This window comes from Microbacterium sp. CR_7, from assembly GCF_041954755.1.
GTDB lineage: Bacteria > Actinomycetota > Actinomycetes > Actinomycetales > Microbacteriaceae > Microbacterium.
This window is the reverse complement of sequence record NZ_JAVAYF010000003.1, coordinates 503675-559877: the sequence shown is the minus strand read 5'-3', so window position 1 is coordinate 559877 and position 56203 is coordinate 503675. Positions and strand designations below refer to the sequence as shown.

The 56203-nt window shown below is 69.8% G+C and carries 55 protein-coding genes (2 of these 55 cut by a window edge); 21 read left to right on the top strand and 34 right to left on the bottom strand.

Annotated elements, in window-relative coordinates; genetic code table 11:
- Together RAC81_RS08855 and RAC81_RS08850 are read right to left on the bottom strand one after the other, a co-directional pair.
- Positions 1-324 carry the 5' end (the start) of a carbohydrate ABC transporter permease gene (locus RAC81_RS08855; protein WP_375082014.1) on the bottom strand. 567 nt of this gene lie to the left of the window's left edge, so only the first 324 of its 891 coding nucleotides appear in the window; it begins with the start codon at positions 322-324; the stop codon falls past the left edge of the window.
- 28 nt (positions 325-352) lie between these two features.
- The gene (locus RAC81_RS08850) at positions 353-1525 is read right to left on the bottom strand and encodes an ABC transporter substrate-binding protein (RefSeq protein ID WP_375082056.1); all 1173 of its coding nucleotides are present in this window, start codon (positions 1523-1525) and stop codon (positions 353-355) included.
- A gap of 99 nt (positions 1526-1624) precedes the next feature.
- On the opposite strand from RAC81_RS08850, the gene RAC81_RS08845 reads away from it, so the two are divergent.
- The 4 genes from RAC81_RS08845 (at position 1625) to RAC81_RS08830 (ending at position 5637) form a co-directional block, all read left to right on the top strand.
- Positions 1625-1849 (top strand): RNA-binding S4 domain-containing protein, encoded by a 225-nt coding sequence (locus tag RAC81_RS08845; RefSeq protein WP_251585119.1) that lies wholly within the window; start codon positions 1625-1627, stop codon positions 1847-1849.
- A 104-nt stretch (positions 1850-1953) separates the two neighbouring features.
- The gene (locus RAC81_RS08840; RefSeq protein WP_375082013.1) at positions 1954-3759 is read left to right on the top strand and encodes a glycoside hydrolase family 15 protein; all 1806 of its coding nucleotides are present in this window, start codon (positions 1954-1956) and stop codon (positions 3757-3759) included.
- A 49-nt stretch (positions 3760-3808) separates the two neighbouring features.
- On the top strand, positions 3809-4705 hold the full coding sequence (locus RAC81_RS08835) for an SDR family oxidoreductase (protein WP_375082012.1): 897 nt from the start codon (positions 3809-3811) through the stop codon (positions 4703-4705).
- Positions 4706-4848: 143 nt separating this feature from the next.
- On the top strand, positions 4849-5637 hold the full coding sequence (locus tag RAC81_RS08830; protein WP_375082011.1) for a DNA/RNA non-specific endonuclease: 789 nt from the start codon (positions 4849-4851) through the stop codon (positions 5635-5637).
- A gap of 199 nt (positions 5638-5836) precedes the next feature.
- On the opposite strand, the gene RAC81_RS08825 is transcribed toward RAC81_RS08830, so the two are convergent.
- The 3 genes from RAC81_RS08825 to RAC81_RS08815 form a co-directional block, all read right to left on the bottom strand.
- Positions 5837-8188 carry a glycoside hydrolase family 65 protein gene (locus RAC81_RS08825; protein WP_375082010.1) on the bottom strand — a complete coding sequence of 784 codons (2352 nt, stop codon included), beginning with the start codon at positions 8186-8188 and terminating at the stop codon, positions 5837-5839.
- A complete protein-coding gene (locus RAC81_RS08820) occupies positions 8185-9144 on the bottom strand; it encodes a TIGR03885 family FMN-dependent LLM class oxidoreductase (RefSeq protein ID WP_375082009.1) in 960 nt (319 codons plus the stop codon). The genes RAC81_RS08825 and RAC81_RS08820 overlap by 4 nt, the downstream gene beginning before the upstream one ends.
- A gap of 120 nt (positions 9145-9264) precedes the next feature.
- Positions 9265-10017, bottom strand: a complete 753-nt coding sequence (locus tag RAC81_RS08815; RefSeq protein WP_375082008.1) for an SDR family NAD(P)-dependent oxidoreductase — start codon at positions 10015-10017, stop codon at positions 9265-9267.
- 125 nt (positions 10018-10142) lie between these two features.
- Here RAC81_RS08815 and RAC81_RS08810 point away from each other — a divergent pair, with 125 nt between their 5' ends.
- Positions 10143-11114 (top strand): AraC family transcriptional regulator, encoded by a 972-nt coding sequence (locus RAC81_RS08810; RefSeq protein WP_375082007.1) that lies wholly within the window; start codon positions 10143-10145, stop codon positions 11112-11114.
- Here the strand turns inward: RAC81_RS08810 and RAC81_RS08805 are convergent.
- Both RAC81_RS08805 and RAC81_RS08800 read right to left on the bottom strand, forming a co-directional pair.
- Positions 11105-11971 carry a zinc-binding dehydrogenase gene (locus RAC81_RS08805; protein WP_375082006.1) on the bottom strand — a complete coding sequence of 289 codons (867 nt, stop codon included), beginning with the start codon at positions 11969-11971 and terminating at the stop codon, positions 11105-11107. The two genes, RAC81_RS08810 and RAC81_RS08805, sit on opposite strands and share 10 nt — an antisense overlap.
- A 231-nt stretch (positions 11972-12202) precedes the next feature.
- A complete protein-coding gene (locus RAC81_RS08800) occupies positions 12203-12742 on the bottom strand; it encodes a TetR/AcrR family transcriptional regulator (protein ID WP_375082005.1) in 540 nt (179 codons plus the stop codon).
- A gap of 88 nt (positions 12743-12830) precedes the next feature.
- Between RAC81_RS08800 and RAC81_RS08795 the strand changes: the two genes are divergently transcribed.
- Positions 12831-13778 carry an SDR family NAD(P)-dependent oxidoreductase gene (locus tag RAC81_RS08795; RefSeq protein ID WP_375082004.1) on the top strand — a complete coding sequence of 316 codons (948 nt, stop codon included), beginning with the start codon at positions 12831-12833 and terminating at the stop codon, positions 13776-13778.
- A 33-nt stretch (positions 13779-13811) separates the two neighbouring features.
- Here RAC81_RS08795 and dnaB read toward each other — a convergent pair whose 3' ends face one another.
- Complete coding sequence (gene dnaB / locus RAC81_RS08790) at positions 13812-15185, bottom strand: replicative DNA helicase (RefSeq protein ID WP_096713560.1); 1374 nt, start codon at positions 15183-15185, stop codon at positions 13812-13814.
- Between the two features lie 538 nt (positions 15186-15723).
- Between dnaB and RAC81_RS08785 the strand changes: the two genes are divergently transcribed.
- Both RAC81_RS08785 and RAC81_RS08780 read left to right on the top strand, forming a co-directional pair.
- Positions 15724-16749: a hypothetical protein gene (locus tag RAC81_RS08785; RefSeq protein WP_375082003.1), complete on the top strand. Its 1026-nt coding sequence runs from the start codon at positions 15724-15726 to the stop codon at positions 16747-16749.
- 107 nt (positions 16750-16856) lie between these two features.
- A complete protein-coding gene (locus RAC81_RS08780) occupies positions 16857-18881 on the top strand; it encodes a beta strand repeat-containing protein (protein WP_375082002.1) in 2025 nt (674 codons plus the stop codon).
- 448 nt (positions 18882-19329) lie between these two features.
- Here the strand turns inward: RAC81_RS08780 and rplI are convergent, their stop codons facing one another.
- Genes rplI through rpsF form a run of 4 tightly spaced genes read right to left on the bottom strand, consistent with a single transcriptional unit; the run spans position 19330 to position 20975 of the window.
- Entirely contained in the window at positions 19330-19782 is a 453-nt protein-coding gene (rplI, locus tag RAC81_RS08775; RefSeq protein ID WP_096713563.1) for a 50S ribosomal protein L9, read from the bottom strand.
- Between the two features lie 11 nt (positions 19783-19793).
- Positions 19794-20048, bottom strand: coding sequence for a 30S ribosomal protein S18 (rpsR, locus tag RAC81_RS08770; RefSeq protein ID WP_096713564.1), 255 nt, complete (start codon positions 20046-20048; stop codon positions 19794-19796).
- Positions 20049-20097: 49 nt separating this feature from the next.
- Complete coding sequence (locus RAC81_RS08765) at positions 20098-20601, bottom strand: single-stranded DNA-binding protein (RefSeq protein WP_096713565.1); 504 nt, start codon at positions 20599-20601, stop codon at positions 20098-20100.
- A 5-nt stretch (positions 20602-20606) separates the two neighbouring features.
- A complete protein-coding gene (gene rpsF, locus RAC81_RS08760; protein ID WP_096713566.1) occupies positions 20607-20975 on the bottom strand; it encodes a 30S ribosomal protein S6 in 369 nt (122 codons plus the stop codon).
- Between the two features lie 228 nt (positions 20976-21203).
- On the opposite strand from rpsF, the gene RAC81_RS08755 reads away from it, so the two are divergent.
- Positions 21204-21908 carry a hypothetical protein gene (locus RAC81_RS08755; RefSeq protein WP_375082001.1) on the top strand — a complete coding sequence of 235 codons (705 nt, stop codon included), beginning with the start codon at positions 21204-21206 and terminating at the stop codon, positions 21906-21908.
- A gap of 178 nt (positions 21909-22086) precedes the next feature.
- Here the strand turns inward: RAC81_RS08755 and RAC81_RS08750 are convergent, their stop codons facing one another.
- From RAC81_RS08750 to RAC81_RS08715, 8 genes are all read right to left on the bottom strand, one after another.
- Positions 22087-23130 carry a FecCD family ABC transporter permease gene (locus tag RAC81_RS08750; RefSeq protein ID WP_375082000.1) on the bottom strand — a complete coding sequence of 348 codons (1044 nt, stop codon included), beginning with the start codon at positions 23128-23130 and terminating at the stop codon, positions 22087-22089.
- Entirely contained in the window at positions 23127-24158 is a 1032-nt protein-coding gene (locus RAC81_RS08745) for a FecCD family ABC transporter permease (protein WP_375081999.1), read from the bottom strand. The genes RAC81_RS08750 and RAC81_RS08745 overlap by 4 nt, the downstream gene beginning before the upstream one ends.
- Positions 24159-24190: 32 nt before the next feature.
- On the bottom strand, positions 24191-25234 hold the full coding sequence (locus tag RAC81_RS08740) for an iron-siderophore ABC transporter substrate-binding protein (RefSeq protein WP_375081998.1): 1044 nt from the start codon (positions 25232-25234) through the stop codon (positions 24191-24193).
- A 190-nt stretch (positions 25235-25424) separates the two neighbouring features.
- The gene (locus RAC81_RS08735) at positions 25425-26264 is read right to left on the bottom strand and encodes an ABC transporter ATP-binding protein (protein WP_375081997.1); all 840 of its coding nucleotides are present in this window, start codon (positions 26262-26264) and stop codon (positions 25425-25427) included.
- A complete protein-coding gene (locus RAC81_RS08730) occupies positions 26257-27117 on the bottom strand; it encodes an ABC transporter ATP-binding protein (protein ID WP_375081996.1) in 861 nt (286 codons plus the stop codon). Before RAC81_RS08730 ends, RAC81_RS08735 begins: the two co-directional genes overlap by 8 nt.
- The gene (locus tag RAC81_RS08725; protein ID WP_375081995.1) at positions 27114-28025 is read right to left on the bottom strand and encodes an ABC transporter permease; all 912 of its coding nucleotides are present in this window, start codon (positions 28023-28025) and stop codon (positions 27114-27116) included. The genes RAC81_RS08730 and RAC81_RS08725 overlap by 4 nt, the downstream gene beginning before the upstream one ends.
- Complete coding sequence (locus RAC81_RS08720) at positions 28022-29083, bottom strand: ABC transporter permease (protein WP_251585102.1); 1062 nt, start codon at positions 29081-29083, stop codon at positions 28022-28024. Before RAC81_RS08720 ends, RAC81_RS08725 begins: the two co-directional genes overlap by 4 nt.
- 14 nt (positions 29084-29097) lie before the next feature.
- Complete coding sequence (locus RAC81_RS08715; RefSeq protein ID WP_375081994.1) at positions 29098-30684, bottom strand: ABC transporter substrate-binding protein; 1587 nt, start codon at positions 30682-30684, stop codon at positions 29098-29100.
- A gap of 204 nt (positions 30685-30888) precedes the next feature.
- Here RAC81_RS08715 and RAC81_RS08710 point away from each other — a divergent pair, with 204 nt between their 5' ends.
- The 3 genes from RAC81_RS08710 to RAC81_RS08700 all read left to right on the top strand — a co-directional run bounded on the left by RAC81_RS08710 (position 30889) and on the right by RAC81_RS08700 (position 32119).
- On the top strand, positions 30889-31422 hold the full coding sequence (locus RAC81_RS08710; RefSeq protein WP_375081993.1) for an Lrp/AsnC family transcriptional regulator: 534 nt from the start codon (positions 30889-30891) through the stop codon (positions 31420-31422).
- Positions 31423-31556: 134 nt separating this feature from the next.
- Entirely contained in the window at positions 31557-31802 is a 246-nt protein-coding gene (locus tag RAC81_RS08705) for a type II toxin-antitoxin system ParD family antitoxin (protein WP_375081992.1), read from the top strand.
- Positions 31799-32119, top strand: a complete 321-nt coding sequence (locus tag RAC81_RS08700) for a type II toxin-antitoxin system RelE/ParE family toxin (RefSeq protein ID WP_375081991.1) — start codon at positions 31799-31801, stop codon at positions 32117-32119. The genes RAC81_RS08705 and RAC81_RS08700 overlap by 4 nt, the downstream gene beginning before the upstream one ends.
- A gap of 82 nt (positions 32120-32201) precedes the next feature.
- On the opposite strand, the gene RAC81_RS08695 is transcribed toward RAC81_RS08700, so the two are convergent.
- Both RAC81_RS08695 and RAC81_RS08690 read right to left on the bottom strand, forming a co-directional pair.
- Positions 32202-32570: a hypothetical protein gene (locus RAC81_RS08695; protein WP_256999405.1), complete on the bottom strand. Its 369-nt coding sequence runs from the start codon at positions 32568-32570 to the stop codon at positions 32202-32204.
- Positions 32571-32704: 134 nt separating this feature from the next.
- Positions 32705-33718, bottom strand: a complete 1014-nt coding sequence (locus RAC81_RS08690) for a hypothetical protein (protein WP_375081990.1) — start codon at positions 33716-33718, stop codon at positions 32705-32707.
- Positions 33719-33803: 85 nt separating this feature from the next.
- Here RAC81_RS08690 and RAC81_RS08685 point away from each other — a divergent pair, with 85 nt between their 5' ends.
- From RAC81_RS08685 to RAC81_RS08670, 4 genes are read left to right on the top strand one after another with little or no spacing between them, the layout of a single operon-like run.
- Positions 33804-34775, top strand: coding sequence for a hypothetical protein (locus RAC81_RS08685; RefSeq protein ID WP_375081989.1), 972 nt, complete (start codon positions 33804-33806; stop codon positions 34773-34775).
- Positions 34772-35311 (top strand): hypothetical protein, encoded by a 540-nt coding sequence (locus RAC81_RS08680; protein WP_375081988.1) that lies wholly within the window; start codon positions 34772-34774, stop codon positions 35309-35311. Before RAC81_RS08685 ends, RAC81_RS08680 begins: the two co-directional genes overlap by 4 nt.
- A complete protein-coding gene (locus tag RAC81_RS08675; protein WP_375081987.1) occupies positions 35260-35898 on the top strand; it encodes a hypothetical protein in 639 nt (212 codons plus the stop codon). Before RAC81_RS08680 ends, RAC81_RS08675 begins: the two co-directional genes overlap by 52 nt.
- 58 nt (positions 35899-35956) lie before the next feature.
- Positions 35957-36787 (top strand): zinc-ribbon domain-containing protein, encoded by an 831-nt coding sequence (locus RAC81_RS08670; protein ID WP_375081986.1) that lies wholly within the window; start codon positions 35957-35959, stop codon positions 36785-36787.
- Between the two features lie 237 nt (positions 36788-37024).
- Here the strand turns inward: RAC81_RS08670 and RAC81_RS08665 are convergent, their stop codons facing one another.
- The 5 genes from RAC81_RS08665 to RAC81_RS08645 all read right to left on the bottom strand — a co-directional run bounded on the left by RAC81_RS08665 (position 37025) and on the right by RAC81_RS08645 (position 42450).
- Positions 37025-37459 (bottom strand): DUF779 domain-containing protein, encoded by a 435-nt coding sequence (locus RAC81_RS08665; RefSeq protein WP_375081985.1) that lies wholly within the window; start codon positions 37457-37459, stop codon positions 37025-37027.
- Positions 37459-39018, bottom strand: coding sequence for an aldehyde dehydrogenase family protein (locus RAC81_RS08660; RefSeq protein WP_375081984.1), 1560 nt, complete (start codon positions 39016-39018; stop codon positions 37459-37461). The genes RAC81_RS08665 and RAC81_RS08660 overlap by 1 nt, the downstream gene beginning before the upstream one ends.
- Positions 39019-39134: 116 nt before the next feature.
- Positions 39135-40457: a GAF domain-containing protein gene (locus RAC81_RS08655; protein WP_375082055.1), complete on the bottom strand. Its 1323-nt coding sequence runs from the start codon at positions 40455-40457 to the stop codon at positions 39135-39137.
- Positions 40458-40592: 135 nt separating this feature from the next.
- Positions 40593-42020 carry a CCA tRNA nucleotidyltransferase gene (locus tag RAC81_RS08650; RefSeq protein ID WP_375081983.1) on the bottom strand — a complete coding sequence of 476 codons (1428 nt, stop codon included), beginning with the start codon at positions 42018-42020 and terminating at the stop codon, positions 40593-40595.
- A 136-nt stretch (positions 42021-42156) separates the two neighbouring features.
- Complete coding sequence (locus RAC81_RS08645) at positions 42157-42450, bottom strand: hypothetical protein (RefSeq protein WP_375081982.1); 294 nt, start codon at positions 42448-42450, stop codon at positions 42157-42159.
- 101 nt (positions 42451-42551) lie between these two features.
- On the opposite strand from RAC81_RS08645, the gene RAC81_RS08640 reads away from it, so the two are divergent.
- Positions 42552-44309, top strand: a complete 1758-nt coding sequence (locus RAC81_RS08640; RefSeq protein WP_375081981.1) for an alkaline phosphatase family protein — start codon at positions 42552-42554, stop codon at positions 44307-44309.
- A 6-nt stretch (positions 44310-44315) separates the two neighbouring features.
- On the opposite strand, the gene RAC81_RS08635 is transcribed toward RAC81_RS08640, so the two are convergent.
- The 5 genes from RAC81_RS08635 to RAC81_RS08615 all read right to left on the bottom strand — a co-directional run bounded on the left by RAC81_RS08635 (position 44316) and on the right by RAC81_RS08615 (position 48304).
- Positions 44316-44660 (bottom strand): type II toxin-antitoxin system PemK/MazF family toxin, encoded by a 345-nt coding sequence (locus tag RAC81_RS08635; RefSeq protein WP_375081980.1) that lies wholly within the window; start codon positions 44658-44660, stop codon positions 44316-44318.
- Complete coding sequence (locus tag RAC81_RS08630) at positions 44657-44890, bottom strand: hypothetical protein (RefSeq protein WP_375081979.1); 234 nt, start codon at positions 44888-44890, stop codon at positions 44657-44659. Before RAC81_RS08630 ends, RAC81_RS08635 begins: the two co-directional genes overlap by 4 nt.
- Positions 44891-44932: 42 nt before the next feature.
- Positions 44933-46921 carry a collagen binding domain-containing protein gene (locus tag RAC81_RS08625; protein WP_375081978.1) on the bottom strand — a complete coding sequence of 663 codons (1989 nt, stop codon included), beginning with the start codon at positions 46919-46921 and terminating at the stop codon, positions 44933-44935.
- A gap of 44 nt (positions 46922-46965) precedes the next feature.
- Complete coding sequence (locus RAC81_RS08620) at positions 46966-47520, bottom strand: small multidrug efflux protein (RefSeq protein ID WP_375081977.1); 555 nt, start codon at positions 47518-47520, stop codon at positions 46966-46968.
- An 88-nt stretch (positions 47521-47608) separates the two neighbouring features.
- A complete protein-coding gene (locus RAC81_RS08615; RefSeq protein ID WP_375081976.1) occupies positions 47609-48304 on the bottom strand; it encodes a GPP34 family phosphoprotein in 696 nt (231 codons plus the stop codon).
- Positions 48305-48385: 81 nt separating this feature from the next.
- Here RAC81_RS08615 and RAC81_RS08610 point away from each other — a divergent pair, with 81 nt between their 5' ends.
- Entirely contained in the window at positions 48386-48985 is a 600-nt protein-coding gene (locus tag RAC81_RS08610; protein ID WP_375081975.1) for a TetR/AcrR family transcriptional regulator, read from the top strand.
- Between the two features lie 52 nt (positions 48986-49037).
- Here the strand turns inward: RAC81_RS08610 and RAC81_RS08605 are convergent, their stop codons facing one another.
- The gene (locus RAC81_RS08605; protein ID WP_096713586.1) at positions 49038-50093 is read right to left on the bottom strand and encodes an LLM class flavin-dependent oxidoreductase; all 1056 of its coding nucleotides are present in this window, start codon (positions 50091-50093) and stop codon (positions 49038-49040) included.
- A gap of 118 nt (positions 50094-50211) precedes the next feature.
- Positions 50212-51744 (bottom strand): methyltransferase, encoded by a 1533-nt coding sequence (locus RAC81_RS08600; RefSeq protein ID WP_375081974.1) that lies wholly within the window; start codon positions 51742-51744, stop codon positions 50212-50214.
- Positions 51745-51842: 98 nt separating this feature from the next.
- Here RAC81_RS08600 and RAC81_RS08595 point away from each other — a divergent pair, with 98 nt between their 5' ends.
- From RAC81_RS08595 to trxB, 3 genes are all read left to right on the top strand, one after another.
- A complete protein-coding gene (locus RAC81_RS08595; protein WP_375081973.1) occupies positions 51843-53957 on the top strand; it encodes a DUF6049 family protein in 2115 nt (704 codons plus the stop codon).
- Entirely contained in the window at positions 53950-55569 is a 1620-nt protein-coding gene (gene murJ / locus RAC81_RS08590) for a murein biosynthesis integral membrane protein MurJ (protein ID WP_375081972.1), read from the top strand. Before RAC81_RS08595 ends, murJ begins: the two co-directional genes overlap by 8 nt.
- A gap of 93 nt (positions 55570-55662) precedes the next feature.
- Positions 55663-56203, top strand: partial view of a thioredoxin-disulfide reductase gene (gene trxB, locus RAC81_RS08585; RefSeq protein WP_375081971.1) — the 5' portion only. 434 nt of this gene lie beyond the right edge of the window; the window shows 541 of its 975 coding nt (coding positions 1-541); it begins with the start codon at positions 55663-55665; its stop codon lies beyond the right edge, outside the window.

Here is a 56203-nt window from a genome sequence, read left to right as displayed (position 1 = left end):
CGCCCGCACGGCATGCACTCCGCGGAACGCGCGGTTGAGCAGGAATGCCAGGGATACTCCCACGACCGTCTTCAGCACCGTCACCACCGCGGCGTACAGGAACTGCAGCCCGACGGACTCGAAGAACTGCGGCGCGTTGTTCACGAAGAGCAGCTCGAAGTTGTCGAGTCCGACGAAGTCCTGAGCCCGGGAGAGGGTGGAGGCGTCGGTGAAGGAGAGGATCAGACCGAGTACGGCGGGGAAGAGGAAGAAGATCGAGAATACCGCGATCGCCGGGATGAGGAAGTACCTCGGGTACACCCGTGCCTGCAGCGTGTTCTTCATAGCCCGCTCCCCGCCGCACTCATGTCGTTCAGAACCCTTCGATACCGGCGGTCTTGCCGGCGTTCGTCCACGCCGAGTCGTAACGGGAGGTGAACTCGGTCACATCGATCCGGCCTGCCAGCAGCTCCTGGTAGGCGGCGATGATGTCATCCTGCGGGGTCGGGAATCGGGACGCGTTGTCGAAGTGAGCGCCGGACTGACCTCCGTCGATGTACGCCTGAATGTCGCCGAGGACCGGGTCGGGCTCGGCGATCTCCACGTCGGTGAAAGCGGGCACTCCGGGGTTGTTCGCGAGGAAGTTCTCGACCTGCGCCGGCTCGGAGAGGAACTGGAGCAGCTTCTCGGCGTTCTCCTTCTGCTCGCTGTCTTTGGCGATGTGCATCAGGGCGGGCTGGCTCAGCGCGATCTGCGTCTCACCGTCCGAGCTCGGCAGCGCGAAGAATCCGAACTCACCTTCGGGGTTCGCTCCGCGCAGTTCTCCGATGACCCAGCTCCCGTTGATGATCGCGCCGGCGGTGCCCTCGGCCACGGCCTTCGTGCTCTGTTCGTAGCCCGCAGTGAGGATGTCGGCGTTGGTGAGGCCCGCCTTGGCCCAGTCGGCCAGCACCTGGTACTGGTCGGCGAATCCGGGTACATCGGCCCACGTGGTCTTGTTCGTGGCGAGTTCGGTCGCCAGACCCTCATCGCCCGCGAGGAAGTCGGCGTTGACCGAGTTCCGATGCTGCAGGAGCGTCCAGCCGTCCTTGCCCGCGAGGTAGAGCGGCGTGACACCGGTCTCCTTCACGGCGGTGAAGGCCTCGGTGAGCTCTTCCAGCGACTGGGGCGCGTCTGTGACTCCGGCCGCCTCGAACACCGCCTTGTTGTAGAACACGCCGAAGGTGTTCAGTCCGTCGGCTGCGGGGTAACTGTAGAGCTTGCCGTCGGCGGCATGCATGGACTCGAAGACGGCCTCGGGCATCCGATCCTCGAAGACGGGATCGGTGATCTCCACCATGAAGTCGCCGGGGCTCTTCTCCTCGTTAAGGCCTGCGAACACGTCCACGCCGCCGCCCGACGCGAGCTTGGCGCGCAGGTTCTGGTCGTACTGTTCGTCGGGAATGCCCTGTACCTCGACCTTGATGTCGGTCTCTTCGGTGAAGGCGTCGATGTTCTCCTGCAGCCCGGCGTAGTTCGCCCAACTGCTCGGAACCGCGTAGACGATGGTCCCGCCGGATTCGGACCCGGGGTCAGGAGGATCTCCCCCGCGCCCTCCTGATCTCGGCGCATCCTCCTGTTCTCGGCCACGACTACGATCGCAGTCATGGCGAAATCCGAACCGACCGACGTCTCCATCGGCGGCGAGATGATCAGACTCGGGCAGTTCCTCAAGTACTCCGGGCTGCTCGACTCGGGCGGCGACGCCAAGGAGGTCGTGATCGACGGCTTCGTGAAGGTCAACGGAGAGGTCGATCGACGCCGAGGGCGCCAACTGCGAGACGGCGATCTCGTCACCTTCGAGGGGCGCACGGTCCGGGTGCGACCCTGATCCGCGTGCGCCTCGCGACCACGCGGGGCTCTCGCGTGTAACCCACGCCCCCTGCTCTGCGCAAGGCGTTTGCCAGGTCGGACGCGGCCATCGAGCATGGGGTCATGCCCCCCGCGTCCCCCGCTCGTCCGATCGGCTCGTACGCGCCCATCGGCGACGGGCGCACGGTCGCCCTGATCGACGAGGACGCTCGCGTGGACTGGCTGCCGCTGCCCGACCTCACCGATCTGCCGGTGTTCGCGCGGCTGCTCGACGACGAGACCGGCGGATGCTTCGAGTTGCGTCCCGTCGCGGAGTTCCGCTCCGGGCGTCGCTACATCCCCGACACGAACGTGCTCGAGACGACCTTCACGACCGACGACGGCGTGGTGCGGGTGACCGATGCGATGGTCTCCGGGGTCGCCGGACGGATGCCGTGGGCCGAACTCGCGCGCCGCATCGACGGCGTCGAGGGCGAGGTCGCCATGCGCTGGCGTGTGCAACCGGGATCGTCGCTGCAAACAGCATCCCCGTGGTTGGAGCGCACACAGCACGGTGACGTCATCCGGAGCGGCAAGACCGCGTTCGCCGTGACGGGGTTCGAGCACGGTCCGGCCGCCCCCGACCCGAATGCCCCGGTGGGTGCGGAGCTGACCGGCTCGTTCACGACCTCGCCCGGCTCCCGCCATCTGCTGTCGCTCGCTGCCACCCACGACGAGCCCCTGCACCTCCCCGACCCCTACAACGTCGACGACGGCATCGACCGCACGATCGAGAACTGGCGGCACTGGTCGCGGGTGTTCTTTTACGACGGCCCCTGGCGGGAGCAGGTGCAGCGGAGCGCTCTCGCCCTCAAGCTGCTGATCCACAGCCCGTCCGGCGCGATCGCCGCGGCCGCGACGACGTCGTTGCCGGAGAACCCCGACGGCGGGAAGAACTGGGACTACCGGCACGCCTGGGTGCGCGACCTCGCGTACACGACCCATGCGCTCGTGCGCTTCGGGCTGCGCGAGGAGACTCACGCAGCGCTGTCGTGGATGCTGCACACGATCCGCCGCCACGGAGCCGACCTGCACGTCATGTACACGCTCGACGGCGGCCTCGTGCCCGAGCCGACCGAGTACGACGTGTCGGGGTGGAACCGCATCGGACCTGTTGTCACCGGCAACCCGGCGGGCGAGCAGCTGCAGCTCGGCGTCTACGGAGATCTCATCGCGATCTGCCGCACCTACGTCGACGCCGGCAACGTGCTCGACGTCGGGACAGGGCGGATGCTGTCGCAGATCGCCGACCGGACCTGCGACGTGTGGCGAAACCCCGACTCGGGCATGTGGGAACTGCCGGAGCAGCGGCATTACACCTCGTCGAAGATGGGCTGCTGGAAGGCGCTGGAGGATGCCGTCGCTCTCGCGGAGGCGGGCGCGATTCCGGGCAGCGCCGACCGCTGGCGGGCGGAGCGCGACCGCATCCGTCGGTGGATCGACGAGAACTGCTGGTCGGAGGAGCGCTCCGCCTACGTCTTCCACCCGGGCGCCGACGCCCTCGACGCGTCCGTGCTGCTGCATGCCCCCAGCGGCTTCGACCGTGGCGAGCGCATGTCGTCGACGATCGACGCGCTCATCGAGGATCTCGGGGCGGGTGCGCTGCTGTACCGCTACAGCGGGGTCTCGGCGGAGGAGAAGACGTTCGTCGCGTGCGCTTTCTGGCTGACCGAGGCGCTCGCGTGCGTCGGCCGTCACGAGGAGGCGCGGGAGCGGATGGACCAGCTGCTCGCCCTCTCGAACGACGTCGGGATCTACGCCGAGATGATCGACGCCGACGACGGCTCCGCCTGGGGCAACACCCCGCAGGCCCTCAGCCACCTGGCGTTCCTCACCGCGGCGATGACCATGCGCGAGGTCATGCCCGCAGACCTGCTGCCCGACAGCTGACAAGACCACGACCGACCACCACGACCGGAAAACAAGGAGAGGACACACCATGTCTCGTGACCAGTACACCTTCGTCAACCCCGCCGAGCTCTACTCCGACATCGAGCCGCAGAAGCAGCACATGCCCGAGCCGGGCCTCGACGCCGACCTCACGCCGAAGGCCGACCTCGGCGAGGAGTCGTACCGCGGCACGGACCGCCTGAAGGGGCGCAAGGCCCTCATCACGGGCGGCGATTCCGGAATCGGCGCGGCCACGGCCATCGCGTTCGCGCGCGAGGGTGCCGACGTCGCCCTGTCGTACCTGCCCGAGGAGGAGGAGGATGCGGCGCGCATCGCCGGCATCCTGCGCGAAGCGGGTGCGAACGTCGCTCAGATCCCCGGCGATCTGCGTGACCCCGAGTACTGCCGCACCCTCGTGTCGGAGGCGGTCGGGGCGCTCGGCGGACTCGACATCCTCGTCAACAACGGCGGCAAGCAGATCTTCCAGGAATCGCTGACCGACATCACCGACGAGCAGTTCGACGACACCTTCAAGACCAACGTCTACGCGATGTTCTGGATCACGAAGGCCGCCCTGCCGCACCTCAAGCCCGGCTCGACGATCATCAACACCACGTCGATCCAGGCGTACTCGCCGTCGGAGACCCTGGTCGACTACGCCTCGACCAAGGCGACGATCAACGCGTTCACGAAGGGCCTCGCGCAGCAGCTCGCTCCGAAGGGCATCCGCGTGAACGCCGTGGCGCCCGGCCCGATCTGGACGCCGCTGCAGCCGAGCGACGGCCAGCCCCAGGAGAAGATCGAGCAGTTCGGCGAGGAGACCCCGCTCGGCCGCATGGGCCAGCCGGCCGAGCTCGCACCCGCCTACGTGTTCCTCGCGTCGGCCGAGTCGAGCTACGTCGCCGGCGAGACGCTCAACGTGAACGGCGGCATGCCCACCCCGTGATCGGGATGCGTCGGCTCGCACACTCGTGATGTCGAGACCCATCGCGCTCGCCGAGACCCACCGTCCGGTACGTCGGGGGCGGTGGGTCTCGGCGTGGGAGGTGGGTCTCGACGCGTGTCGGTGGGGCAGGGCACGATGGAGCCATGGCCGACGGATACGACCTCGACTTCCTGCCGACCCGACTACCGCTGCCTCGACCGGCGAGCGCTGTCCGTGAGCTGACCTACCCGCGATTCACCGTGCTGCTCGATCCGGAGCGCCGACTCGCCGCGGTCACGGGAGTGAACATCGACGGCGGGCAGCTGCAGGACCTGCCGCGTTCGGGCGAGTGGCGACTCGACCCCCGCGTCGACGCCGACCTGCAGACCGGTCCCGAGGTGTACGCGCGCAACGACCTCGACCGCGGGCACCTGGTGCGGCGTCGCGACCCTGGCTGGGGCGGCACCGCCGAGGCTCGGGCAGCCATGGAGGCGACGTTCTTCTATCCGAACGCCGCACCGCAGGCCGCGGGGTTCAATCAGTCGAAGGAGCTGTGGCTCGGTCTCGAAGACCACGTGCTCGCGTACGCGGAGTCCACCGACCAGCGGATCTCGGTGTTCACCGCTCCCGTGCTCGGCGACGACGATCCGCCGTACCGCGGCATCCGCATCCCGCTGCAGTTCTGGAAGGTCGCGGCCTGGCAGGGCGCCGATGGACTCGCCGCGGCGGGCTTCGTGCTCGATCAGTCCGAGCTCGTCGACACGGCGGAGGGGATGCTGGCCGCGCCCCCTCTCGGGGCCTTCCGCACGTTCCAGGCGCCGATCGCGGACATCGCCGACACGGCGGGCATCGACCTCGGTCCGCTGACGGATGCCGACGTACTCCCGCGTCGCTCCTCGGTGCGGCCCCTTGAGGGCATCCCCCTGCGAACGGCAGGTGACATCGTGCTCTGACCGCGCCGGCTCGCCCGCAATATTCCGATCGACAATTCCTCTTGCGTCGGCGGGCTCGTGGTGTCACGCTTGCGAAGCACCCGTTCGCGCCGCAACGCGGGCGGGCGCGGCGTCGCTTGTGTGGCGATGCCAGGCGGGGCGCCCTTTCCGCCGCCTCCCCCGTGGTGGGGGCGTCCCGCCTATCCGACCGCCGGCCGCGTCAGCCGAACGCCTCGTGCGCCGGTCGCGGCTCACGGTGCAGCGGCTGCGGTGGCCGCGGGCCCCGGTCCGCCAACGGGGGTGTCGCCGCCGTGACGCCGCCCGCTCCGACGACGATCTCCTCCTCGAAGTGCCTGACGGTCAACGGCGTGCTCCCGCTGTAGCGGTAGGTCGTCTCCGTCGGAGAGATCTCGACTCGCAGCGTCTCGCCGTGGATGCGTATGCCGAAGGCGAGGCGAGTGATCGGCTGCGGCAGACGCGGGGCGAACCGGAACCCGTCGGCGGTTTCACGCATCCCGCCGAAACCGGCGACGATCGCCGTCCACACCCCCGCGAGCGCAGCGATGTGCAGACCCTCCTCGGTGTTCCCGTGCACGTCGTCGAGGTCGATGGTCGCGACCTCGGCGAGATAGTCGTAGGCGAGGTCGAGGTGGCCGACCTCGGCCGCGATGACCGCCTGCGCGGAGGCGGACAGAGAGGAGTCCCGCACGGTCAGCGCCTCGTAGTAGGCGAATGCCCGAGCCTTCTGCTCCGGCGTGAACGCTTCATGCGCGAAGTGCAGCGCCAGCACGAGATCGGCCTGCTTCAGCACCTGCTTGCGGTACAGGTCGAAGTAGGGGAAGTGATCGTGCAGGAGGTACTGGTCCGCGCCGGTCGACTCGAAGTCCCACCGCTCGAGGTCGGTGTACCCGGCGGATTGCGGGTGCACACCGCGCACCTCGTCGAAGGGGATGTGCATCGCGGATGCCGCAGCCACCCACTCCTCCTCCTCGGTTACTCGGATGCCGAGCTCACGACTCTTCTCCGGGTGGCGACGCGCCGCCGCGGCCGCTCCCCGGAGGTTCAGCTGCGCCATGAGGTTCGTGAAGACGTTGTCGTTCGCGATGGCGGAGTACTCGTCCGGACCGGTCACGCCGTCGATGTGGAACGCGCCGTCGGCATCCCGTCGACCGAGCGACAGCCACAGTCGAGCGGTCTCGGCGAGGAGCTCGAGACCGTAGTCCCGCTCGAAGCCGTGGTCTCCGGTCGCGCGCACGTAGTGGAGCACCGCCGCGGCGATGTCGGCGTTGATGTGGAAGGCCGCGGTGCTCGCCGGCCAGTACCCCGAACTCTCCCTGCCGTCGATGGTGCGCCACGCGAACGCGGCGCCGTCGAGATGCAGCTCCTTCGCCCGATCGCGCGCGTGATGGAGGGTCGAGTGTCGCCAGCGCAGCGCCTGCTGCGCAGCATCCGGAGCCGTCGCCGTGAGCACCGGAAGGACGAAGGCCTCGAAGTCCCAGAAAGTGTGACCCTGGTATCCGGAGCCGGTGAGTCCCTTGCCCGGAACGGAACGCACCTCTGCGCGCGCCGCGGCCTGGAAGACCTGGAACAGCGCGAACCGCACCGCCTGCTGCAGCCCCGGCTCCCCCTCGACCTCCACGTCCGCGCAGCGCCAGTAGTCGTCGAGCACCTCACGTTGACCCGCGAGGAGGCGGTCCCATCCGTCCGCTCGTGCCCGCGCCACCGCGAACTCCGCTCGATCGCGCACCGTCGCGGCCGTCAGGGCGGACTCGAAATCGTGCCCCACGTACTTCACGATCTCCAGGCGCTCGCCCGGCTCGAGCCTGACACGGATCGTGGTGCGCGCCAGGTCGTCCTCCGCTTCGCTCGAGACGCGCGGTTCCGACTCGATGATCTGGTGATCCATCGCGACGCCGACCGTCAACCCGCTTCGCCGCGTACGGTGCACGAGTGTCGCGCGTGCGGCGACCACATGGGCTTCGACGGCGTCGAGCGGCTCGGTGAGCAGCTCCTGCACCCGCGGGTCGTCGTGCTCGATCGGCAGCGGCTCGTTCGCCCGCAGCTCGGAGATCAGTGTGATGTCCGACGCACGATCGACGGTCTCGACGACGTAGCGGATCGCGGCGATCGCCCGGTGACGGAGCGAGACGATCCTGGTCGACTCCACGCGAACCCGCCGGCCTGAGGGGCTGGTCCAGTCGAAGCTCCGGTGCAGCGTCCCGGCCCTCAGGTCGAGCCGCCGCTCGTGCGACGCCAGCGTGCCGGTCTCGATATCGAAGGACTCGTCGTTGACCACCAGCCGGATGATCTGGCCGTTCTGCACGTTGATGACGCTCTGCCCGACGTCCGGATAGCCGTAGCCGTCTTCCGCGTACGGCATCGGATGCTCTTCGAAGACGCCGTTGAGGTAGCTCCCCGCGACTCCGCGGGGATCGCCCTCGTCGAGGTTGCCACGCCAGCCGAGGTGGCCGTTCGACAGTCCGAAGACGGATTCCTCCTGGGCGAGGCGATCCGGCGCGACACCGGAGACGCTGATCGCCCAGGGGTCGACGTCGAAGCGCGCCGTGGTCACAGAACCCTCCTCAGCCGCGGAAGGAGATCGCTCTCACAGCGCCGGAGGAAGTCCGCCTGATCCCGTCCGACGTGATGCAGGTAGATATGGTCGTAGCCGTGCGCGACCTCGGCGATCCGGTCGGCGAGGTCGGCCGGATCGTCGGAGATGAGCACACCCTGCTCCAGAGCGTCGTCGGAGGGGACGATCGCGGCCTCGAAGTCCTCCGGGTTCTCGACGTCCCACGTGCTCACACCCTGAGCCATCGTCTGTGACCACTGCTCGCGTGCCGCGGCGAGGGCTGTCTCCCGAGTAGGCTCGAGACTGAGGTGGATCTGCAGTCGAGCGGGTCCTCGGCCGCCGGCGCCGCGGAACCGCCGAAGCGCCTCGGCCGTCTGCTCCGCCTGCGAGCCGACGGTGATCATCCCGTCGCCCCATTCCGCCACCCACGCGGCGGTCTCGGCGCTGACTGCGGCACCCACCAGCGGCACCGGCTGCTCGGGAAGCGTCCAGATCCTGGCGTCGTGGATGCGGATGAGGCCGTCCACGTCAACCCGCCGCCCGTCGAGCAGCGCGCGGATCGCGTCGACGCTCTCGCGCAGTCGCTGCTGACGCACCGGCTTCTCCGGCCACGGATCGCCCGTGACGTGCTCGTTCAGGTTCTCACCACTGCCGAGCGCGACCCAGAACCTCTCCGGGAACATCTGCGCCAGCGTGCCGATCGCTTGCGCGATCACCACCGGGTGGTACCGCTGGCCCGGTGCGTTCACGAGACCGAACGGAATGCCGGTCTGCGCCATCGCGGCACCCAGCCAGCTCCACGCGAAGCCCGACTGCCCCTGCGCCGTCGTCCACGGGGCGAGGTGGTCGGAGCACATCACCTCGTCGAAACCCACCAGCTCCGCGAGCCGGACGGCCGTGAGCAGCTCCCGGGGCGTGTGCTGCTCATGCGAAGCGTGGTAGCCGACCGTGACCATCTGGGCTCCTCCCCGCGGCGGAACCCTTGGTCCGCCGTCGCGTTCGTCCGTGTGGCGACGACGCTATCTCGTCGCGATCACCCGGGGCAGCGGGTTGCCTTCGCGCGGCCCGACCGGGTATCAGACCTGATTCGCCCCGCCGTCGACGTAGAGATTCGCGCCGACGACGTAACTGCTCTCGGGCGAGGCGAGGAAGGCGACCACCGCCGCGGCTTCCTCGGGGCTGCCCATCCGCCCCCTGGGCACGGTGGCGGCGACGTGCTCCTTCATCGCTCGAGCGGCGTCGTCGTCGCCGAACGCGGCCATGCCGCCCGGGGTCTCGATCCACGCGGGCGAGACGACGTTGACGCGGATGCCGCGCGGTGCGAGCTCGGTCGTCCAGGTGCGCGCCAGGGAGCGCACGGCGGCCTTCGACGCGGCGTAGGCGCCGAACGCCTCGACTCCTCGGTCGGCGGCCGTCGATCCGACGAGGATGACCGACGCTGCGTCGCTGAGCAGCGGCAGGGCCTTCTGCACCGTGAACAGCAGTCCTCGAACATTCACACCGAAGATCTGGTCGAGGTGCTCCTCCGTCGTGTCCTCCAGCGACACGAAGGATGCGACGGCGGCGTTCGCCACCAGGACGTCGATGCTTCGGCCTCGGGCGCGGACCGCCGCGTAGAGACGGTCCACATCCGCGCGATTCGAGACGTCGCCGATGACGCCGGTGGCGCGGTCGTCGCCGATCGTCTCGACCGCGCTCCCCACCTCCGCGTCGCGTCTCCCGATGATGAAGACGTGCGCGCCCTCGTCGGCGAGCAGGGTCGCCGAGGCAAGGCCGATGCCGCTGCTGCCTCCTGTGATCACCGCTGTCTTGCCGTCGAACCGTCCCATTTCGTGTCTCCGCTCCCGATCTCCGGCCGACGCCCTGTCGGCTCGATGACTCCATCCTGCGGGGGGCGTGAGTATGATCGGTCAACGAGAATCCACATTTCATTGTCGATCGTCCAGGAGGTCGCGTGCTGGGGTACGGCGATCCGGTAGCCGACGCCATCGGTCTTCTTCGTCCGCGCACCGTCGTCGGGCCGAGCATTCGCGCGACCGGGGAGTGGGCGCTGCGGTTCGACAGCTTCCCCCATGTGCGCATCGGCGGCCTCGTCCGCGGCTCGTGCTGGTTGATCCTCGACGGTCAGGAACCGGTTCTCCTGCGCGAGGGCGACACGTTCCTACTGGGGAACCCGCCCGCGTACACACTCGCCAGCACGCCGGGAGCCGATGCGCCGGCTGCCCAGGCACTGTGGGACGCGGGTGCCGATGCCGACACCGGCGTCGTGATGATCGGACCGGAATCGGACGACGACCTCTATCTGTGCGCCGGACACATCGCCTTCGACGACGACAACGCCGGGATCCTCACTGATCTTCTTCCGCCGCTCGTCGTCGTCCGAGCGACGGATCCGCACGGCATGCGGCTAGGTCAGCTGATCGATCTGCTCGCGACCGAGGTCGGCATCGCGGCAGCCGGCGGACCGCTGGTCGAGAGTCACCTGGCGCAGATCCTTCTCGTGTACATGCTCCGTGCGCACGCCGCGCAGTCCGCGCGGCCGACCGGATGGCTCAGCGCCCTGAACAGCGACGGGATCGGCGCCGCGATCCGCGCGGTGCACGCCGACGTCGCATACCCCTGGTCGCTGCGAGAGCTGGCACGGATCAGCCACATGTCACGCTCCGCGTTCGCGGCGTCGTTCAAGCAGCACGTCGGGGTGCCGCCGCTCGAGTACGTGACGCAGTGGCGCATGAGCCTCGCTCGAGACATCCTGGTTCGCGACACCATGTCGATCTCGGAGCTGGCGTGGTCGAGCGGGTACCTCTCGGAGAGCGCGTTCAGCACGGCCTTCCGACGAGTGGTCGGCTCGTCTCCGGCACAGTTCCGCAAGGCCGCACATCGAGCGCCAATGGCGGAGGCGTCAGCGGCTGGTCCTCACGCCTGATCCACCCGGAAGACGACCCTGCCGCCCGATCGCGGTCCTCCTTCGGCGACCCAGTCGCCGAGCTCGGCCCACGGCCTGACGTCGAGCGGGCCGACGTGGAGGTCATGGTCTGCCGCGAGATACGTCATGTCCGGCACCAGGTCCGGTTCGGCACCCAGGAAGAAGCTGGTGATCGAGCGGTTCGCCGTACTCGGATCGGCGACGAACGCGCCGTACGGGAACATCTCGTCGGCTCCCGCCGCGTGGCCCAGCGCGATCACCGTGCCCCCGGCATCGAGCAGCCCATACGCCGCCACCAGCTGCTCACCGCCGATCAGGTCGAGAGCGCCGTGGACGCGTCCGCCGACCGATTCGACGCTTCGATGCGTCTCGCTCGCTCCGAGGCGCCGCAGCTCACGGTGTCGATCGGCATCCCTCGCCACGGCGACGACGTGCGCCCCGGAGCGGGCGGCGATCTGCACGGCGACGCGCCCGACCGCTCCGGTTGCCCCGACGATCAGAATCCGCCGCCCGAGAATCGACCCGAGCCTGCGAACCCCGCGCAGCGCGCTGGTCGCAGGCACCGGAAGAGTCGCCAGATGCTCCGCCGTGAGCGCGGTCGACGCCCGCGCCGTCATCGCATGCGGCACTGCTCTCTGCTCGGCCCAGCCCGCCGCATCCAGGCTGAGGAAGATGACGCGCTCCCCCACGCGCGGTCCGTTGCCGTCAGCGGCCGGCGCGACCACGACCCCGCTCCCGTCCCAGCCCGGGATCGCACCGTCGGGCAGGTCACGAAGCCCCGCGAGGTCGCCGGGGTTCGGGGCGAACGCGTCGACACGCACGACGAGTTCGTGCGACCTGGGGGCGGGGTCAGGCACCTCCCCGAGCGTCAGTCCACTCAGAGAACCCGAGTCCTTCGTCCACGCGAGCATGCATCGTTCCTTCCCGTCCTGTGTACCCGGAACCGGAGCCGCCGCGACGGCATTCCCCCGACCGACTCGCGGCGCTCCGATCGCAGGCACCGGACAGCACCGTGCCCCGCTGGCGGCGAGCGGGATGGCAGGCGCCTCGACCCAGAGCAGCGGCGGGCCTGACTCGGGCCCCGGACGTCACTCGGGTCGGATGCCGCCGAGGAGGACGTCGAGGAACAGGCGACGGTCGCCGTGGTCGCCGAGGCGGACGGCGTGCTCGACACCGCAGATGAGGTGCTCGAGCTGGACGATCGTGAGGTCGTCGCGCACCAGCCGCTCGCGGCGCGCTCGGTCGAGCACGGCCTGGAAGGACTCGAAGATCTCGACCTTGAGCGCCCGCACGTCGGCTTCCTCGTCGTCGGGCGAGAGCAGGACGGCCTGCAGTCCGCCGTCTTCCAGCTGCAGTGCGAGGGCGTTCTCGAGGAAGGTCGCGAGAGCGGAGCGGGTGTCGTCCTGCGCGGATGCTGTGCGCGCGATCTCGACCATGCGCTCCAGCGTCTCGACGGAGAGCGCCTCGACGAGCGCATGCACGGTCGGGAAGTGGCGGTAGACGGTGCCGACGCCGAGTCCGGCGTCTCGCGCGACGGCGTTGAGGCTCAGAGAGTTGCGCGGATGCTCTCGAGCGGCGTCGAGGATCCGCTGGCGGCTGCGCACCGCATCCGCCCGCACCTGTCGCATGCGGAGAGTCTATCAGTCCAAGCGGATAGTAAATCCGTTTGTGTTATGTTCAAACGGATAACTCATCCGCTTGACTCGAAGGATCCCCATGACCTGGAACCCCGCGCAGCTCCCCGACCAGACCGGTCGCACTCTCGTCGTCACGGGCGGCACGGCCGGGATCGGCTACTTCGCCGCCGAACAGCTCGCCGGCGCCGGCGCAGACGTCGTACTCGCCTCTCGCTCCGCCTCCAAGCTGGAGCGCGCCGAGGCGTCGATCCGCGAGCAGGTGCCCGGCGCATCCGTGCGGAGCGTCGTCGTCGACCTCGCCTCTCTCGAGTCGATCGATCGCGCGGCCGAGACCCTGCGCGCTCTCCCCCGCCTCGACGGACTGCTGCTCAACGGCGGCGCTATGACGCTGACGAAGGCGCGCGGAGCGACGACCCGCGACGGACTCCTGCTGCTCCTCGGCACCCACGTCGTGTCGACCGTGCGGCTGCTCGCCGGCATCCTGCCCGCTCTCACCGCGTCGGCCGAGGCGCACGCCGCCACCGGCCGCATCGTGCACACGTCCACCGGGTTCGTCAGCCGTTTCCCGGCCGACGTGTCCGACGCCACTCGCGTCCCGCGGCTGGCGATCAGCGCGTACACGAAGGCGAAGACCGTGACCGAGGTGTTCGCCTTCGAGCTCGATCGACGTCTGCGCGCCAAGGGGATGCCCGTCGCGTCACTCGTCGCCCGCCCGGGCGTCGGCGTCGATGCGAAGACCCCGGAGCGCGCCGGCATCCGCGACGCCACGACGCCGTACCAGCGCAACCCCTACACGCCGTGGGCCCAGGGCAAGGACACGGCCGCGTGGTCCTCGGTCCGGGCACTCACCGATCCGCAGGCCGAGGGCGGGGAGTACTACTCGCCCACCGGGGCGCTGCGCGGGCGGCCGGTCCGCATCACTCCCCTCGCGCGCACGCACGACCCCGACCGCGAAACGGCGGTATCGGTCTGGACGCAGCTGGAAGACCTCGCGGGCGTGACCATCCCGGTGCCCGCGCTGCGGTGACGCCCGCCGCGAATGCACGGCGGGCGCGACGACTCAGTTGAAGTCGCCGCCCGGGGCCATGTCGGCGAAGCGCGAGTAGTGACCCTGGAACGCGACGGTGATCGTCGCGGTCGGACCGTTGCGGTGCTTCGCGACGATCAGGTCGGCCTCACCCGGGCGCACGTCCTTGTCGTAGACGGAGTCGCGGTGCAGCAGGATGACCATGTCGGCATCCTGCTCGATCGAGCCGGACTCGCGCAGGTCGCTGATCGCGGGCTTCTTGTCCTGCCGCTGCTCGGGGCCGCGGTTCAGTTGCGAGAGCGCGATGACGGGAACCTGCAGCTCCTTGGCGATGAGTTTCAGGCTTCGCGAGAACTCCGAAACCTCCTGCTGACGCGACTCGACGCGCTTGCCCGACGTCATCAGCTGCAGGTAGTCGATGATGACCATCTTGAGTCCGGCGCGTTGCTTGAGACGACGGCACTTCGCGCGGATCTCGACGAGCGTCATGTTCGGGCTGTCGTCGATGTAGAGCGGAGCGTCGTTGATGCGCCCGCGGGTGGAGGCGACGGTCGTCCAGTCGCGCGGGTCGAGCGTTCCCTTGCGCATGTTCTGCAGCGGGATCGCGCCCTCGGCGCTGAGCAGACGCATGGCGATCTCGCTCTTGCCCATCTCGAGCGAGAAGAAGATCGAGGGGTAGTCGTGGCCGATGGATGCCGCGCGCGCGAAGTCGAGCGCGAGCGTCGACTTGCCCATGGCGGGTCGGGCGGCGACGACGATCATCTGACCGCCGTGCAGGCCGTTGGTGAGTTCGTCGAGCTCCCGGAATCCGGTGGGGATGCCGGTCATCGAGCCGTCGCGCCCGTTGGCCGCCTCGATCTCCTCGACCGCGGCGTCGACCGCGACCGTGAGCGGCACGTAGTCCTCGGCCGTCTCCGAGCCGGTGACCGAGTAGATCTCGGCCTGGGCGTTGTTCACGATGTCGGTCGCGTCGCCCTGGCCGTCGTACCCGAGCTGCACGATGCGCGTGCCGGCGTCGACCAGGCGGCGTAGGATCGCGCGCTCCGAGACGATGCCCGCGTAGTAGCCGGCGTTGGCCGCGGTGGGGACGATCGAGGTCAGCGTGTGCAGGTAGTCGGCGCCGCCGGCGCGGCTCAGCTCGCCCGTCTTGATGAGCTCGTCGGTGACGGCCACGACGTCGGTGGGCTCACCATGGGAGTACAGCGACAGGATCGCCTCGTAGATGAGCTCGTGCTTGGGGATGTAGAAGTCGGCGCCCTTGAGCGTCTCGATCACATCGGCGACGGCATCCTTCGACAGCAGCATTCCGCCGAGCGCGCTCTGCTCGGCGAGCAGGTCGTGCGGCGGGGTGCGCTCAGGCTTGCGCTGGCCCCCGAGGCGCTCCTCGGAGATGTCGGCGATCGACACACTGCTCCCTTCGCTGCGACTGTCCCCCGGTGCGCGCCGCGACCGCGCCGCGCTCTGATTCCGGTCGAAGGACGATCTGCGCAGCAAATCACGGGCCTCCGACATCGGGTCGCTGGACCACGCTACGAGCGGGTGTTTCCGGTCGCAACACGGCCTGTGGATAACCATGTGGAGAGCGTGCGGAGAAGTCCGGAGTGTCTGTGCAGAACGGGTGTGGATAACCCGGTGGAGTATCGGAACTTTGCCGGTTCTTTTTGCCTTTGGACTGGGCTTTCTTGATTCCCCAACCTGTGGATGGGAAAGTGCTTCAAGTGAACATTGAAGGTTCGGGACATCCGTGCGGGGATGTGTAGAACCTGGGGAAAGTCAAGCGGAGATTTCACCGGGCGCGTCGGCGCTCGCGCCGCCGAGGATCCTGCGCGAAGTGTCATCGATCCCCTACCAGATCGGTCTAGACAGAGCAATATTCAGCGAGTATCGTCGCCTCCACATTGAAGTGAGATTCAGCAACGATCGTCTTTCGGGGAGGGAAGCCGACGTGAACGCTCAAGCGACCCGACGTGGCGTACCCGCCGCCGTCCTCTGGGGTGGCGTGGGCGCTGTCGCGTGGGCCGCGATCACGATCCTCACGGGTGGCTCCTCCGCACACGCAGACGAGCAGTCAGATGCTCCCCTTCTCGACAGCGTCTCCTCGCTCGTGAGCCAGACCGTCTCGACCGTCGGCAGCACCGTGACCGCGGTCACGCAGCCCGTGGTCACGGAGGTCGTTGCTCCCGTCGTCACCGAGGTCGTTGCTCCCGTCGTCACCGAGGTCGTTGCTCCCGTCGTCGAGCATGTGGCCGCGCCCGTGCCGCAGGCAGCCCCCGCCGTGGTCGAGACCGTGACCGAGACCGTCGCAGCGGTTCCCGTCGCCGGACCGGCGACCGCACCCGTCGTAGAGACCATCGCCGACACCGCACAGGCCGCCGTGGCTCCGGTCACCGACCTGCTGCAGCAGACTCCGCTATCGCAGATCGTCCGCCCGGTGCAGGATGCCGTCTCGGCCCTGCCGATCGTCGGCAGCCTCGTCGACGACCTGGGCGTGGACACCCTGATCACCGACGTCGTCGGCGTCGTCGACGAGACCACCGCCGTCGTCGGCGGGGTTGTCGAGAACACGCTTCCTCCGGTGCTCGTCGTCCTCGACCCGGCCTCGGGAATTGCCGCGGATCGCCCTGATTCCGCGGCATCCTCCGTGTCGAACTCGCATGCACGGGGTACCCGTGCGCCCGCATCCGCGACGGCCGAGAACTCCGCGATCCCTGCAGTCGAGCCGGTAGCCGTCCCCGCTGCCCCGGCCACGGGTGTGCCCGCATCCGACGAGGAGAAGGCTCCGTCTCCCTCGCACGGCGGTTCTCCCGCCATCCCCGCGTCCGCCGGTTCCGGCGGCGCCTCCGGTCTCTCCCACGCGCGTCTCAGCGATGTGGGTCCCTTCGCGCTCCGTGCCGTGGAGCGCACCCCCGGTGCAGCCGACGACGTCCTGCCGACGTCGCTGGTCGCCGACACCGACGTCTCCCCTGACTGACGGGTCGTCCGGTCGCTCCTCGTGAGCGACAGATGCCGTGCTGCGCGCGCACTCACTTCGCGCGCACCCACATCAGACGACTCGATTCCAGTCAGGAGAAGGACATCATGCGCACGATCCTCAAGCGGGCCCTGTGGGGCACGCTCATCGCCGGCGGGGTCACCCTGTTCGGCGCGACGGCCGCCAACGCGGCCGACACCTCGGGAGCAGACGGACTGCTCTCGGGAACGCAGGCGGACACCCCCGTCTCGGTGCCCGTCACGATCGTCGACAACGCGATCTCGCTGCTCGGAGACTCCTCCGCGCAGGCGGCTCCGGCGCCCGCCCCGGCACCGGCACCCGCCCCGGCACCCGCTCCGGCACCCGCACCCGCACCCGCTCCGGCGACGAGCGGCGACGACGGTGTCGCGTCGGGCACCCAGGCGGTCGTCGCCGTCACCGTCCCTGTGACAGTGAGCGGCAACGGCATCAGCCTCCTGGGCGACTCGTCGAGCGCACCGGCCGCACCCGCACCCGCACCGGCAGCCCCCGCCGCCACCCCGTCGGTCACCACGAACGGCGCCGACGGCGTGCTCTCGGGTTCGCAGGCGCTGCTCGACGTCGACGTGCCGATCACCGTGACCGGCAACTCGCTCTCGCTCCTCGGCGACAGCGCTTCGACCGGACAGGACGCCGCGGCACCGGCATCCGGCTCCGGCACCTCGGATGCCGCAGCACCGAGCACCTCGGGTGACGACGGCGTCGCGAGCGGCACGCAGGTGACCGCACCCGTCACCGCCCCGGTGAACGTCAGCGGCAACGCCATCTCCCTCCTGGGCGACAGCTCCAGCGAGGGCGGCACCGCCGCTGCGGCCGGTTCCTCCGCCCCCGCCACGGGTTCGACCACGACCGGAGACGACGGCATCCTGGGCGGCAGCCAGGTCACCGCACCCGTCACCGCCCCGGTGAACGTCAGCGGCAACGCCATCTCCCTCCTGGGCGACAGCTCCAGCGAGGGCGGCACCGCCGCTGCGGCTCCCGCCGGCTCGGGCACCCCGTCGACCGAGGCCTCGACCTCGGGTGACGACGGCGTCGCGAGCGGCACGCAGGCGACCGCTCCCGTCACTGCTCCCGTGACCGCCACCGGCAACGCGATCTCGCTCCTGGGCGACAGCGCCACCGACGGCGGTTCCACGCCGGCCGCTCCGGCCGGGTCGACGGCTCCGTCCACGGGCGCGACCACGAACGGTGACGACGGCGTCGCGAGCGGCACGCAGGTCACCGCTCCCGTCACCGCCCCGGTGACCGCCACCGGCAACGCCATCTCCGTCCTCGGAGACAGCGACGTCACGGGTGGAACGGCTCCGGTCGCTCCGGCCACCGGCGGCACCTCGACCGGAGGCACCACCTCCGGTGACGACGGCGTCCTCGGCGGAACCCAGGTCACCGCTCCCGTCACCGCCCCGGTGACCGCCACCGGCAACGCCATCTCCGTCCTCGGAGACAGCGACGTCACGGGTGGAACGGCTCCGGCCGCTCCAGCCACCGGCGGCACCTCGACCGGAGGCACCACCTCCGGTGACGACGGCATCCTCGGCGGAACCCAGGTCACCGCTCCCGTCACCGCTCCCGTGACCGGAACCGGCAACGCCATCTCCGTGCTCGGAGACAGCGAGGTGACCGGCGGCTCCACGACCGGAGCCCCGACCACCGGCGGCCCGACCACGGATGGCGTGACCACCGGTGACGACGGCATCCTCGGCGGAACCCAGATCACCGCGCCCATCACCCTCCCGATCACCCTCGGCGGCAACGCCGTCTCGGTCGGCGGCGACAGCACGGTGACCGGCCCCGGCACGGACCCCGGAAGCGATCCCGGCACCGACCCCGGCACCGACCCGGGAACGGACCCCGGCACCGACCCCGGTACTGACCCGGGAACGGACCCTGGTACCGACCCGGGAACCACGCCCGGCACGACCCCGACCACTACGGCGGCTGCGCAGTCGTCGAGTGGAGCCGTGACGGCAGCCGGTTCGTCGCAGGGACTCGCCCAGACGGGTGACGCCTCCTCCACGGGTCTCGCAGCCCTCGCCGCAGTACTGCTGCTCCTCGGAGCAGGGATGCTGCTGCGTCGCCGCCTGACCGTGTGACCCAGGTCCCGGTGGTGCTGCGTCCTCGGGGGAGGAGGCGCCGCACCGCCGGTGCGCGGGTCCCGGAACGTCGGGAGGGGGACCCCTCCCCCGCCCGGCGGTGGATCGCGACGCCGCGCAGCACGCGGATGCCCCGTGTCCCCAGCACGGGGCATCCGCCATGCCCTCGGCATCCCTCCGCCCCTACCTCGCGCCCCCCTGCTCCCCCCCTGCTCCTCTCTCTCTGCGCCGACACCCACCACCCGCGCCCAGACCCACCACCCCGCACGTCGTGGGTGGTGGGCTTCGACGCGGAAGGTGGGTCCCCGCGCCGGGGACGGGCTCGGCGCCGGGGTGGGTCTCGGCGCCGTGACGAGGCCGGCGCGGGGACGGGGCCGGCGCGAAAGGGAGGGGGATGCAGAACGCCCCCTGTCCCGAGGGACAGAGGGCGTTCTCGCGAAGACGTCGCTTACTTGGCGGCGACGACCTGCAGGGTGATGACAGCGGTCACGTCGTCGTGCAGACGGACGGTGGCCTCGTGCTCGCCGACCGACTTGATCGCGGAGGTGATGTGCACCTTGCGCTTGTCGATCGAACCGAGACCGGCAGCCGCGACAGCGTCGGCGACATCGGCGGTCTTGACCGAACCGAAGAGACGACCCTCGTTGCCGGCCTTCACGGCCAGGCGGACCTTGGTGTCTTCGATCGAGTTCTTCAGCGCCACGGCCTCGTCGCGGTCGTGGATCGCGCGAGCCTGACGAGCAGCCTGGATCGAAGCGACCTGCTTTTCGCCACCGCGGGTCCACGCCGTAGCGAAGCCCTGGGGGATGAGGTAGTTGCGGGCGTACCCGTTCTTGACCTCGACCACGTCACCGGCGCTTCCGAGCCCGGCGACCTCGTTCGTGAGAATCAGCTTTGCCATGTCGGTACCCCTCAGCGGCCAGCGCCGGCGTAGGGCAGGAGAGCCATCTCGCGAGCGTTCTTGATCGCGCGAGCGATCAGACGCTGCTCCTGCACGGAGACACCGGTGATACGACGGGCGCGAATCTTCCCACGCTCCGAGATGAACTTGCGAAGGGTGGAGACATCCTTGTAATCGATGACACCGACCCGGATCGACTTCGCGGGAGCGGCGTTCTTCGCGCCCTTCCGCGGCTTGCGGCGGTCGCCGCTCGACTTTCCAGCCATTGGTTTTCCTTAGTTATGAGACGGATGCCGCAGCATCCGGAGATCTGTTTCAGAAGGGGGTGTCGTCGCCGAAGCTGCCCGGAGTGCTCCAGGCATCGGCGCTGGTCGACGAGCCGGGCGTGGACCACGGCTCCTCCGACACCTGCTGCTGAGCGGGACGGGACTGTCCGCCACCGCCGCCACCGTTCGACGCCGCACGGGTGACCTGCGCGGTCGCGTACCGGAGCGAGGGGCCGATCTCGTCGACCTCCAGCTCGATCGCGGTCCGCTGGTTGCCCTCACGGTCCTGGTAGGAGCGCTGACGCAGACGGCCCTGCGCGATGACGCGCATGCCCTTGGTCAGCGAACCCGCCACGTGCTCGGCGAACTCGCGCCAGACCGACGCGCGGAGGAACAGCGCTTCGCCGTCCTTCCACTCGTTCGCCTGACGGTCGAAGTTGCGCGGGGTCGACGCGATGGTGAAGTTCGCCACCGGCAGTCCGTTCTGCGTGTAGCGCAGTTCGGGGTCGGCCGTGAGGTTTCCCACCACGGTGATGACTGTTTCGCCGGCCATGAGACTTACGCCTTCGCTGCCTTGGCGGACTTGCGAGCGGCCTTCTCCTCGGCGCGCTTGGCCTCGGAAGCGATCATCGCCTGAGCTTCCTCGGCACGCAGCACCTTGGTGCGCATGATCTGCTCGTTCAGCTTGAGCTGACGGTCGAGCTCCTGCGTGGCCTCGCTGGTCGCGGTGAAGTTGACGACGGCGTAGATGCCCTCGGTCTTCTTCTGGATCTCGTACGCGAAACGGCGCTTGCCCCAGACGTCGACGTTCTCGATCGAGCCACCATCGTTGGTGATGACCTTCAGGAACTTGTCGAGCGTAGGAGCGACCTGGCGCTCGTCGATCTCGGGGGTCAGAATGACCATGAGTTCGTACTGGTGCGTCACTTACCCACCTCCTTCGGACTAGAACGGCTCTCGGGACTTTCCCGGGAGCAGGAGGGTGTGTAGCACGTCGTCCGTCCGGGCATCCGAATGGGCGCCTGAGGGCAGACAACCTCGTCAGTCTAGCGGAGTTTCCTCTGCGCTGCTGCCAGTCCGCCTGCGACGGGCTGGCATGCTGGTGGGGTGCGTGCTGATCGTCAGCGCCCACAGACGACCGAAGGGGGAACGCGCATGCGCGTCAACAAGATCGGGGCAGGCTTCGTCCTGGCCGCCGCCATCCTGCTCACCGGCTGTTCCGCACCGGCGGACGAGCCGAAGGACGACACCGCGTCGTCCACGCCCGCCGCGGAGGAGAGCACCGCTCCCGCATCCGACTGCCCGGAGCTCACCGAGGGAGCCACCGTCGACGGGGCCACCCTCGGCGGATGCATCACCGAGGCGATGACCGACTCGCAGGGCTACGCCGCGAAGATGACCGTGCTCGGCATGGAGACCACGGCGCAGTACGACCCGTCGACCGACGCCGTCGCGTGGTCGACCCCGATGGGCTCGGTCGTCGTGATCGGCGACGACGAGTGGGTCAAGTCGTCGACCAGTGAGTGGCAGGTCGCCGACCCGAACTCGTCGGACCCGATCGTCGCGGGCCTCAGCCAGGCCGCGGCCACCGCGAACGACACCGACCCGGCCGTGGCAGCCGGCGCGCTGTCGGGCGAGTTCACCGTGACGGGCAAGGGCTCGCGCCTCGGTCAGGACGTCTACATCCTGACGGGCACCGCCGAGCAGCAGGGCGTCTCCGTCGACATGACCTACGAGGTCACCGCCGACTACGTGGTGCTCGCGACCACCGGTGCCACCGAGGCCGCCGGTCAGTCGATCGAGACCTCGCTCGAGATCACCGAGTGGGACGTGAAGCAGGACATCGTCGCACCGCTCTGATCGATGACTCACGAAGCGGGTCGGGGCGCATGCCCCGGCCCGCTTCGCTTTTCCCGCTGTGGCGTCAGGCAGGAGATCGCACGCTGTGCAGGAGATCGCACGCTGTGCAGGAGCATCCGTCGTATCCGGTCCTGCAATGCGTGCGATCTCCTTCGTCACGGACGGGGGGATGCCGCGGCTAGGCCCCGCGTCGTGCCGGGCGGATCACCAGGTACACCAGGTACACGCCGCCGAGCACGAGGGTCACCACTCCCACGGGCAGCGCATGCTTCGGCACGAGGTTCTGCCCGATGATGTCGGCCATAGACAGCAGCGTCGCCCCCATGAGGGCCGTCGCCACGAGATGCGGCGTCCCGCTCCGCGCGATGAGCCGCGCGAGATGCGGCGCGGCGAGCGCGATGAACGCGACCGGTCCGATCACGGCCGTCACCACGCCGGTGAGTCCGACCGCGATCGCCACGAGCGCCGCCTTCGTGAGGCCCATGCGCCCGCCCAGACTCGATCCGAGATCGTCACCGAGCTCGACGAGCCAGAGCCCGCGGCGTCCGAGCGCGAGCAGTGCGATGAGTCCGAGCACGATCGCGATGGGCAGCGCCGCCTGCGTCCATCCGACCCCGTTGAGCGACCCTGCGCCCCAGATGGCGGCGGAGACCGCGACCTCCAGTCGGGCCCGCAGCAGCATCCACGAGTTCACGGCCGCGAGCACCGCGCTCACGCCGATCCCGACGATGACGATGCGATAGCCGAGGGCGCCCTGGCCGGCGACGAGCAGCGCGACCAGCGCGGCGGTGGCGAATCCGCCGAGGATCGCGCCGATCGCGATCGCGAACTGCGACCCGCCGCCCGCCGTGATGACGATGAGCGCTCCCGTGTAGGCGCCGGTGGTGAGGCCGATCACGTCGGGGCTTCCGAGCGGATTGCGGGTGATGGTCTGGAAGATGCTGCCGGACAGAGCGAGGGCCGCGCCGAAGACCACGGCGGCGAGCGCGCGAGGCAGACGCCAGTCGACCACGACCATCCGCACGCCCCCGTCCGTCTCGAACAGTGCCTGCACAGCCCTGATCGGCGACAGCACCGTGTCGCCGATCGAGATTCCGGCCACCAGGGAGACGAGAAGCGCCGCGACGAGCAGGCCCATCGCGACGCGCGCCCGCCGATCGAGCGGCCGGCGAGCTCGACGGATCGCCTGACGGGCGTCGGCGGCGCGTATCGAGACGCTCACAGCTGCACCGGGTTCTTGCGGCGGCCGATCCAGATGAGGAAGGGTGCGGCGACGAAAGCCATGACGATGCCGACCGGCACTTCCTGCGGAGCGATGATCACGCGGCCGACCACGTCACCCAGCACGACGACGATCGCCCCGATCACGGCGGCCAGCGGCACGATCGCCTTCTGCGAGGCGCCTACGAACCCCCGGGCGATGTGCGGAGCGGCGAGGCCGAGGAAGGCGATGGGACCCGAGAGGGCGGTGGCGGTGCCGGCGAGGAGCGTCACCGCTGCGACGGCGGCCGTGCGCAGCGGGCCGATCTTCACGCCGAGCGCCGCCGCCGTGTCGTCGCCGAGCGCCAGCACGTCGAGGCTCCGCGTCATGAGCAGGGCGATGACGAGCCCCAGCGCGATCGCCGGGCCGGCGAAGACCAGCAGCGACAGGTCCCGTCCGGCCAGGGCACCGGACTCCCAGCTGCGCATGTGCAGGAAGGCCGTGGGGTTCAGCAGCACGAGCGCGGTCGTGACGCCGCCGAGCACCGCGGCGAGCGCGACGCCGGAGAGCACGAGCGTGACCGGGCTGCCCCCGCCGACCGCACCGAGCAGCACGACGCCGATGGTCGCGACGAGGGCGCCGACGAGGGCGAACACCATCAGATGCGGGAAGTCGCGCACACCCAAGGCGGCCACGGCGATCGCCACTGCGACGGATGCTCCCGCATTGACTCCGAGGATGCCGGGGTCTGCCAGGGCGTTCCGGGTGAGGGCCTGCATCACCGCTCCCGCGGCGCCGAGGGCGAGTCCGACGACGATGCCGAGCACCGTCCGCGGGATGCGCGACTCGCGCACGACCAGCTGAAGATCGCTCCCGTCGAAGTCCGAGACGGCGTCCCAGACGGTGCCGGGCGCGATCACCTTGGTGCCGACGGTGACACCGACCCCGGCGGCGACGACCAGCGCGAGGGTCGCGAGCACGACGACGAACGCGATCCGCGCGGCGGGATGCCGGCGCAGATCGCGTCTCGTCGGTGCGACGGTGGTCACTCGAGGGTCACTCGACGCTCACTCGGCGGCGATCATTCCGCGGTGTGCGCGGGCCCCTGACCGGCCACCGCATCGGCGAGGGCCGGCACCAGGGTGTCGAGCACGTAGGGAAGGCTGAGCGGCGAGGTGAAGTAGATCGCCCCCGCCGTGACGCCGTCGGTGTAGACGACCGACGATTCCTGCATCGCGCGGAGCGCGGTGACGAACGGCTCGTCCTCGAGTGCGGTCACGTCGTCCTCCGACTCGGTGCCCCAGATGAGGACGTCGGCCGCGTTCAGCACGTCGAGGTTCTCGACGGGGATGTACGCCTGCCCGCCCGACTCGTCCTCCGGCGCGTACGCGTCGATGTCGGCGGGGATCGTGAACCCGAGGTCGGTGAGGAAGTCGGTGCTCAGGCCGTCCTGGTACGCGATCGCCGAACCGTCGTAGATCGCGTTCTGCAGGAAGACGGCGGGCTTCCCGGCGAACTCGGGGTGCTCGGCCGCGGCATCCGCGAACCGCCCGTCGATGTCGTCGACCAGCTCCTGCGCCTCGTCCTCGAGGCCCACGGCCGTGCCGATCTGCAGCGTCTGCACGTCCCACGGCTCGAAGTACATCGAGTAGTCGCCGGAGTGCGCGACGGTCGGCGCGATCTCCGACAGCCGGTCGTAGTCCTCCTCGGTCATGCCGGCATTGGTCCCGATGATCAGGTCGGGTTCGAGCAGCGCGATGGCCTCGAAGTCGAGGCCGTCGCTCGTCGTGAGCACCTCCGGCTCGGAGTCGCCGCGCGCGTCGTCGGCCCATGGCCAGGAGGCGAACTCGTGATCGCCGTACCAGTCCGTCACACCGACCGGCTTCACGCCGAGCGCCCACAGGGTGTCCTGCTCGGTGTACCCCACCGAGACCACCCGTGCCGGCTGCTCCGAGACGGTGGTCTCGCCGTAGGCGTGCTCTACGGTGACCGGGAACGCGTCGTCATCGACGCGCGGGAGGTCGGCATCGGAGGATCCGGCCGCCGGGCTGCAGGCGGTGAGAGCCGCGGCGGTCGCGGCAGCGGCGAGAAGGGCGGCGAGCACCCGGGAACGTGAGCGAGGCATGGCGGAACCTGTCGGTCGAGATAAGGGTTGCCTAAGCTTACTGAACCCGGCGACAGGATTTCGAGTCAGATGCCGCCTCCCTCCCCCGCGGAGTTCTCGCGAAGGAGATCGCACGCTGCGTAGGAGCATCCGTCGTGTCCGGTCCTGCGCTGCGTGCGATCTCCTTCGCTACGCGCGGCACGCTCGCAGATCAGCCGATGACGGGCGGGATCTCCGACCAGGCGATCCGCTCGTCGGTCGACGGAGCGGCGGGGATGCGCCCTGCGCCGTCCGGCTCCGGGATCGCCGCGAGCAGAGCCCGGGTGTACGGATGCTGCGGCGCAGCCCACACGCGGTCGGTCGGCCCCGACTCCAGCACGCGGCCCGCGTACATGACAAACGTGCGGTCGGCGATGCGGCGAACCACCGCGAGGTCGTGCGAGATGAACAGCATCCCGGCACCGGCCTCGGCGACGAGGTCGCGCATGAGTCCGGCGACGCTGGTCTGCGTCGAGGCGTCCAGGGCCGAGATCGGCTCGTCGGCCACGAGCAGCGACGGCCGCGCCGCGAGCGCCCTGGCGATCGCGATGCGCTGCTTCTGCCCGCCCGAGAACTGATGCGGGAACCGCGTCGCGACCTGAGCCGGGAGTCCGACGCGCTCGAGCCACTCCTCCACGCGCGAGCCCTCGGCGCCGCGCGCACGCGCGGTCGCGATGCCGTCGGCGATCTGGTCGCCCACGCGGCGGCGTGGGTTCAGCGAGGTCGACGGGTCCTGGAACACCATCTGGATGCCGGTGAGCGCGAGCGTGCGGCGGCGGATGCCGAGCGGCGTGACCGGCGCATCGCGGAAGCGCACCTCTCCGGCGGCGATCCTCTCGATGCCGACGACCGCGCGGGCGAGGCTGGACTTGCCGCTGCCCGACTCGCCGACCAGCGCGACGGTCTCACCCGGCGCCACCTGCATCGACACCTGGTCGACGGCGACGACCGGCGGGTTGCCCGGGTAGCGCACGACGACGCCCTGCGCGTCGAGGACGGAGACGTCACTCATCGGCATCCTCCTTCTCGCTGGGTCCGGCCGGGTCGGCATCCGCGACCGGCTCGTCCGGCGCATCCTCGACCTTCGAGCCGGGCAGCGCCGCGAGCAGCGTGCGCGTGTACTCGTGCTGCGGGTCGCGGAACAGCGTCTCGCGGTCGGCGCGCTCGACGATCCGACCGTCCTTCATGACGGCGACCTCGTCCGCGATCGCGCTCATGACGCCCAGGTCGTGCGTGACGAGCAGCACCGCGAGGTCGCGCTCAGTGGCGAGGTCGCGGAGGAGCTTCAGGATGCCGGCCTGCACGGTCACGTCGAGCGCCGTGGTCGGCTCGTCGGCGAGAAGCACCTCCGGGTCGCAGGCCAGCGCGCACGCGATCGCGATGCGCTGCCGCTGGCCCCCGGAGAACTGATGCGGATAGCGCTTCAGCGCAGCATCCGGATTCGGCACCTGCACCGTCTCGAGCAGTTCGATCGCCCGTGCCTTCGCCGCGGCGCCGCGGAGGCCGAGGTGCACCCGCATGTGGTCGGTGAGCTGGCGGCCGACGGCAAGCTGCGGGTGCAGCGAGGCGGACGGGTCCTGGAAGACCATCGCGATGCGCTTTCCGCGGATGCGGTTGAAACCGCGCCGACGGAGTCCGACGAGCTCCTCGCCCGCGAGGGTGATCGAACCGCCGGTGCGCGCCTGGCGCGGCAGGAGGCCGAGCACGGCGAGCGAGGTGAGGGTCTTGCCCGATCCGGATTCGCCGGCGAGTCCGTGGATGCGGCCGGCCCGCAGGTCGAGGGAGATGCCGTGCACGAGCGGTCGGCCGATCTCGATCGTGAGGTCGCGGATGCTCAGCGCCGGGGCTGCGGGGGAATCGCTCATGCTGCCGCTCCCTTCGCCGAGGCGACGTGGTCGGCCTGCTTCTCGTGCGTGACCTCTGCCGTCGGGTCGAGCACGTCGCGCATCGCATCGCCGAGGAAGTTGAATGCGAGCACGACCGTGAGGATCGCGAGACCGGGGAAGACGCCGAGCCACCATGCGTCGAAGTTCTGCATCGCGGCTGAGATCATCGATCCCCACTCCGCGGTCGGCGGCTGCGCGCCGAGGCCCAGGAACGACAGTCCCGAGAGCAGGAGGATCGCGGCGCCGATGTCGAGCGTGGCCAGCACGAGCATGGGTCCGGCGATGTTCCGGAGGATGTCGACGAACAGGGTGCGCACGGGCGAGTGGCCGAGCAGGCGCCCCGCGATGACGTAGTTCTGTCCGCGCAGGCCGAGAACGATGCTGCGGGTCACACGTGCGTACTGCGGCCACGACACGACGATCGCGGCGATCACGGCGTTGAACAGCGACGGGCCGAGCGACGCGGCGACCACCATCGCGAGGATCACGGTCGGGAACGCCATGAAGAGGTCGGTGATGCGCATGAGCGTCTCGTCGACCGCGCGACCGAAGTACCCGGCGACCGCGCCGATCGTGGTGCCGATGATCATGGCGGCGATCACGAGCATGAGCGCGAGCGGAAGGCTCACGGTCGCGCCGGTCATGAGGCGCGAGAAGATGTCGCGCCCGTTGCCGTCGGTGCCGAGCAGGGTGTCGATCCCCGGCTCCTGCAGACGCGGGAGCACCTGGGCGTTCGGCCCGTACGGCACCCACCACTGCGCCGTGAACGCGATGACGATCCAGGCGGCGGCGATCACGGTGCCGATCACTCCGAGCGGAGTGCGCCACGCGCGCGGCCAGCGGAAGCGGAACCGCCAGGGACCGGATGCCGAGTCGATGCGGCTCATGCGATCCTCACTCTCGGGTCCAGGACGCCGTAGAGCAGATCGACGACGAAGTTGATGAGGAGGTAGATGACGCCGACGACGAGACCGACGCCCATGATGCCGGGCAGGTCGAGGTTGGCGGCGGAGTTGTAGGCGTACGTGCCGAGGCCCGGCCACGCGAACACCGACTCGACCAGCACGGTGCCGGAGAGCAGCGACCCGAACGCCACGCCCACGACCGTGAGGATCGGGAGCGACGCGCCGCGGAGCACGTAATCGAGGATCACGCGCATCGCGGGAAGGCCCTTGGCCCTGGCCGCGCGCACGTAGTCGCTACCAAGCACCTCGAGCACAGACGTGCGGATGAACCGGGTGAGCAGACCGATCGTGACGAGAGACAGCACCATGACCGGCAGGGCGAGGTGCGCGAGGGCGTCGAAGAAGCCGACGCCGTCGCCGTTGAGGAGGTAGTCGACCGTGTACAGCCCGGTGATGCGGGGCGGCGGCGTGATCGACGGCGAGATGCGGCCGGAACCAGGGGCGATGCGCAGCTCGAGGAAGAAGACGTAGAAGCTCACGAGTGCGAGCCAGAAGGTCGGGACGCTGAGGCCGACGAGCGTCACGACCCGGATGACCTGGTCGGTCACGAGCCCGCGACGGTAGGCGGCGAGCGTTCCGAGCACGATGCTGACGGCGAGGCTCAGGATGATCGCGCCGATCGCGATCTCGATGGTCGCCGGCACCGCGGTGGCGAGATCGCTGGTGACCGGTCGCCCGGTCACCAGCGATGTGCCGAGGTCCCCGCGGAGCAGGTTCCCCATGTAGATGACGTACTGCACGATCAACGGCTGGTCGAGTCCGTTCGCCTTGATGAAGGCCTCGCGCGTCGCCGGGTTCTGCGACGCGCCCTCACCGAGCGCGGCCGACACGGGGTCGCCCGGAACCAGGTTCGTGAGCGCGAAGGTCACGATCGTGACCCCCACGAGCAGGAGCAGGGAGGTGCCCACCCGGCGCAGCAGGTAGCCGACGAGCGGCGACCTGCGACGCTGCGCCTGGCGTTGCACGGCCACCGTCGTCATGCGTCAGAGCCCTCTCAGCCGGCGGGCTGGATCTCGGCGATGTCCATCTCCCACACCGAGTTGTACACGGCGCCGGAGACGGCATCCGCCGTGGCGATGTTGCGGCCGGGGACGATCAGCGGCACGAACGGACCCTCGGCCTGCATGGCCTCGGCGAAGTCCGTGAACGCGGCGCTGCGCTGGTCCTCGTCGGTCGCGGCGGCCGCACCCGCGGCGATGCCCGCGATCTCGGGGTTCGCCTCGGCCGCCCAACCCGCGCGCAGGCCGACCTTCAGGCCCGGAGCGAAGGGAAGGAAGTTCGCGGAGTCGGCGTAGTCGGGACCCCAGAACCACAGGCCGAAGCCCTCGGTGCCGTTGACGTAGGCGTCGAGCTCGGTGGCGAACGGCGCCGGAGCGAGCTCGACCGTGATGCCGGCATCCTCCAGCTGCGCCTGCACGCGCTCGGCGAGCGGGGTGAACTCCACGCCGCCGACGGGGTAGTCGTTCGGGAACTGCAGCTTCAGCGTCTGACCGGTGTAGCCGGCCTCGGCGAGCGCGGCCTTCGACTTCTCGAGGTCCTGCTCCACACCGGTGTCGAGGGCGCCCTCGAATCCGGGCGGGATGACACCGGTCGCCTGCACGGCGCCGGCGCCCGCGAGCTCGAGCAGCGCGTCGTAGTCGAGCGCGTAGCGGATCGCCTCGGCGATCTTGACGTTCGCGAGGTCGCCGGCCACGGCCGAGGACTGGTTCAGCAGCAGGAAGATCGTCTGGCCGGACGGCACGGAATCGACCTGGAGGCCGTCGCCGAGACCCGAGACCTGGTCGCCGTTGAGGTCCATCGCGACCATGGAGTCGCCGCCCTTGAGGTTCGCGAGCTGAGTCGCGCTCTCCGACACGTTGCGCACGACCACGCGGTCGTAGCCGGCCTCTTCGTCGCCGTTGTACTCGTCGTTCTTCGTCAGCACGACCTGCGACGAGAGGTCGAGGGTGTCGAGCACGAACGGTCCGGATCCGGCGGACTCGCCGTCGAGGAAGCCCTGCGCCGAGTCGGAGCCGTCGGTGGTGCCGCCGTTCTCGATCACGACGTCGGAGTTGACGATGCCGAGCGCCGGGTTCGCGAGGATCGCGGGCAGCTGCAGCAGCGGGGTCTCGGAGGTGATGCTGATGGTCTTGTCGTCGACCTCGGTGATGGTGAGGCCGCCGAGCAGGAAGTTCGGCTTCGCGTCCTCCATGCCCTGGATGCGCTGCAGCGTGAAGACGACGTCCTTCGCCTCGATCGGCGAGCCGTCGGAGAAGACGCGGTCGCCCTCGAGCGTGAAGGTGAACTCGGTCGCGGCGTCGTTCTGCTCCCAGGACGCGAGGCCGGGGACCGGGGTCGACACATCCGAGCCCTCGAAGTCGACGAGCGTCTCGTAGAGCGCCTTCGCGATCATGTTGCCGGTCGGGTCGTAGGTGTGGCCGGGGTCGGCGGTCTCGATCGAGAACGCCGTGTCGATGACGAGCGAACCGGACGACGAGTTGCCATCGCTGTTGTTCGCGGAGTTGCCTCCGGAGCATCCTGCGAGCGCGAGGAGCGAGACCGCTCCGATCGCGATGACGGACGTGCTGCGACGTGACGACATGAGAGCCTCCAGAGGCGAGGAGTACATTCGGGTTCGGTCGATGCCGGGTGGACGACCGGTGAACAGATTCGCATCATATGGGACGATGTGTCCAGCGAGGATGCAACCGAACTCACGGTCTGTCCCATGACCTCGCACAGGAGGAGACATATGTCCAGCAAGAACAGCGATGCTTCGCAGCATTCTGGACGAAGTGCCACCCCTTTGGACGACACCGCATACAGAATCCTCGGCACGCTGCGCGATAACGGTCGCATCTCGATCGCCGCGCTGGCCGAGGAGGTCGGCATCTCGCGCGCCAACGCCTACACGCGGGTCGAGTCGCTGATGCAGGACGGCGTGATCACGGGGTTCAGCGCGACCGTGAATCAGGCCAAGGCGGGGCTCTCGATCGGAGCCCTCGTGTTCGTCACGGTGCACCCGCAGGCATGGGCATCGTTCCGCGACCGCGTCATGGAGATGCCCGACGTCGAATGGTGTGCGATCACGACGGGAGAGCACGACGCGATGCTGCTCATCCGCGCGGTCGATGTCAGTGGAGTCCACGAGTTCTCGACCGGGGTCATCGCGCAGCTTCCCGAGGTGCGCACGGTCGTGAGCGTGGTCGTGCTCGACGAGGTCGTGCGCCGCTCGTACCTGCTGCCCACAGACCTTCCGGAACGCGACCTGACGGCCCCGCTCGGCATGACGCGCTGGACGCCGGCATCCCCCGGTCGCGACGCCCTCCCGCCCCGCTGAACCCGCAGGTCGTCGATCGAGCGTCCCTCCCCCTCGCCAGGTCGTCGAGCGAGCGAAGCGAGACAAACGGGGACCCGTCACATAACGCCTCGATCCGTATGGCAAGAATTGCCAACCCGTCGTAGACTGACGCGATGGCGACCATGAACGTCTCCCTTCCCGACCCGATGAAGCGCTTCGTCGAGGATCAGGCCGCGGAGCGGGGGTTCAGCACGAGCAGCGAGTTCGTGCGCGACCTCATCCGCCACGAGCAGGCCCGCACCCAGCTCCGTTCGCTGATCGTGGAAGGGCTCGCGTCCGGACCGGGCTCCGTCGCGGACGACGACTACTTCGACGGCCTTCGCGATCGCGTTGGCGACCCGGGCGCGAAAGCGTCGTGACCGCTCGCCGAGTCGTCACGAGCAGACGCGCAGATCAGGACATCGTCGAGGCCCTCGACCATCTCCGGGATGCGGGGGCCGACGCCGCCGCCTACGACCTCATCGATGAGCTGCAGGAGCTGTCACGGCGCATCGCGCAGTTCCCCTCCATCGGATCATCCCGCTTCGCGGTCGAGACCGGCATCGCCGACCTGCGGGACGTCGCGCTGCGCCGCTTCCCGTATGTCGTCTTCTACAGCGAGGACTCCGACGCGGTGCGCATCCACCGTTTCCTCCATCACAGCCGCGACATCCCCGCAGAGCTGCGGGGCGGGTAGCGCCCGACGCCTCCCCCGCGGGCTGCGCTCGCACGCCGACCCGAGGGCTGCGCTCGCTCGACGACCCGAGGGTTGCGCTCGCTCAGCGAGCGTCGGAGGCGACCTCTTCGCACACGCTCAGCTGCGGCAGGCCGTGCATCTCGTAGTGCTCGACGAGCCGGATGAGCCCGGCATCCGTCAGCTCGAGGTCGCTCTCGCCGCTGCCGGTGACCACCGTGCCGTCGGCGACGAGCACGTGCACGAACGACACCCAGATGGTGTCGCCGGTGCGGGTGCCAACGAAGCGCCCGAAGGTCACGGTGTCGCCCGAGTAGTCGCCCCAGATCGCGCCGTCCTTCTCCCAGTACACGAACTCGCTCGGCGACTCGGGATCGACGGCGGAGGTGGTCGACGACACCATGCGGAAACGGCGGCCGTCGAGGGAGGGGATGGTCGTCACAGGCGAGTTCACCCTCCGATTATGGGGTGGATCACCGGGCGGCCGCGCCGCGGCATCCAGGCGTCTCCCGCCCGCTCGGATCGCGCCGATCGAGCGAGACGAAACGCGCGGCGCTCGACGGCCCGCATCCGTTTCGTCTGACCCCGTCACTCCAGGTCGAGGCGCAACAGACCGGGCAGATGCGAGGTCTGCGCGCGCACCGTGACGAGGAACGTCTCGTACTCCGGGACCATCTGCACGCGCGATGATCCGAGCACAAGGGTGGAGGATCGGCCGGCCCGACGCTCGAGGCGGAGGCGACGCACCGGGTAACCCGTCGGGGTGAGCCAGACGCGGCTCAGCTGCGCGTACGGGACGTCGAGGTCGTCGAGGCGCAGACCCTGCTGACTGACCCCGATCCGCGAAGGGATGCCGCGGAGCACCCTCCGCCGCCGCACTGCGCCGATCAGCAGTCCGACGCCGGCGACGCCCGCGAACGGCGCGATGAGGACGAGCGCCGACAGCTCCCCGTCGAGGAATCCCGGAGTGAAGGCGACGGCGACCGTGGCGAGCGTCACGAGCAGGGCTGCGACTCCTCCGACGAGGAGCGCGTTCGCGAACCCGCGCTCCTTCGACGCGTCCACCTGGAACGACGTCGGCAGGTGCGCCCTCGCGCGTGCGGCCGCGACGGGATCGACCGCCGGCGGCTCGTCGATCGGGGTGAGCACGGCCATGAGCTCGTTGAAGGTCGTGCGTGTGAAGCCCGGCAGCTCCACGATGATCTCGCGCCCGTTGCTGTAGACGATGAGAGCGCGCGTGACCCCGCTGCGGATGCCGTTCGTGCGGTGCTCCGTGATCTTCGAGCGGAACACGGTCGTGGCGCGGTCGAAGACCTCGCGGTTGCCGCCGCGTCCGACCTCGACCGTCGTGGGGCGCACGACGACGCGGACGTTGCGAAACCAGAAGATGCCGAGCCACACCGCCGCGGTCAGGGCGAGCGCCACGACGAGCACGATGATCCCGCGCGTCGGTATGTCCATGCGGCGCGGCAGGAACTGCGGCAGCACGAAGAGGGTCAACGTCGACAGCACCGCCGTCGTCACGACCGCGCTCATCACGGCCCGTGCCGGATGACGACGGAACACCCGTTCGCCCGGCACCACAGCGACCCCGTCGACCATCCCCGGCCCTCCCCGCTCTGGACTTCCTCTCGCACAGTAGCGGCGAACCGTCTTGCCGCGCACTCCCCCGGGTAGCGTGGGTCGCATGCACTGGATGCCCGACCCCTCGGCCGGATCATGGCTGCGCGACAGGCTCGACGACCCGTGGAACTCGTCGATGCACTCGGTCGTCCCTCACGGATACCCGGCCTACGCGCGCATCCTGCACCCGGCGATCGTGCGCTCGCTCCCCGATCGACCCGTTCCGACTTTCGACGACTGGGACCGGATGCCGGGGCCTGAGCAGCAGCGACTCATGGAGCTCTTCGTCGACGAGCCAACGACCTGGGCCGAGACCGCCCGGGCGTTCGGCACCGTGCTGCATCCGCTCGCCCAGTGGCAGCGCGTGGTGCGCACGCCGATGGACGAGGACTGGCAGACCCGCATCGCCCCGGACGGTCGGGAGTTCAGCGCCCCGGCCGATGGTGCCCTCGCGCCGGAGACCGTCGCGGCGATCGCGACTCACCTGCGTGCGACCACGGCCACGCCCGACGACGGAGTGGCCGCACTGTGGGAGGGTTTCGGCGGTCTGCTCGGCCACCTCGGGCACACCCCGTCGCGCGCGTTCCTGACGCCCGTCGACGATCCGAACCACCGGGCGATGCTCGACCGCAGCGTGCACGACCCTTTCAACAACGTCTTCCGCAGGAAGACCTGGCAGGAGGGCATCCTGTCGAGGGAGATCTCCGAGGGACCGCGCTTCCGCACGCGAGACCGCGCCTACGTGCTGTTCTCGGCCGGCGCCTCCGAGTTCGCCGATGCCGACTGGGTGCTGCGCGCGCCGTGGCGCGACCTCCCCGGCGAGCAGCACGGGTTCCCGCCGAGCGCACAGAGTCCCAGCATCCTCTGGCCCGAGGATCGGGCGTGGGTGCTGGTCAGCGAGATCGACTACGACTCCACGGTCGTCGCCGGGTCGGCCGAACTCGTCGCCGCACTATGCGCCGATACCGCGCTGGAGGCCTTCGCGATCAGCGAGGGCGCCGAGCTGCACGGGGACAGCGACGAGGTGAACCGATGAGCCACCCGCAGCCCGCCACGAGCTTCGACAGCCGACCTCTGACCGATCCCGTCGACCCCCGAGCCGTCAGCTCCTTCGCGGCGGAGCTCCGCGCCCGCGGTTCGCTGGGCATGTCGGTCTCGACCGTGATCGGGCTCGTGGTCGTCGTGATCGTGGTGCTCGTCTCCGTCCCGATCGCGGCCTCCGTGCTCATCGGCCTCGCCACCAGCCCGCGCGACTTCGGGTTCGCCGGGATCGGACTGCTGCTCTTCGGCGGCGTGGGCGTCGCGATCGGCATCAGTGCGCTCGTCGGCTGGCGGCGAGCACGGGTCACGCGGTACCGGCTCGACAGGTTCGCCCGGGCCAACGGCATGACCTACGAGGCGCGGATCGCCGAGCCTCCGCTGCCCGGCATGATCTTCAGCCTCGGCCGCTCACGTGTCTCGACAGACCTCGTGCGGGGCACGAACCGCGGTTCGTCGAATTCGGCAATTACCAGTACACGGTGCAGTCAGGGAAGAACTCGACCACCTACCGCTGGGGGTACGTCGCGGTGAAGCTCGACGTGCCGCTGCCGAACATCGTGCTCGACGCGAAGGGCAACAACGCGTTCGGCTCCAATCTGCCCGCCTCGTTCCAGCGCGAGCAGCGGCTGTCGCTCGAAGGGGACTTCGACAAGTACTTCACGCTCTACTGCCCTGCCGGCTACGAGCGCGACGCGCTGTACCTCTTCACGCCCGACATCATGGCGCGCTTCATCGACAACGCCGCCGAACTCGACGTGGAGATCGTCGACGACTGGCTGTTCCTCTACACGCAGCGACGTGCATCGACGCTCGACCCCGCGACCTGGTCGTGGCTGTTCGGCGCGGTGGGCGCGCTCATCACCAAGTTCGACCAGTGGGCGCGGTGGCGCGACGACCGGTTGCGCGAGGAAGCGGCGAGCGCTCCGGCATCCGTGGTTCCCGCTGTGGACCCGCAGACGGCCAGCGCCCAGCTACCGTTCGCGCCGCCTGCCGGTCTGCTCGCGCCGCCGCCCGGGGTGGCCGCCGAAGGACGGCGCCTCAAGCGCGGCTTCCGCTGGCTGCCGGTGGTGGTCATCCTCGGCTTCATCGCGTTCTGGTACCTGCGGAACGCATTCTGACTCCCCCGTCTCGCACCGGACCACGGCCGGTGTCGGTGCGTCCGGTTACTGTCGCGGTGTGGCGGAGCCGGTGCAGCAGTGGTGGGCGAGGAGGCAGTTCTCGCGCGGCAGCGCCGTGCCCTACGAGGTCGGCACCTTCCGCACAGCCTGGGCCGCCTATCCGGAGCTGATCCGCCAGTACCACCCGGAGCTGAATCACGGTGTGACCCTGTCGCAGATTCCCCTCGCCGCCGATGTGCTGCTGTGCTGGGAGTGCGCCGTCGGGCACCGCTTCGCCGCGACCCCGACCGAGCAGCGCGAGCGACCAGGGCGCGTCCGCCGCCGTTCGGCCTGGTGTCCGGAGTGCTCGACCCTCGCACGACCGCAACCCGTCGTCCTGGGCGAGGCCCGCGCGATCCCCCGGGCACCCCGCCGGCCCTCGCCCGCGCTGTGCACGAAGACGCCCGACCTCCCCTCCGGCACGGCGTTCCTCAGCACATGCGCGCCTCAGCCGGCATCCGCGGCCGAGGCTGCGCTGCGGGCGGGGCTCACCGAGCGCCTGCTCTTCGACGGCGGGGTCAACGCGGTCAAGGTGTCGAGGCCCTTCTTCCGGCACACCGAGGTGTGGCCGGACATCGTGATCCCCGAACTGCGCATCGCCGTCGAGTACGACACGGTCGGACGCCACGGTCTCGAGCACGTCGGCAAGCGACAGGATGCCGATCAGCGCAAGGACCGCGCGCTGCGTGGAGTCGGCTGGGAGGTCGTGCGCATCCGCACGGGGCCGCTCGCGCCGATCGGCCCGTTCGACCTGCAGATGACCTCGGTCGGCGTGCGCGGCATCACCCGCCTGCTCGACGCGTTCCGCGGCATCCGCGGCGACCTCCTGGTCGACGCCTACCTGCGGTGACGCGGCGGAGTGTGTGGGGGTGGGTGCTGTTGGGGATCAGCGGCCCACCCCATCCCCCCTCGGGATCAGAAGAAGATCTGACTCTCCCTCCGCAGGACGGTCGAACCGTCCGGACGCGTGGTCAGCTGGGGACTGACGTATCAACGCGTATACGGAAATGGTATCCCGCAGCACGTTGCATCATATTGCGACGCTCGATCTGCACCGCCGTCGAGTCGAACCGGTTCGATCTCCTGGTCAAACCGGATTATTTCCTGCGGTTTCCGCACGTTTACGAGTCTCGTTCGCGAGGCCGAAGTACACGAGTTCCGCGTCGTCCAGCATCCGCGAGCGGATGAGGAACCGCATCCCCGTCGGTCCCTCCACGCTGAACCCGGCACCCCGGCCCGGCACGACGTCGATGGTGAGGTGCGTGTACTTCCAGTACTCGAACTGCGACTCCGACATGAAGACCTCGACCGGGGCGTCGAGACCCACGTCGAGCGCCCCCAGCAGCACGTCGCTCGGCCCGGTGAGGAGCATCCCGACGGGGTAGCACATGGGCGACGACCCGTCGCAGCATCCGCCCGACTGGTGGAACATCAGCGGACCGTGCTGCGCCGCGAGGTCGCGGATGAGGGATGCCGCAGCATCCGTCACCGCGACCCGCGGGTAGCTACCGATGCTCACCATCAGAAGAAGCCCATCGGGCCCTCCGCGTACGACACGAGGAGGTTCTTCGTCTGCTGGTAGTGGTCGAGCATCATCTTGTGGTTCTCGCGACCCACGCCCGACTGCTTGTATCCGCCGAACGCCGCGTGCGCGGGGTACTGGTGGTACGTGTTCGTCCACACGCGGCCGGCCTCGATGGCGCGCCCCGCGCGGTAGGCCGTGTCGCCGCTGCGGCTCCACACTCCGGCGCCCAGACCGTAGAGCGTGTCGTTCGCGATCGAGATCGCGTCGTCGTAGTCGTCGAACGAGGTGACCGAGAGCACCGGACCGAAGATCTCCTCCTGGAAGATGCGCATGTCGTTCGTGCCCTCGAACACGGTCGGAGCGACATAGAACCCCTCGCTGAGATCGCCGCCGAGGTCGACCCGCTCACCACCCGTGAGGAGCCGTGCGCCGCCCTGCTTTCCGATGTCGATGTAGCTGAGGATCTTCTCCAGCTGATCGTTCGACGCCTGAGCGCCGATCATCGTCGCGGGGTCGAGCGGGTTGCCCTGCACGACCTTGCCGACCCGGTCGAGTCCGTCGGCGAGGAAGCCGTCGTAGATCGACCGCTGGATGAGTGCACGCGACGGGCACGTGCACACCTCACCCTGGTTGAGCGCGAACATCGTGAAGCCCTCGAGCGCCTTGTCGTAGAACGGGTCGCCGGTGTCGCGTGCGACGTCCTCGAAGAACACGTTCGGGCTCTTGCCTCCGAGCTCCAGCGTGACGGGGATGAGGTTCTGCGAGGCGTACTGCATGATGAGGCGCCCCGTCGTCGTCTCGCCGGTGAACGCGACCTTGCGGATGCGCTTGTGCTGGGCGAGCGGCGCGCCCGCCTCGATGCCGAACCCGTTCACGATGTTCACGACGCCGGCCGGCAGCAGGTCGCCGATGATGTCGAACAGGAACAGGATGGATGCCGGCGTCTGCTCGGCGGGCTTGATGACGATGCAGTTGCCTGCGGCGAGCGCGGGAGCGAGCTTCCACACCGCCATGAGGATCGGGAAGTTCCACGGGATGATCTGGCCGACGACCCCGAGCGGCTCGTGGAAGTGGTACGCGACGGTGTTCTCGTCGAGCTGGCTGATGCCGCCCTCCTGGGCGCGCAGGACCCCGGCGAAGTACCGGAAGTGATCGATCGCGAGCGGGATGTCGGCGGCGAGCGTCTCGCGCACCGGCTTGCCGTTCTCCCACGTCTCGGCGACGGCGATGCTCTCGAGGTGCTGCTCGATGCGGTCGGCGATGCGGTTCAGGATGACCGAGCGCTCGGCCGGGCTCGTCTTGCCCCAGGTGGCGAAGGCCTTCCAGGCGACGTCCACCGCCCTGTCGATGTCCTCGACGGTACCGCGGGCGACCTCGGTGAAAGGCTTGCCGTTCACGGGGCTGATGTTCTCGAAGTACTGCCCCTTCACGGGGTCGACCCACTCGCCGCCGATGTAGTGCCCGTAGCGGGGGCGGTAGTCGCCGATCGATCCCGCCTGCCCCGGTGCGGCGTAGGCGGCGGATGCAGTGGACACGTCCTCTTCGACGATGGTCATCGGTGACTCCTTCGACGGGCCGCGCTTCGGTGCGGCGGCTGATCCTCCGAAGGTAGGTCGCGTGACGTTGCACCCCGGTGCGCAACGTTGCAGGAGGTTGCGTGCCCGGCGAACCGTCAGCGCGCTTCGAGCCGCTCGATCCGGGTGACGAGGCCGGCGCGTTTCGGCGAGCGCGCCGGCAGCATCTCGAGTGCGAGGCGCAGCGCCTCGGCATCCGCCTGTCCTTCGGGGATCTCGGCGTAGGCGAGCAGCACGTCGAGGCTCGCCTCCGACAGCATCGCCTCGCGCAGCGCAGCACGCACCGAGTCGCGGAAGTCCTCGACGCCCGGCGACGTCGACTCGGGCAGTACCGGGCCGCGGTAGGCGGTCAGCGCGACGCGGTGCGCTCCTCGGTCGAGCAGCGACAGCACGTCGTGGGCGTCCGTCTCCAGCGGCACGGGCAGACGGTACGGACGCGACTCGGGCACGAGGCTCGGAGCGTGCTTCTCGAGCACCTTCCTCAGTCGCACCATCTCGGGCCGCAACGTGTCGGGGGAGGCGTCTGCGCCGTAGACGAGCTCGCTGAGGCGCTCGGCCGACAGGCCCTGGCGGTGCGTGGCGAGCATGAGCAGGATCGCGGCGTGCCGGGCGCTCAGCTCGATGACGGACTCCTCGTGCTCGGTCTCGGTCTCCAGCCGCGCCCGATCGCGTCCGAGCACGTGCAGGGTGGCACGGGTCGTCGGTCTGGCCCTCGTGGAGACGGATGCCGGGCGCTGCGTCTCGGCCCGTTGCCGGAGCCGGGCGACGAGCAGCTCCGACTCCACGGCGCGCGCGGTCGCATCGACGAGCAGTCTGGCCTGCGTCGACACGACCTCCTCCCCGCCGGTGACGTCGATGACGCCGAGCACGCGCTGCGTCTCGGGGTCCCGCACCGGGGCGGCCGAGCACGACCAGGGATGCACGAGCCGGTTGTAGTGCTCGGCTCCGCGGATCTGCACGGACTGACCGAGCGTGAGTGCGGTGCCCGGCGCGCTGGTGCCCACCGCATCCTCCGCCCAGTTCGCACCGGCGACGAATCCCATGCCGTCGGTCAGCGACTGCAGCTGGCGGTCACCCTCGATCCACAGCAGACGGCCCGCCTGGTCGCCGACGGCGACGACGACACCCGAATCCTCGACCGAGCCGGGCAGCAGGAGGGCGCGGATCATGTCCATCGCCGAGGCGAGCGGGTGCGCACGGCGGTACTCGTCGAGCTCCTCGCTCATGAGGTCGATCGGGGGGATGCCTTCGGGGCCGACGCGTCCGCGCCACGATCGCACCCACGACTCGCGCACGAGCGGACGGACCTGCTGCAGCCGCACGTCGTCGAGGTTGCCGGCGATCAGTTCCTCGTGTGCGCGCTCGATGAGGAGTCGGGAGGCCTCAGGGCCGTCACGCGACACCTGCCACGGCGCAACCACATCGTCTCCGATCGTCATCGCGGGTGGTCTCAGTGTACGAGCCGGGTGTCGCGGACGATACGGGTTGTGCGGGTGGTGTGTCAGGAGTGTTCGCGAACGCGCATGCAGCTCCCGGTCCTGCAAGCGAGCGGCGGGCTAGCCCCGAGCGGCCCACCACTCGCGGAGGCGCTGCTCCGCGGCATCCGTCCCGATGACGCCCTCGTCGAGGCGCAGATCGAGCAGGAAGCGGTAGGCCTCGCCGACCTCGCGGCCCGGACGGATGCCGAGCACCTCCTGGATGCGGTTGCCGTCGAGCTCAGGACGGATCGAGTCGAGCTCTTCCTGCTCGCGGAGTGCCGCGATGCGCGCCTCGATGTCGTCGTAGGCCGACGCGAGCCGCGACGCCTTGCGCTTGTTGCGCGTGGTGACGTCGGCGCGGGTGAGGATGTGCAGGCGCTCCAGCTCGTCGCCGGCGTCGCGCACGTAGCGCCGCACCGCGGCATCCGTCCACGCGCCCTCCGCGTAGCCGAAGAACCGCAGGTGCAGCTCGATGAGCGTCGCGACGGTCTCGGTGGTCGCCGTGTCGAAGCGCAGGGCCTGCAGGCGCTTGCGCGCCATCCGGGATCCGACGACGTCGTGGTGATGGAACGTGACCGCTCCCCCGTCCTCGAGCTTGCGCGTGCGGGGCTTGCCGATGTCGTGCAGCAGTGCCGCGATGCGCAGCGGCACGTCGGGAGCCGCGTCGGGATGCCGCGAGTGCTCGAGCGCGATCGCCTGCCGCAGCACGGTGAGCGAGTGCTCGTAGACGTCCTTGTGGTGGTGGTGCTCGTCGACCTCGAGGCGCAGCGCGCTGATCTCGGGCAGGAACTCGTCGACGAGTCCGGTGTCGACGAGTACGCGGATGCCGCGCACGGGGTCGTCGGTCTGCATGAGGCGCACGAGCTCGGACTGGATGCGTTCGGGGCTCACGATCGAGAGGGTGCCGCGCAGCTGCTCGATCGCCGCGGTCGTCGCGTCGTCGATCGCGAACCCGAGCTGGGCGCTGAACCGGGCTCCGCGCAGCATCCGCAGCGGGTCGTCGCCGAATGACACCTGCGGATCGGCCGGGGTGCGCAGCACTCCCGCGACGAGATCCTCGACGCCGCCCGTGGGGTCGATCAGCTTCACCGCCGGCACCTGCAGGGCCATCGCGTTCACGGTGAAGTCGCGACGGATCAGGTCGCCGTCGATCGTGTCGCCGAACTCGACGGTCGGCTTGCGGGTCACGCCGTCGTAGCTGTCGGCGCGGTAGGTCGTGATCTCGACCTGCTCGCCCTGCACGCGGGCGCCGATCGTGCCGAAGGCCCGGCCGATGTCCCACTGAGCGGTCGACACGGGTGTGACGATGCGCAGGATGTCGTCGGGCTGCGCGTTCGTCGTGAAGTCGAGGTCGTGGGTCTCCCGCCCGAGGATCGCGTCGCGCACCGGGCCGCCCACGACGGCCAGGTCGAACCCCGCTGCGGCGAATGCGTCAGCGAGGGTGCGGACCACCGGATTCTCGGCGAGCGCGCCGAGGCGGGCGAGGCCGTCGGCCATGTTGAGCATGGGTTCCAGCGTACTCGGGCGTCTTCGGGGGCTGGAAAACCCAGACGCCCGTCGTGGCGGGCGGCGTGGCGGACCGAGACACGCCGGGTGGATGCCGTGTGCTCTCCGTTTTCCGGTCGGCTCCCGCTCTGCGGGCTCAGAACAGGGGGTTCTCGCCCTTCGCCTGCGCCACCGCCGCGGCCCTCGTCCGGATGAGGCGCAGCAGCAGGGCGCTCAGCACGAAGCCGCCGACCAGCGCGACACCCATGAGGAGCCAGACACCGATCTCGGGATCGATGATCTCCAGCCCGTAGATCAGCACGACGCCCAGCAGCAGGATGGGCCCCTCGACGAGGGCGAACGTCACGAACAGACGCGTCTGCTTCGCCGCGTACTCCTTCTCGACCGCTCGCACCCGTGCACCGATCGACGAATCCCCCGCGTAGCTCATGCCCCCACCGTACCGAGAGCGGGTGGGTGCCGTCGTTCACCTGCCCGTCGCCTCGGCGTCAACGGGTGCGCTCGAGGAAAGAGGAGCCTAGGATCGGCCTCGTGGCGGCAGACGACGAGCGCAGACCGAACGACACCTCCCGACGGGGATTCCTCAAGATGGGCGGGGCTGCGCTCGCGGGTGCCGTCGTCGGCGGCGCCGGCGGCGCGGCGATCGGAGCCAGCGTCGCCGGGAACGCGCGTGACGGATTCGCCGCCGACCCCGATCCGTTCTCCGCCCTCACTCCGCGCAGCGAGCCTGGTTTCGACCACCTCGTGGTCGTGATGGGCGAGAACCGCTCCTTCGACAACCTGCTCGGCTACCTCTATACGGCCGAGAACCTCCCGAAGGGCGAGACGTTCGAAGGCCTCGCCTTCGGGAAGCACAGCAACACGGCATCCGACGGCACCGTCGTCGACGCCCACATCTACACCGGCGACACCGACCGCATCATGAGCTACCCCGACCCCGACCCGGGCGAGGAGTATCCGCACGTCAACACGCAGATCTTCGGTACGGTCGATCCGAAGGGCAACGCCGATCTGTTCGCCGAGCAGATGACGGCTCCCTTCAATGCGCCGACGCACGGTGAGAAGGCGACGATGTCGGGGTTCCTCGAGGACTACATCATCAACTTCCGCCGCCTGCGCAAGGGCGAGCCGCCGAAGCCTGCGGAAGCCGCGCACATCATGGGGTCGTTCTCTCCCGAGATGCTGCCCGTGCTGTCGACCCTCGCCACCGAGTTCGCGGTGTTCGACCACTGGTTCGCCGGCGTGCCGTCGCAGACGTTCTGCAACCGCTCCTTCTTCCACGCGTCGACCTCGCACGGTTTCGTCACCAACGAGGGCGGCGCCGGTTTCGGCAAGTGGCTCTCCGCTCCGGCGGCGCCGACGGTCTTCAACCGACTGGAGGACAAGAAGGTCAGCTGGAAGATCTACATCGACAAGCTGCAGCTCGTCTCCTACACGGGGATGCTGCACGTCGCCGTACTGGAGAAGTACTGGCGCACCGAGCACTTCGGCACCATGGAGGACTTCTACGCCGACGCGAAGAACGGCACCCTCCCGGCGTACGCGTTCATCGAGCCGCGCATGGTCTACGACCACAACGACTTCCACCCGCCGTTCGGCTCCCCGCGCGAGGGCGAGGTCGACGGGCGAGAGGTGTTCGACAGCGCGATCTCCGACGTCCGCGCGGGCGATCGACTGATCCACGACATCTACGAGGCGATCCGCACCAGCGCCTCACCGAAGGGATCGAACGCGGTGAACACGCTGCTGCTCATCACGTTCGACGAACACGGCGGCACCTACGACCACGTGCCGCCGCCCGCGGCCACGAAGCCTACGAAGGACACCGGCGCCGGCGAGATGGGCTTCACCTTCGACCGCCTCGGATGCCGCGTGCCGGCCATCGCCGTGTCGGCCTACACGAAGCGAAACACGATCATCCACGACGAGATGCACCACGGATCCGTCACCGCCACGCTCTCGCGCCTGCACGGTCTGGAGCCCCTGAACGACCGCGATCAGTCGGCGAACACGCTCTTCACCGTCGTGAATCTCGACAAGCCCCGGCATCCGGCCGACTGGCCCATCACGACGCCCGCCTACACGCCGCCGAACCCCGAGGAGCGGAAGCCGCAGGACGGTGTGGAGGCGCAGATGAAGCCGCTCACTCCCCCCGCCCGCGGACTGCTGGGCCTGCTCATCGCGAAGTACGGCAAGCCCGACGAGCCGGAGCCGAAGACCTTCGCCGACGCCTACCGCCTCCTGCACGAGCACGGCGAGGAGCTGTTCGGTCCGCCCCAGAGCGCCTGATCCGGGTCAGAGGTCGAGGAAGTCTCCGAGCCAGGCGCGCACCTCGGCGAGACATCCCGGGCTGACCGAACCCGCGATGCCGGTGAGTCGTTCGCGCGAAACCGTCCGCGGCTGCTCGGTCATGATCCAGGAGGGACGGTCGAGCCCGCTCGGCCCTTCGACGAGCACGTGGTTCGGCCAACCCCGATCGACGGTGGTGATGGGCAGCGCGATCGCGAGGGTCGTCACGGCGTCGAGGTATCCCGCCGATGCGACGAGGAGAACCGGGCGGTGCCCACCCTGCTCGCGCCCGCGGACGGGGGCGAGACTTGCCCAGGCGACCGCGCCGGGTAGGAGGTCGACCTCCGTCACGACGCGGCGGGGTGGTCGAGCCGCTCCCACTCGGCGGTCTCCTCGGCGTAGCTCCTCGCGTCCGCCGGGGACGTCTGCGCGACGGCATCCTTGACCGCGGCGAGCCGACGTCGGCGGTCCTCCGCATCGGCGAGGCGCTCGAGATGGGCGCCGAGGGTGAGACCGTCGCGGGCGGCCTGCGTCTTCAGGCGATCGCGCAGGTCGTCACTCACCTTGATGGTCGTGGTCATACTTTGAGTATACCGACGCACCTTCGTCGTGGTGGGTATACGTCAGGCGTCGATGTCGCTGCTGTCCCGGCGGGAGCGCCGCCGCGAGACCACGACCAGCACCACGCCGAGGGCCAGCACCGCCGCTCCCGCTCCCGCCCACGCGAATGTCTCCGGGCCCAGGCCCGTGCCGGGGAGCCGCGTGACTCCACCGCTCCCTGCGCCCGGCGTCACCGCGCCGCCGGTTCCCGGGTCGACCGGGTCGGCCGGGTCGACCGGCGGTACCGCAACGGCGGCGAGGGTGAAGTCCTGATCGACGAAGGCCTCGCCCGCCGCGGTGACAGTGACCGTCCGCGTCGCCGAGCCGACGACCGTCGTCCCCGAGGGCGGCGTGATCGTGATCGTGTAGGTGCCGGGCGGCAGGTTTCCGAGATCGTAGTTGCCCGCGGCATCCGTCGTCAGCTGCTGCGATGCGCCGCCACCCGCGACCGTGACGACCGCGCCCGCGATCGGCACTCCACCGTCGCCTCGCACGACGCCGTCGATGGCGCCCAGCCGTGCCAACGCGAAGTCAACGTCGACGACGTCGTCGGCTGCGACGGTCTCCGTCCGCGTCGTCGCCCCGGTGGCGGTGTAGCCCGCTGGAGTCGTGACCGTCACGTCGTACGCGCCCGACGGCAGACGCGGGAACGAGTAGTCGCCGTTCCCGTCGGTGACAGCGGTGAGGGTCGGCCCACCCGGGGCCGTCGCGGTCACGGCGACGCCCGGCACGCCCGCGCCGTTCGCCAGCACGCTGCCGCTGAGCGTCGGGTTCTCGACGAACGCGAAGTCGACGTTCTCGATGGGCACCTCGCTTCCGATCGGGACGTTGATGACCCGCGTCGGGTCGGTGATCGAGTACCCCGACAGTGCCGACACGAGCACCGTGTGACCGCCTACCGGCACAGAGTCGAACAGGTAGAAGCCGTCGGCATCCGTCGTCGTGGACTGTCCGCCGTCGATCGAGACCGTCACGCCGGCGAGCGCGTTGCCGTCGTCATCGGTCACGCGCCCCGACACGGCCACCGGCACGATGTCGCGCACCGTGAAGTCGGCGACGGCATCGGCGTCCGTGAGATCCACCTGCTGCGCGTTCGCGCTCACCGCGACCTTCCCCGGCGGGGCCGTGATCCGTGCGGTGTACCCGTCGGACGCCACGACCCCGGGGAACGAGTACGAGCCGTCGGGGCTGGTGGTGGTCGAGGCGACGATCACTCCGTTCGCGTCGGTGAGATTGACCGGCACCCCGTCGAGCGGTCCGTCGACGATGTCGGTCACGACGCCCGTGATGTCGCGCGCGATCGACGCGAACCAGGTCTGATAGACCGGGAATCCGGCGCGGCGGGTGAAGACGAAGCTCAGCGAGCTGATGGGAGCGGAGGGTTCGAACCATGCCGACGCTCCGCCCGTGTCAGCGGCCGCGGTGTTGCCGGTGAGCGTCAGAGTTGCCGGGTCCCACGAGGGGACATCCGCGGCATTCCCCGTGCAGGACGGCTTGCCCGCCAGCCCGGGGGCGCAGTAGTTGAATCCGCCCTGGAATCCGAGCTGCGCGGCGGTGAGCGCCTGCCCGTCCGGTCCGGTCGCCTGGATGCGCACGGAATCGGCATCGATGTCGCCGAGTACGAACGTCCACCCCGACGTCGGGGTCGGGTTCGCGAACGAGTAGGTCGTCGTGGAAGGGCTGGTCGCGTTGTCCACCCGGGGTCGGAGGTTCAGGTACTGCAGGTTGATGCTCGAGCCGTACTTCGCTCCCACCGGCGTCTCCGCCGACAGCCAGACCGACGCCCCTGAGATGACGCCCACCTGACCTGCGCGCGAGTCGCTGGTCATCGTCGCGGTGATGGCCGGGCTCGCGGCGATCTCGACCGACGTCGAGTACGCGCCGCCCGCGCCCGTGAGTGGCTGCCACGTCGCCCACCTGGTCGTGGTGGCTGCCGCAGCCGGGATTGCCCCGACCAGCACGACGGCGAGCGCGACCGCGCCCGCCAGGACCCCGCTCTTCGGCGCACGCATGCGGCCAGAGTATCGGGATACCGGTAAAGAAGGGAGGGGCGATCTCAGGCGGCCGTGACCAGGCTCAGCACACCGGTCGCGATGAGTGTAGTGAGGCTCGTCCACAGCACGATGGCCACGGCCTGCCACAGCAGCACCCACTGCTTCGACACACCCGTCGAGACGAGCACTGCGGCCGTGAACTGCGTGGGAAGAGCGAGCGGACCGAGGATGCTGGCTCCCGGCACGCCGAAGCGCACGAGGAAGCGCTTGAGCCGCTTGACTCCCTTCGACTCGGTCGTGGTCTCGGGGTCGTTCGCCTCGGCGCCGGCGACCGCCGATCCGGCGGGCACGGGCACCGCCGACGCCCGGCGAGCACGCCGCGCGAGGATCGCCGCACGGATCCGTGCGCCGAAGAAGACGACGAGCAGCACCGACAGGAAGTTGCCGGTCACCGCGGCGAGCGCGGCCACGACCGGGTGGAGTCCGGCCCAGACGCCGAGCACGGAGGCGAGCTCGCCCTCGATGAAGGGGATGGCGGCGGCGAGCGCGACGATCAGCGGTTGGATGAGCAGCGGAACCTCGGACGCGAGGTTCTGCAGGAATTCGAAGACGTTCATGTTCTCTCCTCGGAGTGGGTGCGTGGTTGTCGGCGGGCACCCCGAACACCGCTGCACCCGAGAGCGCAGCGGGCGGGATGCCCCGGGGTCAGCGGTTCGTGATGACGGCGGTGGCGACGAGGGTGTTCGTGATGATCGCGATCATGGTGCGGGTGACAGCGGCGGCCGCGGCACCGGCTGCCCAGTCGCTGCGTTCGATCTCCTTGGCACGGGTGGCGGTGACGCCCGACCACGGGATCTCCCGATGCAGGGTCGGCAGTCCGCCGCTCGCCGAGACGAGCGCGATCACGGCGGCGATGCACGGGTCGGGCTGCTCGCCGTCCACGAGCGCCCGGCGCATGGCGTCGACGATCTCGGAGCGACGGCCCGTATCGCCCTCGGAGAGCTTCGTGGTCGGAAAGACCCCGAGCGCCCGATGCTCGGAGCGATGGAGGTGCCCGCGCTCGACGAGGCGGTCGAGCAGCGGCGCGCGCAGGTTCGGTCCGATGGCGGCGAGCACGCCCTGCACTTCGCGCGGCTTCTCGGAGATGTAGTCCCAGGCCGGACGCAGCAGCGCGTCGTCGGGTGCGTCCCCCTCCGCCCGGATGCGCACGCCGCGGATGCCGGCGTCCTCGCTCGAAGCGCGTCCCGTGCTCGCGAGATCGGCGAGCACGGCGCCGCCGAGCACGTAGAAGAGAGTGTTCTCTCCGGCGATAGTGCCGGAGGAAGGGTCGAAGAGCGCCAGCAGCACGTCTTCCGCGAGAAGGGTGCCGGTGCGCTGCGTGTGAAGGCTGTCGTCGGTCATGCAGAACACATTAGCACACTGTACTAGCACGGTGTGCTGGAACGCTGTGCCAACGGTCTAGACTCTTCTGCGGAGGCAGTGATGGGAACCAGGGAGCGAATCCTCGAAGCGACCACGGAGATGATCCGCGAGGGCAGCGAACGGCTGAGCGTGCGGGCGGTCGCGAAGCGAGCCGGGTGCGGCGCGAGCACGCTGCGCCACTACTTCCCCACGCAGCGCGACCTCCTCAACGCGGCGCTCACCGCGACGTACGAGGCGGCGATGCCCGACGAGCGCATCCGCGACACGTCCGTGCCGCCGCGCGAACGTCTCCGCGAGTGCCTGCTGCGGCTCCTCGAGCCGTTCACCGGGCCGGATGCCGCGCGCGACGTCTGGCTGAGCATCTTCGAGGCCTTCGCCGGCCCCGAGGCGACTCCCGAGGCGCGCGCCGGATACGACGTGCTCGCGGCGCAGGCCGATCAGCGCGTGGGCGCGTGGCTGGCGATCCTCGAGGCCGAGGGCGCGCTCGCGGCCGGCGACAACGCGCGCCGCACCCACTTCCTGCTCACGGTGGTCGACGGCCTGTCGATCGCGAGAGTCCTCCCCCGCCGTGGCACGCACCTCGAAGACGAGGCCGCCACGCTCGCGCGCGCCGTCGACGCCGTGTTCGACATGCCGTTCCCCGTCGCGCCAGGGCGCTGACGACGAAGAAGGGCGGATGCCGCAGCATCCGCCCTTGTCACGTCAGCCGATCTCAGACCGGGTCGCCCTGCACAGGCCCCTCGGTGTTCGGCTTCCAGCCGAGCGCCGGAGCGACGTGCTCTGCGAAGGCCTCCAGCACGTGCAGGTTGTAGGCGGGTCCGAGCTGGTTCGGGATCGTGAGCAGCAGGGTGTCGGCCGACATCACGGCCTCGTCCGCCTTCAGCTGCTCGATGAGCACATCTGGCTCCGCGGCATACGTCTTGCCGAACGTCGAGCGGAACCCGTCGATGATGCCGACCTGGTCGGCATTCTCCTCGCTGCGCAGACCGAAGTAGGCGCGGTCCATGTCGGACACGAGCGGGAAGACGCTGCGGCTCACCGAGACGCGCGGAGCGCCGGTGTGACCGGCATCCTTGTACGCCTTGCGGAAGAGGTCGATCTGCTCGCGCTGCAGCTCGTGGAACGGCTGACCCGTCGCCTCCGTGACGAGGGTCGAGCTCATCATGTTGAGACCCTTGCGACCGGTCTCCTCGGCGGTCGCCCGCGACCCGGAGCCCCACCAGATGTGGTCGCGCAGGGTCGGCGACTGCGGCTCGATCTGCAGGTAGCGCCCCGCGCCCACCATCCGCGGGTCGCCGGGAGCGAGTCCCTCGCCGTCGATCGCGCGGAGGAACAGGTCGAACTTCTCGCGGGCGAGCACCGACCCGCGCTCGGGGTCCTCCTCGTCGTGGAAGCCGAACGTCTCGTAGCCGCGCAGCGCGGTCTCGGGTGACCCGCGGCTCACACCGAGGGCGATCCGCCCGTCGGCGATGAGGTCGAGGGCCGCAGCCTCTTCGGCGAACTGGAACGGGTTCTCGTACCGCATGTCGATCACGCCGGTGCCGACCTCGATGCGCTTCGTCCGAGCGGCCATGGCCGCGAGCACCGGCATCGGCGAGGCGGCCTGGCGAGCCCAGTGGTGCACGCGCACCGAGGCGCCGTTGACGCCGAGCTCGTCGGCGCCCTCCGCGATCTCGATCGTCTGCTTGAGCATGTCGCCGGCCGTGCGGGTCGCCGAACCCGGCACATCGGCATAGTGCCCGAAAGAGAGGAATCCGAAAGCCTTCATGGTGTATTCGAACGCATGGATGCCGTCAGCTATTCCGCGTCGCTTCTGCGGCCAGCGTCACCTTCTGCGGCCTTGCCGGCCTCCCGTGGCCGCAGAGCATGACCGAGGCCGCGGAAGTTCACGGGGCAGCCGGAGTCAGGAACCCGTCGATCACGAGCGCACGGATCCGCGGCTCGAGGTCGGCCCACAGCGCGGTGAACGGCACCTCGAACAGGTCGGCGAGCGCAGCGGCGATCTGCATCACGGTGAGTTCGCCGTCGCAGGCGCCCACGAACGCGGCGAGCGCGGGGTCGACCGACACGGTCCTGGCGAAGCCGCCGCCCTGGCGCAGCTCGATGATACTCGGGTCGTCGCTGCCAGGCAGCAGGTGGCGGGCCTCGGTCACGTCGGATGCCGTGACGAGCGTCATGGGCAGCCCCTCGGCGAGCAGGTCGTGGGCGGCGAGCCCGGCGCGCAGCGCCCCGCCCACGTTCGACACCGGCTGCGTGACCCGCTCCAGCCGCCGCAGCGGCGCAGCGCCGGGCGGACGACGGATGAGGATGTACCCGAAACCGACCCCGGTGACGCCGCGCTCCGCGAAGTCGTCGAGCCAGGCGGTGAGCAGCGGCGTGAACTCGGGGTCGCGCGGGGTTGTGCCGCCGTCGCGAATCCACAGCTCCGCATAGCCGAGCGGCGTGAGCTCCTCGCGCTGCACGACCCACAGGTCGAGGTCGTCTGGGACCCACGACGAGAGCCGGTCGAGTCCGGCGCGGAGCGCGAGCTCGGCCTGACCGCCGCGCGACTCCCAGTTCCCGAGCAGCTGGGCCGCCCCGCCGACCGTGAGGAATCCCGGCGCAGCCCGCACGAACTGCTCGACGAGTGCGTCTCCGACGAGGCCGCCGTCGCGGTACTCGTACTCAGGGACGCCGTCGACGCGCGGCGTGATGACGAACGGCGGATTCGAGACGATGAGGTCGAACGCCTCGCCGGCCACCGGCTCGAACATGCTGCCCAGGCGGAACTCGATGTTCGAGACGCCGTTCAGCTGTGCGTTGAGTTCGGCGTAGGCGAGCGCTCTCGCCGAGATGTCGGTCGCGACGACGGCACCCGCGTGACGCGCCACCAGCAGTGCCTGGATGCCGCAGCCCGTGCCGAGGTCGAGCGCTCGGTCGACCTCGATCGGCATGATGATCTCCGCGAGCGTCCGTGACGCCCCGCCGACGCCCAGCACGTGGTCGGGCGGGAGGGCGCCGTCGCGGGCGACCTCGTCGAGGTCGCTCGCGATCCACCACTCCCCCATGCCGTCGGCGTCGACGAACGACTGCGGGCGCAGCAGCGCGGTCGGCACGACGTGCTCGCCCTCGATCCGCGCGAGACCGAGTGCCGTGAGTCCGTCGACGCCGAGCCGAGGCAGAGCGGCGGAGACGGACGCCGTCGGCTGCGGCATCCCGAGCACGAAAAGGCGTCCGAGCGTCGCGAGCACGCCGTCGTCGCCGGCCGTCGCACGGAGGATGGGCTCGCGCATGCCGCGGGCGAGGGCGTCGTCGGCCTCCTCGCCCCAGAGGCGGCGAAGGGGCTCAGACCGCAGATCGGCGGCGTCGAGATCGGCGGCGAGCGCTGTGCTCAGGGTGTGATCGGGGACGGGCGCTGCGGTGTCGGACACGGCCGTCACTCTACGCGTCTTCAGGGTTCTCTTTCGGGCGGACGCCTAGAATCGCAAGGTCACGACTCACGAGCCGCCTGAGAACACGGCGCTCGAGGAAAGACCCCATGACCGCGAGCACCTCACAGAACGGCCTGCGCGCGCGCCTGCACCGCCTGGCGCGCGGTTCCGTCGTCGCCGCGACCGTGCTCGGCCTCTGCGCCACGGGAGGCGTCGTCCCGGCGATCGCCGACTCATCCGCGGATGAGCCGACCGTCGAGCTGCACGTGTCAGCCGGCCTGCGCGGCACCGTCGCCCTCGGCAGCGCGACGACGGCATCCCTCACCGTGCAGAACGAGTCGACGACCGAGCTGCCGGCCGGGCGAGTGACCGTCGAACTGAGCCGCACGCCGCTCGGCGACGAGACCACGCTGCAGAGCTGGCTCGACGACGCCGAGACCACTGGTTCCTTCGACGAGATCGGCTCCGACTCCACGGCGCCCGTCGACCCCGACAGCTCCGCGACGACGAGCATCCTCATCCCCGCCGAGACCATCGGCGACCTCACCCCCGGCGTCTATCCGCTGCGCGCCACGCTCACGGGCGCCGCGACCGCCGAGATCGACGAGGACGTCACGTCGACCTCGGTGCTCGTCGTCTCCGAGGCGACGGCCGCTCCGATCGCCGTGCTCGTCCCGATAACGGCCACGCCGACCGATGGCGCGCTGCTCAGCTCCGAGGAGCTCAGCCTCCTCACCGCCGCCGACGGGGCGCTCACCGCCGCGCTCGAGGGTGTGTCAGGCACCTCGGCGGTGCTCGCCGTCGATCCCGCGATCCCGGCGTCCATTCGCGTGCTCGGCTCGGCGGCCCCCGCGCCCGCCGTCGAATGGCTGCGCCGACTCGACGCCCTCCCCAACGAGCGGTTCGCGCTGCAGTTCGGCGATGCCGACCTGACCACCCAGTCGCAGGCGGGTCTCACGGCACCCCTGCAGCCGACGAGCCTCGCGCCGTATCTCGACCCGAGCCGCTTCTCGAACACCCCGACGCCGACGCCGACGCCGACCCCGTCCGACGGAGCCGCGGATCCGACACCACAACCCGCCGACGGCGGCCCGGTGCTCCCCGACGACGCGACGTTGACCGCCGTCGACGGAGCCGTCGAGGGCATCGCCTGGCCGCGCAGCGACGTCACAGACGCTGACCTCGCCGCCTTCTCGACCTACCTCGGCGAAGACGTCGTCACGGTCCTGTCGTCATCGGCCACGAGCGGCACGGTCGGCGGCCACTCCCTCATCGACGGACACGACGTGCTGGTGACGGATGCCGCGGCTTCCAGCGCCCTGTCCAAGGCGGCCAGCCAGAACGACTCCGCCGTGCGCCAGCAGTTCCTCGCGCAGGCGAGCGCGCACCTCTCCCTCTCCGGCCGCGCGAGCACCACGGCGCCGGTGCTCGTGGGTCTCAGCCGCGACGACACCCGCTCAGCCGACGCGCTGAAGGAGTCGATCGGCGCGGTCGACACTCCGGGCTTCTCCCTCTCCGGCATCCTCGCGGCGCCCGCGGCGACGACGACCCTCGCGACCGAGCCCGACTCAGCCCGCGGTACCGACCTGCAGCGGATGCTCGCCGACGAGGCGGTCCTGGGCGAGTTCTCGACCATCCTCGACGACCCGCAGGACATGCTGAGCCCGAAGCGCATGCAGATCATGCGTGCCACTGCGGTCGGACTCGGCGTCAAGGCGTTCAATGACGCCGTCGCCGACGTGAAGGAGGCCACGCGCGATACGCTCGCGGCCGTCGACATCCCGCCTGCGAGCACGATCCAGCTGCTCTCGGCCAACGCCGACCTGCCCTTCTCGGTGCGCAACGACCTGCCCTGGCCCGTGAACGTCCGCCTGACGGTCTCACCGAGCGATCCCCGCCTCGACGTGCAGTCGGTCACCGACGCGACATTGCAGCCCGGTGCGACGACCCGCATCAAGGTCCCGGTGTCGGCCCGCGTCGGCAGCGGCGAGCTCCGGCTGGGACTCCAGCTCTCCAGCCCGACCGGGGTCCCGATCAGCCAGCCCGAGAGCGTGCGCGTCTCGGTGCGCGCGGAGTGGGAGACGATCGGACTCGTCCTGTTCGGCGCCCTGATCGTGCTGCTCCTCGGTCTCGGAACCATCCGCACGATCGTGCGTCGTCGGCGCGACAAGCGTGCAGAAGAGGCGGCGGATGCCGTCACCACCGAGGAGTCGAATGAGTAGTCTCGGCCGCGCGAGCGCCATCATCGGTGCGGGGACCATGATCTCCCGGGTCACCGGGCTCCTCCGCACCATCGTGCTCGTCACGGTCATCGGTTCCGTCGGCGCCGGAGCCGCCGACGCCTTCGCCGTCGCGAATCAACTTCCGAACAACGTCTTCTCGCTGATCTCGGTGGGCGTGCTGACCGCCGTGATCATCCCGCAGATCGTGAAGGCGACGGCGGACGCCGACGGCGGCAACGCCTTCATCTCGAAGCTGTTCACCCTCGGCACCGTGGCTCTCGTCGTGATCACCGGGATCGCGACGATCGCGGCACCCTGGCTCGTGTGGCTCTACGCGGGAGCCAAGGGCACGCCGGAGCTCCTCGCCCTGGCCACGGCGTTCGCTTACTGGTGCATGCCGCAGATCCTCTTCTACGGGCTGTACGCGTTGCTCGGTGAGGCCCTCAACGCCCGCCGCATCTTCGGCCCCTTCACGTGGGCGCCCGTCGTCAACAACATCGTCTCGATCATCGGTTTCCTCGCCATCGGCGCGATCTTCGGCGGGCCGCTCACCCGCGTCTCCGACTGGACGCCCGAAATGATCGCCGCGCTCGGCGGCACGGCGACGCTCGGCATCCTCATCCAGGCGGCGATCCTGCTGGTCTTCTGGCGACGCACCGGTCTCTCGCTGCGCCCCGACTTCCGCTGGCGCGGTGTCGGACTCGGAAACGTCGGCAAGCTTGCCGGCTGGACGTTCTTCATGGCGGTCTCGAGCCTTCTCGCCGGCCTCGTGCAGACCCAGATCCTCATCGAGGCGGCGGGCAAGGGCGCCTCGGTCGCGACTTTCCAGTACGCGTGGCTGATCTTCATGCTCCCGTACTCGATCATCGTGCTGTCGATAGGAACGCCGTACTTCACCCAGATCAGCGAGCACGCGGCCGCGGGCAGGGACGACGAGGTGCGCGCCGACATCGCGCGCAGCATCCGCACCCTCCTGTTCTTCATCGTCGCGGCCGTGGCGGCGGTCGCGGCGGCCGCCATTCCGGCCTCCCGCGTGTTCACCAACACGGCGTCGGATGCCGAGGCCGCCGCCCTCGTGCTCCTCGGCTTCCTCGTGTGCCTGATCCCGCTGACGGTGCTGTTCATCGTGCAGCGCACGTTCTACGCGTACGGCGACACCCGCACGCCGTTCCTGTTCACGCTCTTCCAGTGCGTGCTCGTCGTGCTCAGCGCCCTCGTCGCACAGTGGCTGCTCGCGGCCGAGGTGATCGAGGTCACGGCGGTCGCCGCGACCATCGCCCTCGGGCAGTCCCTCGCCAGCGCCATCCAGACGATCGTGGCCACCTGGCTGCTGCACCGCAAGATCGGCGGGCTGCGCGTTCGCTCGTGGCTCACCGCCATCGGGCGCTTCGCGATCGCCGGCGTCCCCGCTGGCCTCGCCGGCTGGGGCGTCTTCCTGCTGCTGGGCGGACCGCAGGGCTGGACCACCGCCGACAAGCTCCAGGGTGCGGTCGGAACCGGCATCATCGGCATCGCAGTGCTGATCGTCTACCTCGGCATCCTGGCCCTGTTCCGAGCGCCGGAGCTGGCGGTCGCCGGGTCGCTGCTGCGGCGTTTCCTCCCCGGTCGCTGAGCCCCCGCACGAGGGAATGCCGCACGGTTACCATTGGTTGAACCAGTCGAGCGTCCACCGACGTCTCTGCAACGCCTCGATCACGGAGAGCACATGCGTCAGGTCATCATCATCGGCTCCGGCCCCGCCGGATTCACGGCCGCCATCTACGCGGCGCGCGCGAACCTCAAGCCCCTGCTCATCGCGAGCTCGGTCGAGGTCGGCGGCGAGCTGATGAACACCACGGAGGTCGAGAACTACCCCGGCTTCCCCGAGGGCATCCAGGGCCCCGAGCTCATGGCGAAGTTCCAGGAGCAGGCCGAGAAGTTCGGCACCGAGGTCGTCTACGACGACGTGACCGAGCTCGACCTCGCAGGACCCGTCAAGAAGGTCACGCTCGGCAGCGGCGCGACACACGAGACCCGCTCGCTCATCTACGCGACCGGCTCCGCCTACCGCAAGCTCGGCATCGAGGGCGAAGAGCGGCTGTCCGGCTACGGCGTCTCGTGGTGCGCGACCTGCGACGGCTTCTTCTTCCGCGAGAAGACGATCGCCGTGGTCGGCGGCGGCGACTCGGCGATGGAGGAGGCCACGTTCCTCACCCGCTTCGCCGACAAGGTCTACGTCATCCACCGCAAGGACTCCCTGCGTGCGT

Coding starts and splice junctions, on each gene's coding strand:
- RAC81_RS08845 (WP_251585119.1), top strand. CDS start 1,625: ATGGCGAAATCCGAACCGACCGACGTCTCCATCGGCGGCGAGATGATC.
- RAC81_RS08840 (WP_375082013.1), top strand. CDS start 1,954: ATGCCCCCCGCGTCCCCCGCTCGTCCGATCGGCTCGTACGCGCCCATC.
- RAC81_RS08835 (WP_375082012.1), top strand. CDS start 3,809: ATGTCTCGTGACCAGTACACCTTCGTCAACCCCGCCGAGCTCTACTCC.
- RAC81_RS08830 (WP_375082011.1), top strand. CDS start 4,849: ATGGCCGACGGATACGACCTCGACTTCCTGCCGACCCGACTACCGCTG.
- RAC81_RS08820 (WP_375082009.1), bottom strand. CDS start 9,144: ATGGTCACGGTCGGCTACCACGCTTCGCATGAGCAGCACACGCCCCGG.
- RAC81_RS08815 (WP_375082008.1), bottom strand. CDS start 10,017: ATGGGACGGTTCGACGGCAAGACAGCGGTGATCACAGGAGGCAGCAGC.
- RAC81_RS08800 (WP_375082005.1), bottom strand. CDS start 12,742: ATGCGACAGGTGCGGGCGGATGCGGTGCGCAGCCGCCAGCGGATCCTC.
- RAC81_RS08795 (WP_375082004.1), top strand. CDS start 12,831: ATGACCTGGAACCCCGCGCAGCTCCCCGACCAGACCGGTCGCACTCTC.
- RAC81_RS08780 (WP_375082002.1), top strand. CDS start 16,857: ATGCGCACGATCCTCAAGCGGGCCCTGTGGGGCACGCTCATCGCCGGC.
- rplI (WP_096713563.1), bottom strand. CDS start 19,782: ATGGCAAAGCTGATTCTCACGAACGAGGTCGCCGGGCTCGGAAGCGCC.
- rpsR (WP_096713564.1), bottom strand. CDS start 20,048: ATGGCTGGAAAGTCGAGCGGCGACCGCCGCAAGCCGCGGAAGGGCGCG.
- RAC81_RS08765 (WP_096713565.1), bottom strand. CDS start 20,601: ATGGCCGGCGAAACAGTCATCACCGTGGTGGGAAACCTCACGGCCGAC.
- RAC81_RS08755 (WP_375082001.1), top strand. CDS start 21,204: ATGCGCGTCAACAAGATCGGGGCAGGCTTCGTCCTGGCCGCCGCCATC.
- RAC81_RS08740 (WP_375081998.1), bottom strand. CDS start 25,234: ATGCCTCGCTCACGTTCCCGGGTGCTCGCCGCCCTTCTCGCCGCTGCC.
- RAC81_RS08735 (WP_375081997.1), bottom strand. CDS start 26,264: ATGAGTGACGTCTCCGTCCTCGACGCGCAGGGCGTCGTCGTGCGCTAC.
- RAC81_RS08730 (WP_375081996.1), bottom strand. CDS start 27,117: ATGAGCGATTCCCCCGCAGCCCCGGCGCTGAGCATCCGCGACCTCACG.
- RAC81_RS08725 (WP_375081995.1), bottom strand. CDS start 28,025: ATGAGCCGCATCGACTCGGCATCCGGTCCCTGGCGGTTCCGCTTCCGC.
- RAC81_RS08720 (WP_251585102.1), bottom strand. CDS start 29,083: ATGACGACGGTGGCCGTGCAACGCCAGGCGCAGCGTCGCAGGTCGCCG.
- RAC81_RS08715 (WP_375081994.1), bottom strand. CDS start 30,684: ATGTCGTCACGTCGCAGCACGTCCGTCATCGCGATCGGAGCGGTCTCG.
- RAC81_RS08705 (WP_375081992.1), top strand. CDS start 31,557: ATGGCGACCATGAACGTCTCCCTTCCCGACCCGATGAAGCGCTTCGTC.
- RAC81_RS08690 (WP_375081990.1), bottom strand. CDS start 33,718: ATGGTCGACGGGGTCGCTGTGGTGCCGGGCGAACGGGTGTTCCGTCGT.
- RAC81_RS08685 (WP_375081989.1), top strand. CDS start 33,804: ATGCACTGGATGCCCGACCCCTCGGCCGGATCATGGCTGCGCGACAGG.
- RAC81_RS08680 (WP_375081988.1), top strand. CDS start 34,772: ATGAGCCACCCGCAGCCCGCCACGAGCTTCGACAGCCGACCTCTGACC.
- RAC81_RS08665 (WP_375081985.1), bottom strand. CDS start 37,459: ATGGTGAGCATCGGTAGCTACCCGCGGGTCGCGGTGACGGATGCTGCG.
- RAC81_RS08660 (WP_375081984.1), bottom strand. CDS start 39,018: ATGACCATCGTCGAAGAGGACGTGTCCACTGCATCCGCCGCCTACGCC.
- RAC81_RS08650 (WP_375081983.1), bottom strand. CDS start 42,020: ATGCTCAACATGGCCGACGGCCTCGCCCGCCTCGGCGCGCTCGCCGAG.
- RAC81_RS08645 (WP_375081982.1), bottom strand. CDS start 42,450: ATGAGCTACGCGGGGGATTCGTCGATCGGTGCACGGGTGCGAGCGGTC.
- RAC81_RS08630 (WP_375081979.1), bottom strand. CDS start 44,890: ATGACCACGACCATCAAGGTGAGTGACGACCTGCGCGATCGCCTGAAG.
- RAC81_RS08625 (WP_375081978.1), bottom strand. CDS start 46,921: ATGCGTGCGCCGAAGAGCGGGGTCCTGGCGGGCGCGGTCGCGCTCGCC.
- RAC81_RS08620 (WP_375081977.1), bottom strand. CDS start 47,520: ATGAACGTCTTCGAATTCCTGCAGAACCTCGCGTCCGAGGTTCCGCTG.
- RAC81_RS08615 (WP_375081976.1), bottom strand. CDS start 48,304: ATGACCGACGACAGCCTTCACACGCAGCGCACCGGCACCCTTCTCGCG.
- RAC81_RS08610 (WP_375081975.1), top strand. CDS start 48,386: ATGGGAACCAGGGAGCGAATCCTCGAAGCGACCACGGAGATGATCCGC.
- RAC81_RS08605 (WP_096713586.1), bottom strand. CDS start 50,093: ATGAAGGCTTTCGGATTCCTCTCTTTCGGGCACTATGCCGATGTGCCG.
- RAC81_RS08595 (WP_375081973.1), top strand. CDS start 51,843: ATGACCGCGAGCACCTCACAGAACGGCCTGCGCGCGCGCCTGCACCGC.
- murJ (WP_375081972.1), top strand. CDS start 53,950: ATGAGTAGTCTCGGCCGCGCGAGCGCCATCATCGGTGCGGGGACCATG.